Raw genomic sequence first — 57335 nt, 5'->3', positions numbered from 1 at the left:
TCTCGCCAAAAACATACTCATTCACTTCACCTTTAGGAGAGTGATTGCATTATTCAGTCAAGGGGTGCGAAATCTTAACAAAGACTATAAAAAACGAATATATAGCATGGCCTCGTAAAAAATGGGGATCCCTCAGTGCCTGCGCAGGAATGACGTGTAGGGGTAGAGAATTCAGTTGTCTTCCCTACCCGCTCGTTTTGGTAAAAGTGACGATTAAAGAGTAAAGCCTTATTGTTTTAGGGGTTTAAATGTTTAGATGTGACACTGACTAAATTGTAAAGTCAGTGACACATAACATTTTTAGTTGATAATTTAGGATTGCTTGTCGCTTTATTAATAGCTAAACCGAATGAAGCGACAAATCCAATAGACTAGCAAGTCCAGCAATACTCAGTGTTTTCAATGGAACCATTATTGTCTGCATCCCATGCTTTACGGCCATCACTAAAAATAAACAAAGCACCATCACTCGCCAACGTGCTTCCGCTGACAGGTGTCGCTTTCAATCGAAAGGTGAGTCCATTTCCCGAAACATCATCAATGGTGAGGTCATATTTCTTGTTAGCAATCGGCTCAGAGCTAGGGGAGTGAGTCGCAAATATATTTGGCTTGCCAGTATTTGCGCCACTCAAACCTGCACCTTTATAACTATAGCTAGAGGCATTATGCCGCTCCATAGCAGCTGCAAAAGCCATGAGATCGGCCTGAGCAGTGCTCCTAGCGGCCCCATTTATCATATTCTGATAACTAGGAAAGGCAATTGCCGTTATTATCCCTATGATAGCTACTACTATCATAAGCTCAATTAGCGTAAAGCCTTTGTGCTTCTTATTCAATTTCATTTACTGGCGCTCCACTTCTGTTTTCCAGGTGTTTTTCTGAACTCGTTCAAACCTACCGTATATATTTCTAGCTAAACACTCGAAATCTGTACCGCAAGCAACAACTTCACCGTTCTCATCAGTTTCAATCACAGCAGAAACACACTCAGCTCCTAAACAAACAACTGGTTTCACGATATTTTCTATGAGTATCTTTGTATCGGGTGCTATACCAGTTTGCTTGAGCTGTGCGTATCGGTCCGATGCATCTTGCTCATCATTGTCGTCAAGATCTTCGACGGCATTCCCGTTAAGTAGGTTAACCAAATATGCTCTACTATTACCCGTTGGTGGAGCGCAAGAGCTCTCACTCGAACTAGCCGGCAGATAAGTTGTAAAGAAAATCTGATGATCTAAGATAAGCGGCGAAGCAAGTACCTTTTCACCTTTTTGAGTTAAATTAATTAACCAGCCATCTTTCGATGCAAACAAGCTTCTTTCGAGCGCTTGTTCATCTGTATCAGTGCTAGTTAATAGGTGATCTGTAGCGTCATACAAATCATCATACGTGAAAGGGCTTGATGGTAAAGTGTAATAACCAAACTCATCACGTTCAAAAATCCCTTTGTCTTTTATCATGAAGAAACTATCTTCAATAGTCGTGTTTAATGGCCCAGCTCTAAAGCCAGACCCAATTGCTACAGCAAAGTAATGTTCGTCTGAAGTTGAAATCTCAGCCACATCAGGTGCATAGTAGAATCGACGATTGTCTTCAGGGTCACCTGCACCAATGGCTTCAAGTAAATTGCCTGAATCCCCACCAAACTGAGCCAACAAACCGCCTCTAACAAGATTAGATTTACTTTTTCCATTATAAATATCTAAACGGAAAATTTGCCCGCCCATATCAGCTGCGTACATGTGGTCAGCCAAACCATCATTATCACGATCAATAACTGAAATTCTGGCTGGGATACTAAAGTCCATGCCTGTGACATTTAAATCGCTATCAGTATTGCTTGCGGACCATAACAAGTCACCTGTCTTCGCATCAATAAAGTATATTACATTACCAACTGTATCTTCGCTTCGAGTCGTTTTTGCATCTTGATCCTCGTCATATCCGCCACCCACAATCATGACATCCTTAACCGTTCCACCAATATTGACTTTAGTAAGAGTTGGTCGAGACCATGTTTGCCCCATTTTGGTATAGTCACCTTCCCCACCGTTTAGAGTAAACACAATCTTAGGATCTGTTTTACTAGTAACGTCAAGTACATAGTAATTATTACCACCACGGCGCATACCCACGTAAAGATATTTTTTGCCATCGTATTCACGATAAACCATGTCGCCATCAAGACCGTAAACGTGATTGAAAGAACTGCTATTTCTGTAGAATTCATTCAGGTTTTTCATCAACTCTTTTGGCATAATGGCAAAGTTTTCTTCGCCTGTTTGTGCGTCAATTGAATGCAAGAACCCGTGATTGGTAGCAACAAAAACAACACTCTCTGTGGCACTGTAGTTCACAATAGCAGGTTGAGAATGTATTGGGTCACCCATTTGTAGACGTACATCAGTAACCGAGCCGTCACCATCATCATCTCTTACGTCAACGCCTCTCGCCCACTTTAGAACTAACTCTCTCGTCCCGGCAGGATCTGTATCTGGATTAAGCGCTAGATCAGCATCGGTTATTTCTGAATTATTCTCAGATACTTCATTCTTAGGAATAATGACAGAACCTTCGCCATCAAAGAAATAGACTTTTCTGACAAGATCAAGACGACTAGCTGCACCACCTTCGCGAACATCATTTCCATCCTGAACTGCTGACCAGAATGAATGGGAGTTTTCAGAGAAGAATCCTGAGCCACTATCTACTGCACTTACACCGTTTTTATCCAGTACTTTGTCACCGCTAATTTTATACTTTTTCAAATTACCAGGCCATTGAGTGCCTTCAGACGGTTTAAACAATGCGAAATAAAGTTCATCTCGGTGAGTCAATCGATTCAGTTGGTTTACCGCAACACCAGGAGAAACGAAGGTTGCATTCACGTCTTTTACGTTGCGCAAAATAGATTGGAAAGCTAAGACCAAATCCTCACTGTTATCAACTTGATAGAAACCACCACCACTTTGCAGCGCAAGTTGGTTCAAAAAGTTATTCGCAGCGGTATTCGCGGCAAAACCGATTGTATGGGTAACTACTCGAGCTTCAATAGCTGAGTCGCCGGCATCACTGATATTTTTCACTAAATCGACACCACACTTTTCTCCGCCACTACCCGAGCAGCTTTTTCCAAGTAAGGTTTGGATTTCACCAACGCTGTGGTTGTTATTTGCTTCACCATCAGATAGTAAAACAATGTGATTGTTTACTTGGCACTGTAAATCAGTTACTGGTGAAATATACTTAGCGCCTGAAGGGATATATTCGCCTCTACAATCATAGTCGCTCAGGTTATCTTCTGTACAACCCGATGGTCTTACTGGGTCATCACCGATGTAAGAAGCTCGATGACTGACTCTTGTACTGCGGCGAACACTGCTACTAACACTGCTCTCTCCACGTTTGCGGCCGTAGTAAACATCTCCACCCGCAAAGTATTGAGACGCTTCGTATAATGTATCGACAATCGGAGTCAAGCCATTGGCTGTCAATTCATCTACTTTACTCATCAAATGCTGACGTACAGTTGCTGATGTTCCAGGGGTCGCATTTCCTTCAAACTCAACAATCAATCTTGGTGCGCCAGAAGGTTTACCATTCACCGTATAACCACCGCGCTTAGACCATGTAAAATCGGACATGATGAACATCATTTTATTGCCGGTTTTCCAACCGCTGCGATTAACTGTTGTTTGTACAATATTTTTAATTGACGGGCTTCTATAATCACGATCTTTGTACCAAGGCTCAATATTTGTCCAATTCACGCCCGCTGTTTTACTTTTGTTGCGCTGCATATAACGATAGTAAGGACTAAAGTCATTTGGGTGATCTTCATTTACACCACGAATAACCATTGACGCACCGCTGCTAGTACCGTTTTGATACGCGGTAAACTCTAGGTAAGCATCTAAGATGTTTGCATTTTTAGGCACATTCACACCAGAGAAACGCAATCCAATATAATTATTAGAGCCTTTGTAAAAAGTCAGCTCTGTCCCTGTGTTTTGATAACCGTTCGATTTTTCTTCAGCATTTTCAGCTTGCGAACCAATTTGATAGATGAGGCGCTCGCGCATACAGCCAGTTGCCGTGCTCTCATCGTAAGTGATTAATAACTGTGGCGTTCTGCCGTTACCATCCTCGAATGATGCCGCTTTGCGCGCACTGGATGAGACGGCACTTGTGCCCTCAATCAGTAGGCTTAAATTGTTGCCACCACACCAATCGCCACGATTTACGACTTCTTGTATTACAGAACTGATATCAGGAGAAAGTACACTATCATCGGACAAAGGAAAATTATTATCTGTATCCCAAACAACTTCCATCCCTGTTGACGAGCGACTTGATATATTTTTGTCATCATCGGTAAACGTTGGTGAAGTACCCACTGCCTCAGCTCGTATCGTTAAGGTAGCATCTGAGGTATTTAACGCTTTTGATGTAAATCTAACTCGTGCACTAGTAATTACTGCACCGCGTGGAATGCGAATATCCTGGTAGCGAAGACCTGTATGAACAACCTCTGTACCTTTTGTCAGTTCGTGTTCATTTGAGTCGATTTCAACTGCTTCATCGATCTCGTAAGCATCGTCTGAACCAGAGGTAATCGGAATGATAAGTTCGGGAGAAACAGGCGAATCAATGCCCCTCACTGGAAAAAGAATCGGGCCACCATAATCGGAGAAGCGCATTAAGCCTGCATTGATATTTGTTGCAGATCCTAATGCCGTCTTTAGTGCGTTTTGTACGCGCAGCATTCGAGTTTCACTGGTGCCATCTTTTGCTCCCATTGAACCAGAGGAATCCATGATAAATAACACATTAGGATTGTAAACGTTCTCACTCCCCCCTGTGCCTAAGTATATCTCTAGGTCATCACCTAGGGCGCTCATACTGATTAAAATCGTTAGCAAAAATGCGCTAACTGAACTTGAAATTCGTTTGATAGACATACTCAGTACCTCACTTCGATGCTGGTGCAAAAACAGCTGCACTCATTGTGTTTGCGACGGCGTAATTGCTGCCCGCAGTTTTACCACATCCTCGAACCATGAAAACATGACAACTGATATTGCTACCACCAATCACATTACTCGATCCTCTGCATGCCTCTTCTCTTACAAAAACACTTTTTGACCAACTTGTTGTCGTTGGGTTTGTTCTAAAGCTTCCTTGAGTTGTGTGCATTTTCTCTCGGGTTAAGCCGTCACTTGTTACAAAACGATCAATGTGTTCATTGTCGAAACAACTGAGCTGCTCGGTGGCTAAATCGAGCGCGTCCAATTGTCTAGCTTCAGATAAAGGGTCTGTCTTGAGCGGATTCGCTAGTAAAAGCTCATCTTCTGATTCATACACAACCCCTGCTAATGCAGCTTCTGCCGCATCAAATGCAAACGATTTTCTTTCTAGTGAGGCCGCCATCTTAGTTTGCAACATACCGCTTGAAACTGATGCGATGCCCAAAATAGTTAATGACATCAGCACCAACAGTGCGAACACCATGACTACTCCATGCTGATTTTTCATGCATTACTCCTTACGAAATTTTTCATATTTCTAAGTGTTATTGTTGTTTCGAAAAGTTTATATAGACCATTGTCACTAGGCTCATAAGTGTCTTCATTCAACAGTCTGAAGAATGGTTTTTTATCCACCGTAATATCGCTATCAGCTTTAACCACGAGTGCAATACGTAACGCGACAATTGTTTTACCATTGTCCAGTGCGTTTTGTATGTCGTCTGCAGCTATAAACCTCGTTGGAATGGCAGAGCCGAAAGTTGATGCTAAATCAGTAACGCCATAGGTAACTTGGAAATTAACAACATCGTCTAAAATAGTGATAGATTTGTGACTATTGTGACCTTCAGCGGCCTTTTCGCCACGCAAATACCTACCATCAAAGCCTCTGCATTTTAATTTGTTATCTGCCACGAAGTACTCATTTACCACATAAAACGTTTCTTCGTTTTCATAACCAAGGGCATAACCTCTGCAATCCATCTTACTTTGTAAGCTGACAACTAAGGTATCGTTTGAGCCAGATGCCCCCTGCTTTGAACCTAGATCTGTTCTCACAGCAAATTGGTTTGGCAGTATTACGGGGTGATTGCGTACAAAATTATTTTCTTTTACAACATCAACATCTAAGTTCAGCTTTGGATCCATTTGATCATATAGGCCGACCATCAACATCTCACTTCGTAAGCGATTGATGATGAAACGCCCACTCTCCTGAGTAGACGCTAACGCTCTGTTTAGTTTCTCAGTGACGGAGTTACTCACCATAATTTGAATAACGGCACCAGCTATAACCAAACCCAAAGCCATAGAAATCATAATTTCTATTAGCGTAAACCCATTCTGACGGGACTTATTTATATTTCTATTGATAAATGGACTCATAAGGCAACCTCTACCACAACACAATCATTGGAGTCTGCGCTCGTCTTGTTGCACGCCGCATTGAGTACCCTGTCATTACCCTGCCAATTTCGAACTGGCCAAGTAACTATGACTTCGTGAATTGACCCTGCTGTACACAAATCTGTATCACCTAAATCTTTGTCGGTGCACGTTAAGGAAATTTTCGCATTTGGATTATTACGAACCGCTGCACAAGACATTTGATAAGCGTCAAATTCAGCAAGTTCTGCTGAATCACAATCACCCGTTTGACAATTTGCAATAGCAGAAGGATGAGCCTTACAGTGACAATCATAGGGACTAGCGCCGGTTGTTGAACAGGTTAGGTTTGCAAAATTATACAAGTCTTCATCAAAGTAAGCGTTATCTACAACAAAACCATCTGTAACATCAGACGATAAAGCATTCGCGCTCAAGCGCTCGCTAAACTGTTGAGCGACAAATACGGCTTGGGTTCTATTGAGTGCATCGGCATTCGAAAATGAACCTACAAATTGCAGCGACGCGACGCCCAAGAGCCCAATAGACAAGATAAAAAGGGTTACTAATACTTCAATCATGCCAAGACCTCTCTGAGAGAGCATTGGTTTTCTTATCGTGTTATTAGTAAGTTTATTCGGCTTCATAGTTATTCAAAAACAGCTTTTCCATGACATCAGCTTACATGAGATGCATGGGTAGTTGGTTATCGTGAATAAGTCTAACGTATTAAAAACGTATCGAAACTGATCTGATGGAGGTAAGTAGAAGGTGGATCGCGCCAAGCTTTGATTTCATTGAGCTCAGCGCAAATCACATTTGCTATTCATTGTTATAGTTGCTTGATCCGTAGCTCCTTTGGCACGGCGAATTCTATGTTCTCTTCTCGGCCTGGGCGTTCTGTTGAATTTACCGCACCCCAAGACATCAATTTATCTACTACACCTTGCACTAACACTTCGGGTGCAGAGGCACCTGCCGTGACGCCTATTGAGTTTACATTTAGCAGCCATTCTTTTTGAATACAGTCAGCATCAGCTATCAAATAAGCTTTGGCACCTATTTTTTCAGCTAATTCTCGCAATCTGTTTGAATTGGAACTGTTTTGCGCCCCTACTACGAACAGAATGTCACAATCACTCGCTAGCTCTCGCACCGCATCTTGTCTATTCTGCGTTGCGTAGCAAATATCATCCTTGCGAGGACCATCAATCTTGGGAAACTTTTTACGTAGGGCATCGATAACGTCAGCAGTATCATCAACAGAAAGTGTCGTTTGGCTTGAATAATATAGCTCGTCAGGGTTGTTCACTTCGAGTTTATCGACATCTGTTATCGATTCAACTAAGTAAATACCGCCATTAGCGTTGTCGTACTGGCCCATGGTCCCTTCAACTTCAGGGTGCCCTTGGTGGCCAATTAAAACACACTCAATGCCTTTCTTGCTTGCTCGCATCACTTCCATATGAACTTTCGTTACCAATGGGCAAGTTGCGTCGAATACCTTCAGGCCACGCTCATCAGCTTCAGTTCTAACAGCTTGCGATACTCCATGGGCCGAAAAAATCACAATTGTGTCATCAGGGACTTCGCTTAATTCATCGACAAAAACCGCACCTCGATTCTTCAGTCCATCCACAACAAATTTATTGTGAACGACTTCATGCCTTACATAAATTGGCGGACCAAACATCTCTAAAGCGCGTTCAACAATAGTGATTGCTCTGTCCACACCAGCACAAAACCCTCTGGGGTTTGCCAAATGAATTTGCATCTTAACTTGCTCCCGTGTCTCTAACTTCAATAATTTCCACATCAAAGCTGACATTTTGCCCAGCAAGTGGATGATTAAAGTCGACCGTAACAGAATGGCCTTCTGCACTGCGGATAACACCGGGCAGTTCCGAACCATCAGGTTGTGCAAAAGCGATAATCATACCCACTTCAACTGGTGTGTCGGCCGCGAATTTAGTGCGATCGACATGATATATATTATCGGGGTTGGGCATGCCAAAAGCATCATCTGCATTTAACTTAAAGGACTTTTTATCACCCGCAGTTAAACCACGCAAACAGTCTTCAAAATTCTTGGTAAGGCTGCCGTCACCCATCACCATTTTTGCAGGTTTATTATTTACTCTGGTGCTATCAGCCGCAGAACCATCTTCCAATTTCAGATCAAAATGTAAGATAACTTCACTGTTATCACCAATTAGCATTGCATTATTTGTCAACTTCATTTGCCTCTTTGTTAATAAACATATCAATGATCAGTAAGACCGCGCCAATGAAAATGGCAGAGTCAGCAATATTAAATGCCGGCCAATGCGAAGTACCATAGTATACATCAAGAAAATCAATGACGTAGCCATGAGCAATGCGATCATAAACATTGCCTAATGCACCGCCTAGAATGAAAGAGAAAGCCACAGGGAGCAAAATCTGCTGCCGGGTCGTGCTTTTCAGCCACCAAACAATCATGCCACTGACACCAATAGCGATAGCCGCTAAAAAGTATCTCTGCCAGCCACCAGCATCATAAAGTATGCTGAATGCAGCCCCGTAATTATGCACATAGGTAAAATTAAAAAAGGGCATAATTTCAATGGATTCATATAAGCTCATGGAATTAACAACTGCTTGTTTACTCCACTGATCTAATATAACCGCAATGATTGAAATCCATGTAAATCGCAAGCCTGTGTTTTTAAAAAGATTAAGCATACTGGCGAACTTCTCCGTCACCTTCTACATTGTCAATACATCTGTTACAGAGTTCTGGATGTTTAGGATCTTGTCCAACCTCTGATTTATGGTGCCAACAACGTGCACATTTCTCACCATCTGCCACTAAGACATCTACAAAAACGTCAGATTCATTCAAAGATATAGCCGTTTCCGTCTTTTCGCTCAGGCTTTTCACTTCCGCTTCTGAAGTAATGAGAACAAAACGTAATTCATCTTGTAATTTAGCGAGAAGACTCGCCTTCTCTTCATTTACATAAACAATGACCTTTGCTTCCAAGGAACCGCCGATGGTCTTTTCATTACGTGCTTTTTCTAAGGCACTATTCACTTCAGTTTTAATTGTGAGTACCGATTGCCAGAACTCATTATCAAGCATATTTCCAGCACTTGTTTCCAAAGCAGGTAAACCTGAATACCAAGAACCTGTAAAAACAAACTCTTCTCGTTCGCCCGGCATAGCTTCCCAAACTTCTTGAGCTGTGAAGCTCATCACTGGCGCCATCCAACGAACGAGTGCCTCAGCAATATGATACAAAGCTGTTTGACATGAACGTCGTGCCAAGCCGTCTGTTTTCGCTGTGTATTGTCTGTCTTTAATAATATCGAGGTAAAAACTACCCATTTCAATTGAACAGAATTGCATTAGAGTTTGGCAAACCACTAAAGTGTCATACTGTTCGTAGCTTTCAAGAATTTGTTTTTGTACTGCTGATGCACGAGTTACCGCCCACTTATCAAGAGCAACCATTTCTTCGAAGGGCACGATATCTGTTTTTGGATCAAAACCACTTAAGTTAGCAAGTAAGAAGCGGCAAGTATTACGAATTCGACGATAAGCATCCGCTGAGCGTTTCAAGATCTCGTCAGATACTGTCATTTCGCCACGATAATCGGTAGAGCCGGCCCATAAACGCAAGATATCAGCACCTAGTTTATTGGTGACTTCTTGTGGGGCAACAACATTACCGAGGGACTTAGACATTTTCTTACCCTTGGCATCAACAGTGAAACCGTGAGTGAGTACTTCTTTGTATGGCGCATGACCATGCATTGCAGTCGATGACATCAATGAGGACATGAACCAACCACGATGTTGATCAGAGCCTTCAAGATATAGATCTGCACTTGCAGGAATATCATCACGCTTATCAACAACAAAGTAATGTGTCACGCCAGAATCAAACCAAACATCGAGCGTGTCAGTTACTTTTTGATACTTTTCAGCATCTTCACCAATGAGGGTTTCGGCGTCCATATCCCACCATGCCTGAATCCCTTTTTGCTCAACGCTAGTAGCTACAGTTTCAATAATTTGCGCAGTATTTGGATGAAGTTCACCACTTTCTTCGTGCACAAATAAAGCGATAGGAACGCCCCAAGTACGTTGACGAGAGATACACCAATCTGGGCGCCCTTCAACCATACTTTTTATGCGTTCTTCACCCCAAGCTGGGATCCACTTCGTTTTACTAATTTGCTCTATAGATTGTTGACGTAATCCATTTTTATCCATGCTAATAAACCACTGCGGCGTGGCTCTGAAGATAATTGGTGACTTATGACGCCAGCAATGCGGATAACTATGTTCGTATTTTACTTGCAGCGCTAAAGCCCCTCTTTCGGCCAGAGCATCAGCAATGGGTTGGTTAGCTTTAAATACATGCATACCCGCGAACAATGGCGTGTTCTCAAGGAAGACACCATTTCCACCAACTGGGTTGTATACTTCAATTCCGTAGTTCTTACCTACGTTAAAATCGTCAACACCATGAGCTGGCGCGGTATGAACACAGCCTGTACCAGATTCTGTTGTAACGTGTTCACCTAGGATTAGAGGCACTTGTATAGGATTCAATGGATGATTTACAAGTAACTTTTCCAGTGCTTCACCTTTACAGCTAGCCACTACTTTAAAGTCTTCGATACTGTAACGTTGCATACAGGCTTCAACTAAATCAGCTGCTAAGACGTAGTTTTCAACACCACTTTCTAAGCTTACTTGAACTAATTCATAGCTTAATTCAGGGTGCAAGCTAATGGCTCTATTCGCTGGAATCGTCCACGGTGTTGTCGTCCATATAACGACCGAAGACTTTGTTTGTTCGAGTAGTTCAGCTGCGATACCAAAAGCATTTGCAAACGCCGCGTGGTCGCTAATTTCAAATTTCACATCAATCGCTGGAGAAACCTTATCTTGGTATTCAACTTCAGCTTCCGCGAGAGCGGAGCCACAATCAGTGCACCAATGAACAGGCTTAAACCCTTTTTCTAAATGACCTGATTCAACAATTTTGCCTAAGGCTCTAATGATGTTCGCTTCGGAACTGAAATCCATGGTTTTGTAAGGATTTTGCCAGTCACCTAGCACACCTAAACGGATAAAGTCTTTGCGTTGACCATCAATTTGACGCTCGGCATAAGCTCGGCATTTCTCACGAAACTCGGCAACTGTCACTTTTTTACCTGGCTTACCCACCTTCTTCTCTACCATTAATTCGATAGGTAGACCGTGGCAATCCCAACCGGGTACGTAAGGTGAGTCAAAATCAGACAAGGTTTTTGACTTCACAATGATATCTTTCAATATTTTGTTAACTGCGTGACCAATGTGAATGTCACCGTTCGCGTATGGAGGACCATCATGTAATATAAAGGTTTTTTTACCAGCTTTGGCGCTTCGAATTTGCTCGTACAGTTTCTTCTCGGTCCACTGTTTTAGCATTTGCGGCTCGCGATTCGCCAAATTACCACGCATTGGAAAGGCCGTTTCAGGCAAATTTAGCGTCGGTTTATAATCAGTCATATCTGGTTTTCCACTTCTATAATTATATGTTTATTTATTTAAAACTGGCCTTACAAAAACGGCCTTTAAATATTGAATATGTCTCGTGCCGCCTTTGCGTCACGTTGAATTTGTTGGCGCAATGCCTCAAAGTTTTCAAACTTGATTTCATCCCTGAGCTTCTGCTTGATCGCCACTTCGATATAAGCTCCGTAGAGATCTTTTTTCACATCAAACAAATGCACTTCAAGTTGCGACCTTGTGCCGCTAACTGTTGGTCTATTGCCAATATTAGCAACACCCTTAAAATATTCTGAAGCTATTTTGACTTCAACTGCAAATACACCGCTTACTGGAGACTTGCATCTTTTTAGCAATACATTTGCTGTTGGAAAGCCTATTGTCCGACCTTTCTTGTCACCGTGGTTAACACGACCAGCGATAGTAAAGTCTCGCCCTAACATCTCATTAACCAAGGACAGATTGCTGTTTGACAAAGCTTCTCTAATTTCCGTTGAACTAATTCGACAATTGGCCAATTTAAAGCTTTGTGTGCTTACCACGTCGAAGCCGGCTTTTGCACCAGCAGCTACCAACAATTCAAAGTTGCCTTTCCGTTGATGACCAAATCGAAAATCATCACCAACCACTAAAAACTTCACCCCTAACTGTTGTACCAATAGTTTTTGTATAAAACTTTCGGGGCTCATTGCAGCAAAAGCTTGGTTGAAGCGAACGCATACCAGTCGTTCAATGCCTAAGGCTTTAAACTGAACATACTTATCACGAAAGCGCGACAATCTAGCCGGCGCACGTTCAGGAGCAAACACTTCTTCAGGCTGAGGCTCAAAAATCATGACCGTTGAGGGCAATCCGAGTTCCTTCGCTTTTTCAACTAAATTACGCAGAACGGCTTGATGTCCTAAATGCACTCCATCGAATTTGCCGATAGTGAGCACGCAACCGCGGTGATGTTCTCGTAAATTATGTAAGCCTCGGATTAACTGCAAAGCAACTTGCCTTTTGATATCTGAATTGTGCAATGTTCGTAGCTTTGCTCTTGAGCTTGAGCCACACACAAAAATTAAACGGATCTTTACGTTTTAAAACCAAAAGATTATAAACGACCGCAGAGTGAATACCAATGATTATAAGGCGACCAAACACTTTTTTTAGGCTGATTTGAAGATTTTAAGATGCCTTGGTCGAATTCCGACCAATAGTAAGCTAGTCGCAAAGACGCTAAGCCCCAAAGCAACCAAAGCAACTAACATATAAATGCGCTCTAGTAATAAGGCAGAATCCCAAACAAAAGTCTCGTTTAACAGAAAAATAGATAAGCCCATTAACGCTGAAGACACAAATACCCTCACATTGAAAACAAGTGTATCTCGGCTCATTTTATAAATGCCTGTTTTGTGCAAACGCTGATACAGCAAGATTGCATTTAAGGTACCCGACAAGGCGGTTGCCAGTGCTAAACCAACATAGCCAAATGGAATTGCCAAAATCAGGTTAAATAGCATATTACAGACCATCGTAATGATGCCGTACTTAACTGGTGTTTTTGTGTCCTGTCTGGAATAAAACGCTGGAGCTAAGATCTTGATTAACATGAAGCTAAGAAGACCACTTCCATAAGCCATTAAGCTATATGATGCCATTCGAGCATCATTTAAACTAAATTCACCGCGTTGGAAAATAACCATCAATAAGGGCTCTGCAATAAGCACCAAAGCTACTGCTGCAGGAATACCTAACAGGCAAATAATTTTAAAGGCCCAGTCAAGATTTGCAGTGAAGGCTCTCGGATCTTTGGCTACATGATTTCTTGAGAGCGCTGGTAAAATAACCGTAGCAATTGCGATACCGAACAAGCCAAGTGGGAACTCAAGAAGTCGGTCGCTATAATACAACCAGCTAATAGAACCCGTTAAATCTAGGAAGGTTGCAATAAGCGTGTCGAGGAGCAAATTGATTTGACTAACTGACACCCCAAACAAAGCTGGGATCATTAAAGTTCTCACCTTCGTTACGTTCGGATCCCGCCATCCCCATTTCGGTCGTTGCAGCAATCCCGCCCGATATAAGAATGGTAGTTGGAAGCCCAACTGAGCAATACCACCAAAAAACACCCCCCAAGCTAGCGCATATGCTGGCTCGTCTAAGAGAGGCCCAAGAAACAAAGCGCATATAATAATGCTAATGTTCAGCAATACTGGTGTGAAAGCAGCGACTGCGAACTTATTTAAGGTATTTAGAACTGCACCGACTAAACCTGCCAGCGAAATGAAAAATATATAAGGAAATGTAATTTTTAACATTGAGGAAGCGAGCACAAAATTTTCTGCTTTTTCACCGTCGTTTAGGTAATCAATAAACCAACCACCACCGAACAATGCGGCTAGCACTGGGGAAAATATGACACCAAATATTGCAGTGATAAAAACGATGGCACCCAGGGTTCCAGACACCTTCGCTACAAAATCTTGCATGGTTGCTTCGTCGTCTAGCGACTTAACTTCAGTGAGGACCGGTACAAAGGCTTGAGCGAATGCACCCTCCGCGAAAAGGCGACGCAAAAAATTCGGAATTTTATTTGCAAAGAAAAACACATCAGCGGCAGCCCCTGCTCCTAAAAAGTTAGCAACAACAACGTCGCGCACCAAACCGAGTACCCTCGATATTAATGTCATTGAGCTGACGACAATCCCTGATTTTAACATCGACTTTGTTTCACCCTGCGTTATTATTCTTTGTTATGCTTTTACACTATGTGCTTTGTACTCTGCGAGCTTTGTGAACTGCATGCTCCAAGTTATTTAATTTACAATTAATAAGTACTCTCATCAGATTCAATTTTGCTAATGAATCATAACTATGTTTATTCAATTGCCGCTATTTAATTGTTCCAACAGACAGCTTTGCGAATTCCGTTACCAGTTGCATGAGCTACGCTAGGTATAATCGCACTAATCACCCGATAGTCGCAATAATTCATTGCTCATTGCACAAATAACGTTCGCATTTAACACTTGAGGTAACTTTTAAGAAGCACCGAGTGCTTGAGATCCGACTATTTAGCTTATTTTTCGTATTTAAGCGCCAATTTAATTGACAGGGGCTTTTAAAAACTGGATAATCCGCACCCTCAATTTTGACATGAATTTATTTAGGAGTTACACCTTGGCTAACATTAAGTCTGCTAAGAAACGTGCAATTCAAGCTGAGAAGCGTCGCCAGCATAATGCAAGCCGTCGCTCCATGACTCGTACGTGCATCAAAAAAGTACTCGCCGCTATTGAAGCTGGTGATAAAGCAGCCGCTCAAGAAGCATTTACAGCAGCTGTACCTGTTTTAGACCGCATGGCAACGAAAGGCCTTATTCACAAGAATAAAGCAGCTCGTCATAAGAGTCGTCTAAACGCACAAGTTAACGCGCTTTAAGTTTATCCTTATAAGCCGGTTTGTAGTCGAAGCCTACTAGGTAGAAAACTACAAATTCAAATTCAAAAAACGCCTTTGGGCGTTTTTTTTTGCTTGCAAGAAAAGTATTCGCTAGCGTGATATATTAAATTGGGAGTGAGCTTATACTCAGCTATTCTTGTATAAGAAGACATTAGCTCACACCTTACAAAATGCTAATATACGTATCACCAGAATAAACGAAACAATGGAGTAATACTGATTGTTTAAGTTCCTATTTTTAATCCCTATCGTACTTTGCCTATTTTGGGTTGTGTATTTGCGCTCCTCCGGCTATTCACTAGCCCAAGGTAAGCAGGGCTTCATATACATTATTGTCATTTCAGGAACAATCTTAGTGGCAATGTCAGCCATCATGTTTATCTTATAAGCATAAAAAAGCCCCATAATCGCTTATACGTTTATGGGGCTTTGAGATATTTCCTTTCAATTCATACTTTACTGAATTGAGTAAGAATGACTACCTATTGATAATTTCAATATCTGCTTCGCTTTTCAAAGCTTCAATGAAGTTATCATAAGCAATACGACTTTCATTATTTGCTAGGCCAGTTTTACCCGCTAACAAGTCTTCTGGCTTCACTTCAGATACAGTTTGAACTGAGTCTAAAATAACCAAGCCAACGTTGCCAGAGTTAAGCTTCACAACACTTGCATTTTGCTGTGCTGCTGGACTTAACTCAAAAATCGCTTTGTTCATTTCAAATGGTACTTCGCCACCGAAACGAGGAAGATTTTCAATAGTCTTAAACTCTAGTGACTTTTCAGCTAGAAGCTCATCTACGGACTCACCTGCTAAGATCTTAGTTTTAACACCTTCAGCCCAATCAACGGCTGCTTGCTGTGTTTTCTCTGCCGTTAGTTGATTCACAATACTCGCTTTAACTTCTTCTAGCGCTTTTGTTCTTTGCGGCTTATGGTCTGCAACTCTAACAACCATAATTTTTTCATCACCAATTTTAAGAACATCGCTATTCTCGGCACGCTCTACTAGCTCAGGACTAAACGCAACGTTTTTCACTTGTGGGTAGTCTACTGACGCTGGATAGTTATTAGCCTCAAAGAATGCGGTATCGATTACTGGTCTATCGGTCACTTCTGATACTCGCTGTAAGCTATCAATTTGTTCGAACGCAGCGCTCGCTACTTCTTCCTGTAGACCGAAGAACGTATCCAAAGCCTTGTCTTTCAGCAGCGTTGCAGTCAACTCTTCTTTCACATCTTCAAACGGCGTTGTTACAACTGGTTTTAATTCTGTCAATTTTACGATGTGGTAACCAAATTCTGTTTCCACAATATCAGAAATGTCACCAGCAGCCTTCAAACCAAAAGCGGCTTCTTCAAATGACTCACTCCAGTCGCCTTTTACGATAAAGTCTAAATCACCACCCATTTCAGCACTAATTGGGTCGGCAGAGCGCTCAGCGGCAATAGCAGCAAAGTCAGCACCTGGTGCTTTAACCAATGCTAATACTTCCAAAGCAGTTTCTTTCGCTTTAGTCGCATCATCACCGAACTCTATCAAGATATGAGAAACACGACGCTCTTCTATTGTTTGGTAAGCGCCGATATTTTCATTGTAGTTTGCTAGTACTTCTTCTTCCGTCACACTTTCATTTGCTAACAAGTCATCAACTGAGAGAGTTACGTATGAAAGCTTTACCTGTTCTTGCGTGTCGAAAAAGTTCAGATTTGCTTGGTAGTATTCTTCAACTTCTTCATCGGATACCGTGACATCAGCTGTAAAGTTGGACGCACCAATTTCAAGCGTACGGGCTGTTCTAGTTTGCTGTTGTAAACGCAATACCGCAGCCACTTCATCCTCAAGACTGAAACTTGAGCCGGTAATAACGTTGCTTAATTGCTCACTAGTCATTTGCTGACGTAAATAGTCTCTGAAGCTTGCCGGTGTAAAATTCTGTCGACCAATAACGGCTTTGAAAGTATCGTTATCAAATTGGCCAGCCAATTTAAATGCATCTATTTCAAAAATGGTTTGTTTAATTTGCTCTGTACTTACTCTAAGTCCAATCTCTTCAGCTTTTTGCTCAATTAATTTTTCTGAAATTAATTGTTGCAGCACCTGTTCTTTGAATCCTTGCAAATAAGCTTCATCGGCAAACCTAGCTGCGGCAGATTCTCCAAGTTGAGACTCCATCGTACGTCGCTGGTTTTGATAAGCCGCTTCGACTTGAGTCAGCGTAATTTCTTCGCCGTTCACTGTCGCCGCTGCTTGCGAAGATGAAGAGCCTAAATAGCTCCCCACGCCTGTAACTGCGAAACTAATAATGATCAAGCCAACGATAGTCATGGCTAAAGGACCTTGGGAGCCCTCTCTAATTCTTTCTAACATGAGTTAAAACAACCTTGTAATACAAACTTTTATGTTGCAACCAAATGCATGATTGCGCCGCTTAATACGCTTTTTTAGGCCGAGTATTATACCCATAGAATGGAGCTTACGCGAATATTAAGGGGCTTTTTTGAATAATAAAAATAAAAAAGGCGATGGACTAGCCATCGCCTTTTTAAACTAAAACTAAAAATGCTTAGTTAACAGCGTCTTTCAATGCTTTACCAGCTTTGAATGAAGGTACTTTAGCAGCAGCAATCTGGATAGTCTCACCAGTTTGTGGGTTGCGACCGCTACGCGCAGCGCGCTCACGAACTGAGAATGTACCGAAACCGACAAGTGCTACTTGATCGCCATCTTTAAGTGCAGTAGTTACTGCGTCAGTGAAAGCATCTAATGCACGACCTGCAGCAGCTTTAGAAATATCTGCGCTAGCAGCAATTGTATCGATTAGTTGAGACTTGTTCACAATATGATCCCCTTTTGTTTTTTTATTATATTGCTCAATGCAAAATTATATTGTCTAAAAGTTATAACAATCTCGAAGTAGAACTTCAAGCAATGATTAACAATTTTTTAACTTCCTAGTAAATCGCTTGCTATCCCTTTCGTGACAAGGCATTAAGCGAGTACAGAGCTTAAGGTAGCACAACTAACGGACTTGTGAAGCCCTAATATTTAAAAAAAGTAAAAAAATTGTGTTTTTTTCAAAGAAATAGCCTGTTTTTTACACATTAGGCAAGACTTCAAAAAATTCTTTCCCAAATTAGTTCAAAATTTCAACCGCTTCAATGGGCGATTCTAGTGCAATATTCAGCACTTCATCAATCCATTGGACCGGATAAATATTAAGATCACCAATTACATTCTTAGGAATTTCTTCTAAATCACGCTCATTATCTTTAGGAATAATGACCGTTTTTATTCCACCGCGATGCGCCGCTAAGAGCTTTTCTTTTAAACCGCCAATGGCTAAAACTTCACCTCTCAAGGTAATTTCACCCGTCATGGCCACATCACATTTAACAGGGTTACCGGTTAATGACGAAACTAATGCAGTACACATTCCGATACCAGCGCTTGGCCCATCTTTAGGTGTTGCGCCCTCTGGCACATGCACATGAATATCACGTTTTTCATGGAAATCGTTGTTGATACGCAGCTTTTCAGCACGAGAACGAACAACCGTCATAGCAGTTTTGATTGACTCCTGCATTACGTCACCTAATGAGCCTGTAAAGGTTGTTTTGCCTTTACCCGGTACAGAAGTTGTCTCAATTGTTAGCAAATCGCCACCAACTTGAGTCCAAGCTAAACCTGTTACTTGCCCAATTTGATTGTTCTTATCGGCTTTTCCGTAGTCATATCGCTGAACACCAAGGTATTCTTTTAGATTCTCTTGGTTCACTACAACCGCTTTCGCACCTTTATTTAACAAAATGTGTTTAACGGCCTTTCTACAAATCTTAGAAATCTCGCGCTCTAAGCTTCGTACACCAGCTTCACGCGTGTAGTAGCGAATAATACCGATAATTGCTGAGTCTTCTATTACTAATTCTTTCTCTTTTAGACCGTTGCGAGAAATTTGCTTACCAATTAAATGGCGCGTGGCAATATTTAACTTTTCATCTTCTGTATAACCAGCGAGTCTGATCACTTCCATTCTGTCTAGCAGTGGACCTGGAATATTCATGCTATTCGATGTTGCCACAAACATGACATCCGAAAGGTCATAATCAACTTCTAAGTAGTGGTCGCTAAAGCTTGAGTTTTGCTCAGGATCTAGCACTTCTAATAATGCTGAAGATGGATCGCCTCGCATATCAGATGACATTTTGTCAATTTCATCCAAGAGGAATAGTGGGTTCTTAACGCCAACTTTCGACATTTTCTGGATTAGCTTACCTGGCAAAGAACCGATATAAGTGCGTCGATGACCTCTAATTTCAGCTTCATCTCTGACGCCACCCAAAGCCATTCTCACATACTTACGCCCAGTTGCAGCCGCAATTGATTGGCCAAGAGAGGTTTTACCAACGCCTGGAGGACCCACTAAACAAAGTATCGGCCCCTTCAGTTTTTTGACGCGTTGTTGAACCGCTAAATACTCTAGAATGCGTTCTTTTACTTTCTCTAAACCATAATGATCGTTATCAAGTACTTCTTCAGCTTTGCCTAAATCTTTCTTAACCGCACTACGCTTATGCCATGGCACAGACGTTAGCCACTCGATATAGCTTCTCACAACAGTTGCTTCAGCAGACATCGGAGACATCATCTTCAATTTATTGAGTTCGGCGTCGGCCTTGTCTTTAGCGTCTTTAGGCATTTTCGCCTCATTGATCTTTTTAGCTAAAGCTTCGAACTCATCTGGCGCTTCATCCATCTCACCAAGTTCTTTTTGGATCGCTTTCATCTGTTCGTTGAGATAATACTCGCGCTGACTTTTTTCCATCTGCTTTTTAACGCGTGTTCTAATCTTCTTCTCAACTTGAAGTAAATCGATTTCGCCTTCCATTAAAGCCATTAAGTATTCTAAACGCTCAACAATTGCGTTCATCTCTAATACTTTCTGCTTCTCAGCGAGTTTCAGCGGCATATGTGCTGCCATTGTATCTGCAAGCCTTGCCGCATCTTCAATACCGTTTAATGAAGTTAATACTTCAGGCGGTATTTTTTTATTCAGTTTTACATAGCCTTCAAACTGAGAAACAGCAGAACGTATCAACACTTCCTGCTCAGTTTCGTCTAAGGTTTCAGCTTCAACAGACAGGATTTCACCTGTGAAGAATGGGTTAACATCGAGATATTTCTCAATTTTACCGCGCACATTACCTTCCACGAGTACTTTGACAGTACCGTCTGGTAATTTAAGGAGCTGCAGTATTGTTGCGACGGTACCCACTTGATAAATATCATCTTCTGATGGTTCATCAATGCCCGCGTCTTTTTGGGCAACTAAGAATATCTGCTTGTCGTTATCCATCGCAGCTTCTAAACATTGGATAGATTTTTCTCTCCCGACAAACAGCGGGATAACCATATGGGGATAAACGACCACATCACGCAATGCCAAGATTGGCATCGTTCTGAGATTATTGAGCTCAGTTGTCATATTTCTCTCTTGTTTTTACTCTTGCTTGTTTATATGGGGCTTTGCCAGCAAAGTTCAAATCATTATTCGAAAAAAAACGATATTTAATGAAAAAAAAAGCTGAGAGTCAGTTCCGATGGTTCTGTCTTCTCAGCTTTTACTATCTTAAACGCAGCGTTTTATTCTGATGCTGCTTTTTTGTCTTGTGCATTATCGTATATTAGTAATGGCTTAGACTCACCTTTGATAACGGCTTCATCAATCACAACTTTACTCACGTTTGGCATAGAGGGCAAATCGTACATCGTGTCTAGCAATACTGCTTCAACGATTGAACGCAATCCACGTGCGCCGGTCTTCCGATTCATAGCTTTGGTTGCGATAGCATGCAAAGCATCGTCACGGAATTCCAACTCAGTTTCCTCAAGAGCAAATAGCGCACCATACTGTTTCGTAATGGCATTCTTTGGCTCTTTCAAAATTTGAATAAGTGCATCTTCGTTAAGCTCTTCAAGACTCGTAACAACAGGCAGTCGACCGATGAACTCAGGAATGAGGCCGTACTTAACAAGATCTTCAGGCTCTACTTCTTTGAATAATTGGCTGATTGCCTTTTTGTCTGCAGATGACTTAACTTCTGCGCCAAAACCAATACCAGCACCTTTTGCAATTCTTTGTTCAATGACTTTATCCAAGCCAGCAAACGCACCACCACATATAAACAAGATTTTAGACGTATCGACTTGCAAAAACTCTTGTTGAGGGTGTTTTCTTCCGCCCTGCGGTGGAACAGAAGCAATTGTACCTTCAATTAACTTCAACAAAGCTTGCTGAACACCTTCACCCGAAACATCTCTGGTAATCGAAGGGTTGTCTGATTTACGTGAAATTTTATCAATTTCATCGATATAGACTATGCCGCGCTGCGCCTTTTCTGGATCATAATCACATTTCTGTAATAGCTTCTGAATGATGTTTTCAACATCTTCACCAACATAACCAGCTTCGGTTAAGGTTGTTGCATCAGCCATAGTGAAAGGCACGTCGAGCAAGCGTGCTAAGGTCTCGGCTAGTAATGTTTTACCACTACCTGTTGGACCGATTAACAGAATATTACTTTTACCTAATTCAACACCATCATGAACATCATTATTACGTAAACGTTTGTAATGGTTGTATACCGCGACTGCTAATACTTTTTTAGCATGCTCTTGACCGATAACGTAATCATCGAGGTGTGTGTGAATTTCGCTTGGTGTAGGTAACGCATCAGTCTTCTGCTTGGGTGAAATCTCTTTGATTTCTTCGCGGATGATATCGTTACACAGCTCAACGCATTCATCACAAATGAATACGCTTGGGCCCGCAATTAATTTTCGAACTTCATGTTGGCTTTTACCACAAAACGAGCAATACAGTAATTTGCTGTCGCCGTCTTTATCATGGTCATCACTCATAAACTATGCCTTTTCGTTCTTACCCGTGCTTGGGTTTTAATATGACTCGCAAAATGAAGGAGAGTGCGAGTCATTAACTTCTTAATACTTACTATGGCGATTAATCTGCGTTTTTCAATACTTCTGCACGATTAGCCATTACTGCATCAACCAATCCATAATCGACTGATTCTTGTGCGCTTAGGAAATTATCACGATCAGTGTCTTTTGCCACTTTTTCGTAATCTTGCCCAGTGTGCTCAGCCATTAGCCTATTCATTTTCTCTTTAATAGACAGGATTTCTTTAGCATGAATTTCAAAATCAGATGCCTGACCTTGAAAACCGCCTAATGGTTGATGAATCATAACACGTGCATTAGGCAAACAATAACGCTTTCCTTTTGCGCCGGCTGAAAGCAAGAATGCTCCCATACTTGCCGCTTGTCCAATACAGACTGTGCTTACATCAGGTTTGATAAAGTTCATAGTATCATATATTGCCATTCCCGCAGTGACTGAGCCACCTGGAGAGTTGATATATAAGAAAATATCTTTATCTGGGTTTTCGGCTTCCAAGAATAGCATTTGAGCAACAATTAAGTTTGCCATGTGGTCTTCAACTTGACCCACCATAAAAATGACATTCTCTTTTAATAGGCGCGAGTAGATATCATAAGAGCGCTCACCACGAGCTGTTTGCTCGATAACCATAGGAACTAATGCGCTTTGTGGTTCTGTTATTATATTTGTCATAATTCTCTTAATAGAAAGTCTTCATAAAAAAAATGCCCGGTTAGTCCGAGCATTTAATCAGTTGATGACCTGTTAAGTCAATTGTTGAAGAACAATTTACGCTTTTTTGTTCATGATTTCGTCAAAAGCTTTTTTAACTTCTTTCACTTTTGCTTTTTCAAGAATCACTTCAATAGCTTGCTCTTCTAGTGCTAAGTTTTGCATTTGTTGCTTCAACTCGGCATTTGACTGGTAATACTCAATCACTTCTTGAGGATCTTCGTAAGCAGATGCTGCAGTTTCAATTAACTGAGATACCTTAGCTTCGTCTGCCTCTAATTTGTTTTCTTTGATCACTTCACCAAGCAACAAACCAATGCTTACACGACGCTTAGCATTGTCTGTGAACAAATCGGCAGGCAATTCAGGAACTTCACCGCCTTGGCCTTGTTGTTCAAAACGTTGTTTTGCTTGTTGACGCAATGCATCAATCTCTTGGTCAACTAGTGATTGTGGTAAATCTAGTTCGTTATTCTCTAACAAACCAGCAATCACGTTTTCTTTTACTGTCGCTTTCAAAGTTTGGTCTAGTTCACGCTGCATGTTTTTCTTAACTTCAGCTTTAAGCGCTTCAACACCGCCCTCTTCCACACCGAACAGTTTAGAGAACTCATCGTCAACTTTTGGTAAGTCTAAGCCTTCAACTTTAGTCACAGTAATTGCGAAAGATGCCGCTTTACCTTTCAACGCTTCAGCATGATAGTCTTCTGGGAATGTTACTTCAGAAACAACTTCATCACCTTTTTTAGCGCCAACTAATGGCTTTTCGAAACCTGGGATCATACGACCTTTACCAAGTTCTAATGGGAAATCTTCAGCTTTTCCGCCGTCGAACTCTTCACCATCAATAGTACCAACAAAGTTAATTGTTACTTTGTCGTCTTTCTTCGCTTTACGCTTAACTTCTTTCCATGATGCGTGCTGTGTTTGCAACGTTGTCATCATAGTGTCTAAGTCTTTATCAGTAATTTCTACTACCGGCTTCTCGACTTTAATTTTATCAAGACCAGCAACTTTAACTTCCGGGTAAACTTCGAAAGTAGCAACAAACTCAAGATCTTCACCATCAACATCTTTAGTTAAATCGAAAGTAGGCATGCCCGCTGGCGTGATTTGCTCTTTCATTATCGCTTCGTAGAAATGGCGCTGCATAACATCGCCAGCCACTTCTTGACGAACTGCCTGACCGAAACGCTTCTTGATAACGCTTACTGGAACTTTACCTGGGCGAAAACCGTTAATACGTTGTGTTTTTGCTAATTGTTGTAAACGTGCTTTAACAGCGGTATCTACAGAATCTGCAGAAACGGTAATAGTAAGACGGCGTTCTAAACCTTGAGTCGTCTCGACTGACACTTGCATTGTTCTACCTCAACTTGCGCTTCATTGCGCTTTACATGATTCAACACTCTATAAGGCTGACGCCATCGTGTTGCCGAATATGGACTGCATAACAGACCACATGAGTTTAAAAAAGGACGCGGAATTATACAGAGAGGAACAGGCAGAGTCGAGTCATTACGGGCAATAAATGTAAATTAATTGCTGTATTTGCAACATATGTACAAAAATCAGCTCCTTGAGTGTTGAAATTATCCCTTTGTTCGTTTTTCACAATCCAATAGTAACTTCTCACATATCAGAAGCTAGCTTCTAACGTTCCTATAGTAGGCTTCTCCAAAGCCGGTTGTTGGGGGCCGACATCATCCAGACAAGCCCCTGTGATAAAAAGTCGCTTCGAGCCCATCCCTGGGTCGCTCGGCAATCGGCGTCCTGCCGATTGACGCTTTTTATCACAGGGGCTTGTCTGGATGCTGTCTACTTTTGTGGGCTTTTTGAGTGGGGCTAATTGATACACAACAAATCGAGAAGCAGTGAGGCGAGCTGTCCACAGAAAAATGTAGGTAATATTCATAAAGAACCCCCATTAAAAAGTGTCAATCGGCAGGGACGCCGATTGCCAAGCGTCCCAGGGATGGGCTCACAGCGACTTTTTAATGGGGGTTCTTTATGAATGTTGCCGTTAAACATTTTACGTGGGCAGCTCGCCTCACTGCTTCGGCCCCAAACAACCATGCCTGTTCGAAGACAAATAGTTTACCTAACAACAAATTTTGAATTTTGAATTTTGAATTTTGAGCAGTATGATCTGATTGAAGCGCAATGATGAAACGATTGATTCAAAAGATGGTCGGTGAGATAGGATTCGAACCTACGACCCCCTGGACCCAAACCAGGTGCGCTACCAAGCTGCGCCACTCACCGACATTTTACTTTTTTATGTGTGGATACACATTAGATGGTGCGGAAGGAGAGACTTGAACTCTCACGCCGTGAAGCACTGGAACCTAAATCCAGCGTGTCTACCAATTCCACCACTCCCGCGAACTATTCCTTGCTAAAGGTGCCATGAGCTCGATGTTGCGCGTTGACCAGTCAACATCAAACTTGGCGAAAAAGTGGGGTGGACGATGGGGTTTGAACCCACGACCGCTGGAATCACAATCCAGAGCTCTACCAACTGAGCTACGCCCACCACTGTTTCACTTAAAACTTGCATCATCTGCTTGACTCGCATGGCGCGTCCGGCAGGATTCGAACCTGCGACCACCCGCTTAGAAGGCGGGTGCTCTATCCAACTGAGCTACGGACGCTCTTCGAATCATGAAGCAAATGGTCGGTGAGATAGGATTCGAACCTACGACCCCCTGGACCCAAACCAGGTGCGCTACCAAGCTGCGCCACTCACCGAAATCGTAGTAGTAGTTCCTACCGCTACGGGGGGCGCATATTACCGACTTGCCCCTGTATCGTCAAACACTTTTTACAATGATTTCGAGTTTTTTTTTAGTTGCTTAAAAAGCAGACAACTTGAATCTTTAAGAGTGTCTTTTAATGTTCTATTTTATTACACTACACACATCGCAATATTGCTACAAAAGAATAATCAATGACTGCCCATTTAATAGACGGTAAAAAAATTGCCAAACATGTAAGAGATAACGTTCATGCTTACGTTGACACACTAAAAGAAGCTAACCGCAGGATGCCAGGTTTAGCCGTGGTTTTAGTGGGAAGTAACGAAGCATCGAAAGTTTATGTCAGCAATAAGACGAAAGCCTGTGAAGAGGTTGGGTTTGTCTCTAAGTCATTCAATCTGTCTAACGATACCTCAGAAGACCAGCTACTCGCTTTAGTCGACGAGTTAAATGCAGATGGCACAATAGATGGTATTTTGGTGCAGCTGCCCTTACCTGCCGGTTTAAATGCAGAGAAAGTATTAGAGCGAATTCATCCGCACAAGGATGTCGATGGCTTTCACCCATACAATATAGGCCGACTAGCTCAGAGAATGCCGGCACTTCGCCCTTGCACGCCGAAGGGTATCATGACCATGATTGAAGCCACCAAACGTCCGGTAAAAGGATTAGACGCGGTTATCGTTGGGGCATCGAACATTGTGGGTAGACCAATGGGTTTGGAACTATTACTCGCAGGTTGCACTGTCACAACGTGTCACAAGTTCACCAAACAACTAAAAGAACATGTTATGCGCGCCGACTTACTTGTTGTTGCAGTAGGCAAACCACACTTCATTCCAGGTGAATGGGTAAAGGAAGGCGCGATTGTGATTGATGTAGGTATAAATCGCTTAGACAACGGAAAACTTACCGGTGATGTGGATTTTGAAGTTGCAAAAGAACGCGCTGATTGGATCACACCCGTTCCCGGTGGCGTCGGCCCAATGACTGTAGCAAGTTTGATCGAGAATACACTTGAAGCCTACGTTAAATTTCATAGCCACAATTCAAAAATCAAAAATGTAGAAGCGAAATAAGATGACCAGCCAAAGTGCAATTGAGCAAACATTAAACTGGGTTGATAAAGTTATCATTGGTGAGAATTTTTGCCCCTTTGCGCGAAAAGAAAGGGAAAGTGATCGCATCCGAACTGTTGTCACGGAAGAAACTGACAACGCACAGATTCTTCAAGCCTTACTCGACGAAATGGAATTGCTTGAAAACAAAAGTGAGATTGAAACGACGCTGTTGATTATTAATAAGGGTGTAAAAGATTTCTTCGATTATTTGGACCTTGTTGATTTAGCCAACCGCTTAATTAAACAAGAGGATTTTGAAGGTATTTTCCAGTTAGCCACCTTCCATCCTGATTATTTATTCGCAGACGCGCCAGCAGATGCAACAAGTCATTTTACCAATCGTTCACCATTTCCAATGTTGCATATTATTCGAGAAGAAAGTTTAGAGAAGGCGCTAGAGACTTTTCCGAATCCTGAGAATATTCCCGTCCGCAACATAAAGCACGCCGAAAAATTAGGAAAAGCCTTCTTTCAAAAGCTACTTAGTCCAAATGACCAATCAAAGTAACGAAGGTCAGAAATCCAGTGACTTTGATCGAGTTGAGGTGTTTGAATTTCGCTCTATAGGTCTTATTTCAACCCCCTTCAACCAAAAGTTTGGGATCCCAAGACAGTCTCAGTCGTTAAGCAAAGCAAAGGGTCTAATTAAGTTTTCAGCTGATATAAACCCACAGAACGCATGTCGAGGTTTGGATGCTTTTTCGCACTTGTGGATTAGCTTTATATTCCATAAAAATAAAACGGGTGCTTGGAAAGACACGGTCCGACCGCCAAGGTTGGGCGGCAATGAGAAGGTAGGCGTTTTTGCAAGTAGAAGTACTTTCAGACCTAATCCACTAGGGCTTTCGGTAGTCAAAAATCTAGGCTTGAATGCAAATAATGAATTGGTAGTTGAAGGTGTCGATATGCTCGACAAAACCCCTATTATCGATATTAAACCTTATATCGAATATGCAGATAGCATCCCAAATGCCCACTCCGGCTTTGCGCAATGCGCGCCTGAAATAAGCATGGAACTTGAGTATTCAACAGCAGCAAAAGCTAAGATTCACTCATTGGCACAAGTCTACTCAGATTTTGAAGCACTACTGATCAACATTTTGGAACAAGACCCGCGTCCCGCTTACAAAAGTGACAAACTAGATGACAAAGTATATTCAGTTTTAATTTATAACTGCGATGTAAGGTGGCAAGTACGGGACAATATAAACTTCATCATTGATATTGAGGTGGCTTAGCTAATTTTTGCCGTAAGGAGTGATGAATCGAAAACGAAGTCACAAGCTTGGCTGAAATAGTGAAATAAATAAAACTTTCTGCATTTTCTGCTTTGTTGCCACTCTGTCCACTGCTAAACTCACCGATTACATTTAATTTAGTCTCTGACATCGTTAGAAAAAACTTCAAGGTCACAGAAACACCATGCGTACCTCTCAATATTTACTTGCTACTCAGAAAGAAACACCAGCTGAAGCTGAAGTCATTAGTCATCAACTCATGCTGCGTGCCGGCATGGTTCGTAAGCTTGCCTCTGGCTTATACAACTGGCTTCCGACCGGATTGAGAGTCTTGAATAAAGTTGCCGCGATTGTCAGAGATGAGATGAATAAAGCGGGTGCGATCGAAATTTCGATGCCCGTTGTGCAGCCTGGAGATTTATGGGAAGAATCAGGTCGCTGGGAAGACTATGGTCCTGAATTACTGCGAATTAAAGACCGTCAGAATAGAGACTTTGTATTAGGTCCAACTCACGAAGAAGTTGTGACCAGCTTGGTGAAGAATGAAGTGAGCAGTTACAAACAATTGCCACTTAACCTATACCAAATTCAAACCAAATTTCGTGATGAAATGCGCCCTAGGTTCGGTATCATGCGTAGTCGAGAATTCATTATGAAAGATGCCTACTCTTTCCATATTGATGCGCAAAGTCTCGACGAAACCTACCAAGTGATGCATCAAGCATATTGTAATATTTTCGAACGTATTGGCTTGGGATATCGTCCCGTCATTGCAGACTCTGGCTCGATTGGCGGTGCGGTATCTCATGAGTTTCACGTACTTGCTGACTCTGGAGAAGATGATATCGCCTACAGTGATACCTCTGATTACGCAGCAAACGTAGAATTAGCAGAGGCAGTGGCTTTAGGTGAAGCTGCTGAAGGCTCTGCACCACTTACTTTAGTTGATACACCTGACGCTAAAACGATTCCTAAAGTGGCTGCTTTACTTGGTTGTGATGTGAAACAGACAGTGAAAACATTGATTGTAAAAGCTGATGAAGAATCTGAACATGAATTCGTCGCTCTTATATTGCGTGGTGATCACAACTTAAATGAAATAAAGGCTGAAAAACTAACGCTTGTTGCATCCCCACTGCAGATGGCGGACGAAGCTGCTGTAAAAGCAAAATTAAATTGTGGCTTTGGCTCCCTAGGTCCAGTAGATCTCGGAATTCCTGTTATAGTTGACCGCAGTGCGCATACAAGTTCTGACTTTGTCTGTGGCGCGAATCAGGAAGCTAAACACTTTACCGGAGCAAACTGGCAAAGAGACGTGAAGGAGTTCGATGTTGCAGATTTGCGCAACGTGATAGCAGGCGACCCATCACCTGATGGCCAAGGTACTTTAGCAATCACCAAAGGCATAGAAGTTGGCCACATATTCCAACTGGGTGATAAATACTCTAAAGCGATGAATTGCGGCGTGTTAACTGAAACTGGTAAGCATGATGTGCTGCAAATGGGTTGCTACGGCATTGGTGTGACACGAATTGTTGCTGCTGCTATAGAGCAGAATCATGATAAATACGGGATTATCTGGCCAGAAAGTATTGCGCCATTCAGTGTCGTCATAATTCCTATGAATATGCACAAATCTCCACGCATCAAAGAAGTTGCTGAAAAACTATACAAAGACATATCTGACGCGGGTATCGAGGTCTTATTTGACGATAGAAAAGAACGTCCAGGTGTTATGTTTAATGATATGGAATTGATTGGCATACCTAATAGCATTGTAATTGGCGAGCGTAATCTAGATAATCAGCAGGTAGAAGTAAAAAATAGAAAATCGGGTGAAAAAAGCTTGTTAGACGTCGATAGCGTGCTTGAGTACATCAAAAATTTAGGCTAAACGTTTTATGAATTGCAACTTATGAAGATCAGCTTATGAAGATCACTTTTTGTGGAGTTCGCGGCTCTACCCCAGCACCCGGCGCCGAATTCGTGCGTTATGGTGGCAACACTGCATGTGTGCATGTCGAACTCGACGATGCTACTGATATCGTGCTGGATGCAGGAACTGGTATACGCGAACTCGGCAAAAAATTAGCAGGCAAAAAAACACCTGTGTATATTCTTCTGAGTCACAATCATTGGGATCATATCCAAGGATTCCCCTTCTTCATTCCTATATACCAACCAAATCGCGACATTATTATCACGCCTGGACTCACTGACTTGAAGCAACCAGAGGCCGTTTTAGATCAAATGACAGGTTCTTACTTCCCTGTGCATAAAAATGATCTTGCAGCGTCAATAAGAGTCGAACCTCGTGCTGTTCCAGCAGATAAAGATGAGGATGATGAATGGTACGTTAGTAATGCACTTGTTGGACGATTGAAGATGAATCATCCTGGCGGTGGCAGTTGTTATACCATCAAAGAGAATGGGCATAAGTTAGCGTATATCACGGACAATGAGTTATATCCTCCATACCGAAAACAAACTGATTTTATGGAGTTTGTGCAATTTGCGAAAGGTGCTGATATTTTAATTCACGACGCTCAATATTTAGTGTCTGACATGCCAGCAAAATCAGGTTGGGGCCATAGTGTTGCTGAAGAAGCAGTCAAATTGGCCATGGCCTGTAATGTGAAACAACTCGCACTCTACAGTCACGATCCTGAACGAACTGACGATGATATCGACGAAATTATCGCTCATTGCAACTCGGTTATTGAACAAGGTGGCATGGATTTGATTTGTTTTGGCGCTAGAGAAGGCCAAACCATCGTACTGTAAGCAATTTCAGTGTATCATTTCGGAAAAATAAATCCGAAAAGGCCTTCCGTTTGAATCTAGTTCGTACATCACTTCTTTGTTCACTTGTTTATAGTCTCACTTTTACAAACCTCTTACTCGCTCAAGAAGCTAATAAAGAGACGATTCAGGAAGCTACGCAAAAACCTAAGCAAGATAACACTCCCCCACCAATAAACGACCCTGGCTTACTAATGTCTGTAAAACAAGTAGTCAGAGAGGCCAATGATAGTAAGCAAACCACAGTCTCTATTCTCGACAAACGTGTAAAAAGCGTTAAAGAATCGAACGTAAATCCATTTTCGATCTCGCAATACAGACAAAACTACCTGTTGCCGGCTACTTATATAAAAGCACCGAATCCAATCAGTGTTGATGGTTTAACGGAAGAAACCATAGATAAATTCGAGGCGAAATACCAAATTAGTGTGAATATGCCTCTATATCTGCAAGATGATGATGCTAGTGGCGTGTTCTTCGGAATGACATTAGTCTCGTTTTGGCAAGTATATAATGATGAAACCTCAAAACCGTTTCGAGAAAATAATTATGAGCCAGAAGTATATTACCAATGGCAAACGGACTGGGATATTCTCGGGTATCGGTTTAATCAGTTTAATATTGGTTTGAACCATCAATCAAATGGACAAAGTGGCCTCAAATCAAGAAGCTGGAACCGAATATATGCGACGGCTATTTTTAGTGACATCAACTCATTTTACTACGTCAAAACTTGGGTCAGATTACCGGAGGAAGATAAAGCGTTCGAGCTAGATCCAACAGGTGACGACAATCCAGATATCACAGACTATATCGGTCGCGCTGAGTTTGGCTATGGCTTCGATTTTGGCAAGGTAAATATTTTAGCCAAAATAACGAACAACCTCTCCTTTGACAAGAACCGTGGAAGCATTGAACTGAATTTGACTTACCCTATTAATAAAAGATATGACTGGTTGTTACAGTACTTCAATGGTTACGGTGACTCGCTCATTGATTACAACAGACATCAACAGCGCATTGGCCTTGGCATTCAATTAAAATTATTTTAAGTAATTTTGATCTTTGCTGATTGCTGAATAATAGAAACACAATTTATGAAATATTCGAATACAATCGACTTAGTCAATCCAGAAGAAAGTCATTCTGATTTTAAACGCTGGACTGGGCATGGTTTGGTAAGTTTAGGTCTTGTAAACCCAAAGTCTGCCACTAATGTTGCATCCATACTCCGTGCTTGCGGTTGCTATGGTGCGAGTGCCGTCTTTTATACAGGTCAACGGTTTGGCTATGCTAAAGATTTTAATGCTGACACCAAACGTATGCGCCACATCATTCCAACTATCGGTGTTGACGATCTCTTAAGCATTGCTCCTAAAGGGGCAAGCAAAGTCGTTATCGAACTAGTTGAAGGGGCAATACCACTGCCTGAGTTTGAGCATCCTGAGAACGCTTTCTATATTTTCGGTCCTGAAGATGCTTCTGTGCCTGAAGATATAGTCAAAGCTTGTGACCACGTTGTATATATTCCCACCCGCAACAGCATGAACTTAGCAGCAACTGCAAATGTAGTGTTGTATGACCGCATGGCAAAAAGTGATTACTCAGCTGGAAATGAATTGATTAAAAAGAGTCGTGATAACAATAATAATATTAAAATCGACAACTAGTAAAAACTCTTATATTTTTCAATTGTGAACTAGATCATGCTGAGGTAACAAATGAGCGACCATCGTCACTATCAAGATTACATGCTGCATAAATTAGAAACGTCACTGGATTATCCCTTTGGTGCTGACGTGAGTGTGTTCAAAGTGAAAGGTAAAATGTTCGCAACACTAGCCTTAGGCAGCGGCAACGAAAAGGGCACAGATAGCAAAATGGCAGGTCATTACTGCATGAATTTGAAATGTGATCCTGACGAAGCCATGATATTGCGAGATATTTTCCCATCTGTGATCCCTGGATATCATATGAACAAGGCACAATGGAATACCATCATTCTCGACGGCTCAATACCTCAAGGCGAAGTTGAGCGCATGATTGATAATTCTTATATGTTAGTGGTCAGTAAAATGACGAAGAAAGAGCAAGCCTCTATTTTGTTGCATTTGTAGTCTAATCTAATATAAAACTTCTTTTTTTAAATTGGTTGTGTTTTTATACCGCCAGTTTCATTAAATTCAAAAATAGGCGCTGAGCGCGGTCATTCATTTTACCTATGGCAACCGCGGCGCAACTCAGGAGACCTTATGCGTTATAACAAGCAAACTGCTGCCGTAAAAAACTTTGATCGATGGATCAGAAACGATTTCAAACAACTCAACACGCAATTAGAAGAAATTTACTTTGCCCAGAGTGATCGCAGCGATGTTAACTTCCAAACTTATATTACCAAACCTTTAACCGAAGAATTGACTGAAACAGGTCGAGCTTATATTGCTGAGCTATTGAAAGAGGGCAATACAGACTCAGGCTTTGATTCGGGTTTTGATTTATTGGGTAATGTCGGTTTATATATGGCAGCATGCCGCCGACATGAAATCACAGAGCCAAGCAGGGAAACTAAATCGCCCCTCATCGAAGCATCTGCTTTGGCGATGCAAATAGGTGCCTCATTGGGAGTAACCCCGCGCTTTTCGACAAGCCACTTAACAACGCATAATTCTGCTATCAATGGTTTGTACAAGAGTTTTACCTCATTGAAAGACGAGATACTATTTCTTGATTACAATACCCGTGGCATTTTAGCTTATATGCGCACTGCCGATGCTCTATTAAAAATACTACCAATGGGGATTTCTCACTCACTCGCTGGTGATATGTTGCAGGTAGCGAAGCAAGGTTTACAAGATGTCATTAAGTACAATGATGCCTTATTCAATGAATTAAGTGTAGAGCGTTTCTTCCACTGTGTTCGTCCCTACTACAAACCTTATAGAGTTGGCCAAAATGAATATAGAGGCGCTAACGCAGGTGATTTTGCTGGCATCAACGTTATTGATTTACTACTTGGCGTCTGCCAAGGTGATGACCCTTACTATTCACAAATTTTAGTCGATAAATTCTTATTTATGTTGCCTGAAGAACAAGCAACATTGCGGGATTGTATGAGACGTGAAAGCTTATTAGACTCATTGTTGAGCGTACCTGCTGAACAAACGAGTAGCCCTTGGTTTAAAACCAATGCAGCCTTATTTTTAGAAGTACTTGAACTGCATGGCTACGCAGCAAGTCAACACCACAATCAATTGGTAGAGCGCTTCATTGCTCAAATGGCTAAGAGTGAAACTCAGCAAGCACTTAATAAAATAACGGCAAGTGGACCACCACTTCCTGTATTATTGCGTTCACTTGAAAAGTTAAAGGATTTGCGTTGTGCGACTGAGCGTGACGATATTCCTAGCCGCTTCTCAGATGTTCAGCAATTGAAAGAGCGATTGTCATAAGCTGCTAATAACTATTTAAAAAGCAGCTAGTCGAATTGAAATCCTCTCTCCAAGGTCGGCTTTATGGCCGGCTGCTTTTAGACTCAACACCTTAGCGGTACTGGCGATTTCAGTAATTGAATAATGCGACCATCCATCGCAAATAATATATCTACAGAGTCTCCGGCATGTAGCTCACTATCAATGCGCTGCATGTCATTCAGCACAGCGAGCAATTCATCGCTTATTTGCACTAGCTCATTGCGACACGTAGCCAATGACCAACCATTATCTGTCACCCTCAATGTAGCGGATGTTTTATGATGAGCGCTCAAAGTTCCTTGTTGTTGCAGGAAATCTTTATAAGCTGCGTCATATTGCAAACGAATTTTATCACTCGCCAACTCCTCAGGTATTGAGAAACTATGAATTTGCACACTTGTATAAGCTTCCTGATTGAAGCCACCTTGATCGAGCTTATACTGACCTACCCACACCACCGCAACAAGCGCGACTAATGCTGTGGCAGCAAGCAATGACGTTGACCTATTTGCCCAACGTTTAAGTTGATTCGAAAATGAATTTGCCGCTAACTCTTCTTTTTTTGCCGCTAGCATCACGTTGCGTCGAATAGATTTGGGAGAAGACTGACTTTGCTTTTCGTTGTTATAAAGCGCCGATAAGGCTTCTTCAGTGCCTGAGTTCGCATCTGCTGCTTTCTTTGGATCAGTCACGATATTTCTCCAAGTGTTTTTTCAAGGCTTGTTTGGCATAGCGAATACGGCTTTTCACTGTTTCTGTCTCCGAAGCAGTTAGTTGACTAATTTCAGCAAGTGAAAACCCTTCTTGCTGCAAACAAAAAGCCTCTTTTTGAGAAAAGGGTAAGGAAATTAGTGCGATATTGAATTGCTTGACGATGGAAGATTTAGAGTCACGTTGTGACAATAGTTCGACATCCGTGAGAATTGCACTGTTTTCTTGCGCTGAAGACGAAATACCTGAATTGTTTGATGACGTGCTTTCCGAAGTGGTGCCTTCTGTTTGCTCTTCAAACAACTCTTGAAAGCGCCCAGCTTTGCGAAATTCATCAATCAAACAACGTCTAGCAATAGTGAAAAGCCAAGATTTGAATGAGCCTTGGTCACGATACAAATGTGTTTTTTCTATCACTTTCAACCAAGTCAACTGCGCCACTTCTTGAGCTAACTCTTTGTCGGTGAGTGAAAGTAAAAAATGGTAAAGGTCACGTTCACAATTATCATAAAGCTGAGCCAGAACGTGACTTTCCTTTTTTGCAGCGTATCGCAGAATGAGCGTTTCATTGCTCATTCTAGCGACTGATGAACCTACAAATAGGTTCTTTAAACTCAAAGAAATGCTCACAAAATTCCTAGGCTAGCTCGATAACTTAAATTCTAGCATAACACTCAAGCCTTCTTGCACCACAGATTTTCCATCTTCTCTCTTTGCTTGATATTTCCAACGTTGTAAGGCACGCTTTGCCGCTCGGTCAAAGGTTCTCTTTGGCTCTGAGTCAGTGACAACAACATCCCTAACAGATCCACTTTCATCAATGCTAAAGCTAAGTTCAACCCAACCTTCAATACCATCTCTAGCTGCACTCTCTGGGTATTGTGGGTCGATACGAACGATCGGTCTAGCATCTGAGGCCATATTAAATATACCCGTATTCTCATCTGTCGTTACCGGCTCAATACCAGTTAGGCCTGGTTCCTCGAAACCTATGCCTGTAATGGGATCAATAGGTAAAGTATCACGTGATACATCTGGTGGTGTGAGCACAGGCGGAGGTGGCTCAATTTCGCGACGAGTACTTCTAATTGTTTCGTCTTTTTCTTCGTAAATAGATGAAATCAAAGGAATGGGCTCTACTTTTACTACTTCTACATCGTTATTGGAGATGAGCTCATGCATAAGCACAAAAATACCAAAAGTAGCGATCCCGCCTAAGGCAATGGATGCAGCTATTCTTGGTAAACCTATTGAGGGCGTATTGATTCCCGCTGTCGAACTAGCACTAGACGATTGTTGCTGCTGACTTTTAACTGCTGATTGATGACTTGTTTGCATAGAAATTCTCCCGTTTGCTATGACCTTTTCGTTACTGTCATTGAACTAACGCGGGAGAATTTCAGATAGGGTTAAAATAAATTAATTATTTATTAACTATTTATTTATGAACTACTTATTAATCTAGAGTTTTAATTTATTCCCATTCAATTGTCGCTGGCGGTTTACCTGAAATATCGTAAACAACACGCGAGATACCGTCGACTTCATTGATAATTCGATTGGATACTTTCCCTAAGAAATCATAAGGTAAATGTGCCCAATGAGCCGTCATAAAATCAATGGTTTCAACTGCTCGCAAAGAAACAACCCAATCATACTTGCGCATATCACCCATTACACCGACTGATTTCACTGGTAGGAAAACGGTAAATGCTTGGCTTACCTTTTGATATAAATCGGCAGCATGCAGCTCTTCAATGAAAATAGCATCGGCACGACGAAGTAAGTCGCAATATTCTTTTTTGATTTCGCCAAGAACACGCACGCCCAAGCCTGGCCCAGGGAATGGATGTCTGAACAACATGTCGTATGGCAAGCCTAGCTCTAAGCCGATTTTACGCACTTCATCTTTGAATAATTCACGTAATGGCTCGACCAAGCCCATGTTCATATCATCAGGCAAGCCGCCTACGTTGTGATGTGACTTGATGACATGTGCTTTACCCGTTGCTGAGCCCGCTGATTCAATAACATCAGGATAAATAGTGCCTTGTCCCAGCCATTTAGCGTTGGCTAATTTGTGCGACTCTTCATCGAAAACTTTAACAAATTCGCCACCAATAACTTTACGTTTCGCCTCAGGCTCATCGACGCCAGATAGTGCGTCTAAGAAGCGCTCTTCCGCATCTACTTTGATGATATTCAAACCGAATTTATCACCAAACATTTCCATTACTTGCTCACCTTCGTGTAAACGAAGTAAGCCGTTATCAACAAAAACGCAGGTTAAGTTTTTACCAATTGCACGGTGCAATAGCATCGCAGTAACAGATGAGTCGACGCCACCTGATAAACCTAAGATAACCTCATCGTCACCTACTTTTTCTTTGATACGCTCAATTGCATCTTCAATAATTGAGGCCGGTGTCCATAAAGCTTCCAGTTTACAAATATCAAAAGCGAAGCGTTTAAGTAACTCTAAGCCTTGTTTTGTGTGTGTTACTTCCGGATGAAATTGCACACCGTAAAAATTCTTTTCTACATTGGCCATAGCGGCATGTGGGCAACTCGGTGTCTGAGCGATAGTCGAAAAACTAGCAGGCACCTTACTCACTTTATCACCGTGACTCATCCAAACATCAAGAAGTGCGTTTCCGTTATGATTTGTCTCATCCAAAATGCCGTCGAACAAATTGGAAGCAGAAAGCACTTCTACTTGAGCATAACCAAACTCACGAATATTGGAGCCTTGAACCGAACCACCTAGTTGATGTGCCATGGTTTGCATGCCATAACAAATACCCAAGATAGGTACGCCAGCATTAAATACATATTGAGGTGCACGTGGTGAACCCATTTCCGTCACAGATTCTGGACCACCCGATAGTATAATACCGTCTGGCGCAAAGTTACGGATCTGATCTTCGGTCACATCCCATGCCCATAATTCACAATAAACGCCGATTTCGCGGATACGTCTTGCGATCAATTGAGTGTATTGAGATCCAAAATCAAGGATAAGGATTTTCTGACTATGTATGTTTGCAGACATTGGTTTACCTAAAAATAGTTTTACCTAAATATAAAAATGAAAAAGGGCTGAGAAATGTCGAATAATAATCGACATCAGCCCTTTGGAAACGTCTTTGGTTTACCCTAAACGGTAATTTGGAGCTTCTTTAGTAATGCTTACATCATGTACGTGAGATTCACCCATTCCCGCTGCCGTTACTTTAACAAACATTGGTTTTGTGCGTAGCTCTTCTATATTTGCACAACCCGTTAATCCCATCGCTGAGCGCAATCCGCCTAACTGTTGGTGAATAATAGTTGAAATAGGCCCCTTATATGCAACACGCCCTTCAATGCCCTCTGGCACCAATTTCTCGGCATTGTTGCTATCTTGGAAGTAGCGATCTGATGAACCGTTGCTCTGATTCATAGCACCTAATGAGCCCATGCCTCGATATGATTTGTAATAGCGACCTTGGTATAGTTCAACTTCACCTGGTGCTTCTTCTGTTCCGGCCAACATACTGCCAACCATCACGCAACTCGCTCCGGCAGCAATGGCTTTTGCGATATCACCAGAGAAGCGAATCCCGCCATCTGCGATCACAGGAATGCCGGTGCCTTCGAGCGCTGCGACAGCATCTGAAACCGCAGTAATTTGAGGTACACCGCAACCAGTAACAATTCGCGTTGTACAAATTGAACCAGGGCCGATGCCTACTTTAACTGCGTCAACACCTGCATCGGCAAGTGCTTTCGCGCCCTCACCTGTTGCAACGTTGCCAGCAATTATTTGAATATTTGGATAGTCACCACGTACTTTCGCTACACGGTCAATCACGCCTTGCGAGTGGCCATGTGAGGTGTCAATTAATAACACATCAACACCTGCATTCACTAATAACTGAATGCGTTCATCGGTGCCGGGTCCAACACTCACAGCGGCGCCAACACGCAAACGACCTTTTGCATCTTTACATGCATTGGGTTTGCTCTTGGCTTTTTGGAAATCTTTAACGGTAATCAAACCTGTTAATTTGAAAGCATCATCAACAACTAGAATTTTTTCAATTCGGTGTTCATGCATTAAGTCCATCACAACGTCAGGATTCGTATCTTCTTTGACAGTAACGAGCTTGTCTTTGGGCGTCATCACTTTGCTGATAGGCTGATCGAGACGGTTTTCGAAACGTAAATCACGGCCTGTCACCAAACCAATGAGATTATTTTCTTCGTCAACTACAGGGAAACCAGAGTAGCCTAATTGTTTGCTCAGGGCTTTAGTATCACCAATGGTTGCATCTTTACTCACCGTAACGGGATCAGATACAACACCACTTTCATACTTCTTCACTTGTAATACATGCGCAGCTTGATTTTCAGCTGTCATATTCTTGTGAATGAAACCAATCCCACCTTCTTGCGCTAAGGCAATGGCAAGACGCGCTTCAGTAACGGTATCCATAGCAGCTGAAATTAACGGCATATTCAACGTAACATCACGTGTGAGACGTGTTTTTAAGTCGGCAGTATGGGGTAAAACGGTGGAGTGACCGGGGACAAGCAGAACGTCATCAAAAGTTAACGCTTCTTTAGCAATTCGTAACATGCAAATAACACCTTAAGGCAGTGGTTAATTGCGGTGCAATTGTAGTGTTTTTTTGTATTTAGGTAAACTATAATTCGCGCACAAATGAATAAAAAAGCGAATTATGTTTTCTAGCTCACCAAAACAACCCAGTATTCTCTCAGTAACTCGATTAAACCGCCTTGCAAGACAGGTGTTGGAGTCGGAAATTGGACAAGTATGGGTGTCGGGTGAGTTATCCAATTTTGTAGCTGCAGCTTCAGGTCATTGGTATTTCACTTTGAAAGACAATAAAGCGCAGATTAAATCCGCGATGTTCAAAGGTGCTAACCGAAGTGTCAAATTTACACCAAAAGCGGGCGATAAGGTTGTTGTTCGCGGCAGCTTAAGCTTGTATGAAGCGAGGGGTGATTATCAGTTAATAGCAGAACACATGGAACCCGAGGGACTCGGGCAGTTAAAACAAGCTTACGAAGCCCTAAAAGCAAAATTATCGGCAGAAGGCTTGTTTGCTATGGAAGCGAAACAGGCTATTCCAACAAATGTAAAGCGCCTTGGCGTAGTGACATCCCCCACCGGCGCAGCTATTCACGACATACTTAATGTGTTGAAACGCCGTAACCCAAGCATTGAAGTCATTATTTACCCAAGTCTAGTACAAGGTGATACTGCAGCGAAAAGTGTTGCTGAACAGATCTATATTGCTAACAAGCGCAATGAAGTTGATTTACTGATTGTTGGACGCGGCGGAGGCTCCTTAGAGGATCTGTGGGCTTTTAACGAGGAAGTCGTCGCTTATGCGATATCTGAATCTGCACTTCCTATCGTTTCAGCAGTAGGTCATGAGGTTGACGTTACTATTGCTGACTATGTCGCCGATATGCGGGCGCCAACCCCTTCTGCAGCAGCTGAACTGGTGAGCTCCGATAAAAGCCAGCTTGAAAAACATATACAACAACAGCAACACCGTTTAGCACAGGTATTTCAACAACACTTAAAGCGTATTGAATACAAATTGCACTTGGTAGAATCCCGTCTCTCGAATGTGCATCCAGCCGTGCAAATTCGACAAGCGAACCAGCATGCCGATAATTTAAGTATGCGCTTGTCGCAATCAATGGCCGAGAAACTCAATAGAGCGAAGAACAAAGCTGAAAATATAAGCCTGCGTCTGCAACATGCCTCTCCGAGTAATGCGATTAAAGCAAAGCAGCAGCAGGTGCAACAATATAGTCGACAGTTGCAGTCTCTGCAGCAACGTCAGCTTTCTGATAAACGATATCAATTGCAACGCATAGCAGACATATTGAACTCAGTAAGCCCCTTATCAACATTATCTCGAGGTTACAGCATTGCCTTTAAAGATGACCAAGTTGTTCGCTCCGTCACTCAAGTCGAAAAAGGAGATGTCATAGAAACTCGTGTGAGCGATGGTAAGGTATTCGCCAAAGTAGAAAAAACTGAGTAAAAAGCGCCCTACTAAAACCATTTATACCACGACACACTTCGCGACATTTGCGACACCAAAAGTCTATTCAGGCGTCTGATTTCTTTACACTTTATTTACTTTTTATCTCTATTGATATCTGTTAATCTCTTGTTTGTATTAACATTAATCGCAAAGAAATTTTTAGTGAATTCTAGAAAAATCTTTCGAAATTTTAGCTCATTGAAATCACAGCTAAAGTATTAAAAGTAATAAGGAAAGCGCATGCCAAGGATGACAACAGGTTTGAGTATCCACTCTGAGCAAACCATGTTTCAGACATTGTTTTCTCGACCGGTGCAAGGAAACTCACAGAAGCGCGCTCAAGAAAAGACCCTCCAGCTCAAAAAACGCTTCGCTATGCTTTCCTTTTTCGACGCATGTTTTTACTCCATCGCATTTTGCCTGCTTCTAATCTCCCCTGTGAATGCAGAAAGCACAGTTAATAGTGACCTCAATCCGAAAATTAATATATACGCAGCGCATGTCACTGAAAACCTGGAAGCTTCTTGTCAATCAGAGTCTGTAAGCTTTTGCAGCATGAATGTGGTTACTCAATCAGAGTTGTTAAAGTCATTACTAAATAATGATATTACTGGGCAAATTTCTCAATCGATTGAAAATAGTGATTACGAAGTGTTAATTGGTAGCGCAGTAGTAACTAAAAAAGCAAACAGTGAATTGCTTCAAACCCTTGTCTTTGAGATATCTTCAATTTGGCGAGGCATCACCTTAGACGATGCTCAATTTTCAATAGCGATGGAAAAAGCCGATAAAAGTGAAAAGGAATTGATTGCTCAAGCGAGCCAGCACTTAATGCACCAATGGATTGAACAAGCAAACGCAAAAGAAATTTTTGGGGCTGATTACCTTTATCGTTTTCTTGGGGCTAGTGATTACAAGAACGAACTCAAAGTACCTGCTCAAATTGGTGATTTCGCTTTGAATCGTCAACACTTGTACAACGACCCAATGAAAGGCATGTTGTCACGCTATATCCACAAGGATTTTGAACTAGCCGTGTTTGATGTTTACGTATATCCACTCAAGAGCAACGACTCACTTGAAGTGCAAACGAAGAATGAGTTGCTAAGCGAGCAAGAGGATATTCGCTTACTTAGTAAAGCATTAGGTAAAGATTCGCTAAAGATGACAGAAGTTTATGAACTTAACGATTTAGAAGGCGCTAAGGACACCCGTGTGTTTGCATTTGAAGCGAGCCTGCAGACTTCTTCTGAACCGCTTTTTGCCACTCAATACGCTTTTGTGAAAAACGATAAAATAGTAAAGTTTAGTATCAATGCACCTGCACGGATAACGAATGGTTTAATTACTCAGGCCATTAAAGCGATTCAAGTCCCTGCTGAATCAGCTCTAATGAAACAAGTGCGCCATATCGAGCAATCGCCAACCGGCAATCGCTCAACTTCAGTCGCACCTTAATCACTTAAGTTTTACAAACACTTTATTGCCCTGCTGAGCTCTTGAGTTTGTACTTTTGCAACTAATGGCGCTAAAGTACTGAGTTACGACGTATGACAATTCGCAAGAGAGCGAACTTTTCGTAAAAGACATATTCGCACCAAAGATACTCGCAATCGACATACTCACAAAAGACATGCTTGTATAAGAAAAATAAAATTCACAAAAGAAGAATAAAATGATGAATAAAACAAAAATTTCTCTGTTAGCTTCCGTGGTCATTGCGCTTTGCGCAGGCTGCTCGCCAGCTAACACCGATACAAATAAAATGAGCGAAGCGAAGCTGAGTGCTGAAGATGCTAAAGCATTTTTGCAAAAAGTTGACCACGACATTACCCGCCTAGCAAAGCCTGCATCACATGCATCCTGGGCCTACTCAACAAATATCAATTATGACAACGCTCAAGTTGATGCATATTTAGGTGAGCAATTGTCAGTCATGTGGGCAAAATACGCAGTTGAAGCGGCTAAATTTAACGACGTAAAAGTTGATGCTGATACACGTAGACAGCTCAATTTATTGAAATCAGGTCTTGAAATTGCGCCGCCAGCAGATCCGGCAAAAGCAGAGCGTCTGGCAAGCATTGGCTCAGACTTAGCAGGCATGTATGGCGCTGGAAAATATTGCCGCAGCGAAAACGAGTGTTATTCATTGGTTGAAATGAGTGCAGAAATGGCTGTTAGCCGTGACCCTGCCATTATGCTTGAGTTTTGGAAGGGGTGGCGTGAAGTTTCCAAACCAATGAAAGAAATATTTACAGAGCAAGTTGGTATTGCAAATGAGGGCGCAAAAGAGCTTGGCTATGCCAACACATCTGAATTGTGGCGTGCTAAATACGACATGCCTGCAGAAGAGTTTCCAAAAGAACTAGACCGTTTATGGGGCCAAGTGCAGCCTTTCTATGAGTCTTTGCATTGCCATGTTAGAGCTGAGTTATCTGAGCACTATGGTGAAGATATTGTACCTTTAGATAAGCCAATTCCTGCGCACTTACTTGGCAATATGTGGGCGCAAAGTTGGGGCAACGTATACGACATCGTCAAACCAGAGCAGAAATTAAATGTTCCCGATGTGACGAAAGCTCTAGCTGAGCAAGGTTACGATGAAATTAAAATGGTTAAACAGGCTGAGAGTTTCTTCTCATCACTTGGTTTTGAACCTTTACCTGATACTTTCTACGAACGCTCAATGTTCACTAAACCTGAAGGCCGAGAAGTTCAGTGCCATGCTTCAGCTTGGGACTTAGATGAGAAAGACGATTTACGCATTAAAATGTGTATTCAAAAGACCGGAGAAGAGTTTAATGTGATCCACCACGAACTAGGTCACAACTATTATCAACGTGCCTACAAAGACCAACCATTGCTTTATAGAGGTTCTGCCAATAGCGGTTTCCATGAAGCCATTGGTGATACAATTGCCCTTTCGATCACACCAACTTACTTAAAACAAATTGGTTTAATTGATGAGATCCCAGATGAATCAAATGACATTGGCATGCTGTTAAAAGTAGCGTTAGATAAAATTGCCTTTATTCCATTTGGATTGATGGTCGATCAGTGGCGCTGGAAAGTATTGGCAGGTGAAATCACGCCTGAAGAATACAACACGCTATGGTGGGAACTTCGTGAAAAATATCAAGGCGTAGCCGCTCCAGTTGAGCGTTCAGCGGATGCTTTCGATCCGGGCGCGAAATACCACGTTCCTGCGAATGTTTCATATACTCGTTACTTCTTAGCTCACATTCTGCAATTCCAATTCCATCAAGCACTATGTGATATCGCAGGTAGTGAAGAAGCGCTTCACCGCTGCTCAATATATGGAAGCGAAAAAGCAGGTAAAGCACTGAATGAAATGCTGGAAATGGGACAAAGTAAACCATGGCAAGAAGCGATGACTGCGTTAACCGGTTCTCCGGATATGGATGCCTCAACGATTGAAGCATACTTTGCACCACTGAAAGTTTGGCTAGATAAACAAAACGAAGGTCGCAATTGTGGCTGGTAGGGCTCGTTTAGCATAAAATTAAAATGGCAGTTAAATAGAAGCGAAGGTCGTCTCAATACAGACGACCTTTTTGTTAATTAAACGATTGGAAAGAGAATGCTAGCCAAAAATCAATTTGCACTTAACAGTTTGTTTTTCATTGCGATCCTCTACACACTTCATTTCGCAAAGTCATTGTTAGTACCTTTGGTATTTACAGCCCTCATAGCCTTAATGCTAAGCCCAATCGTAAACCTTTTAAAGCGCTTGAAAGTCCCTAGAGTAGTATCCGCGGTTATTCTGTTGAGCCTTTTCCTAATGCCTTTCGCAGTGCTAACTGTGAACTTAGCTGAGCCGGTTCAAAAGTGGGCTAAGCTTATTCCAGAATTAACCACGAAATTAACGCTTCAGATTGAATCAGTGACTGAAGAGTTTGAGCGCAGTCAACAAGAATTAAAACCCAAAACTGAAGAAGAAAGTGGATTTTTTAGTTGGTTTACAAGCGATGACGAAGAGCCTGAGCCTAGCCCAAAGAACCCTAACGCTGTGACAGAAAAGCTAAAAGAGAGCGGAATCAATGCGATTACAAGCGTTTTTGTAGCTACGCCAGCGCTCTTGGCACAGGTTGTTACTGTAATAATTCTGATATTGTTTTTACTCATATTTTCCCCTGCCCTTTACTCAAGCTTTTTGTCAGGACTGAATACAGATGGAAATAAAGAAAAAGCCGTTCGTATTATTACGTCAATTCAAAAGCAACTATCTAGATACGTGCTAACAATGTCATTTATAAACCTGGGCCTTGGCATATGCACAGCGATAGGCTTGCACTTAGTTGGTTTGGAGGATGCTATTTTATGGGGCGCTATTGCAGGTTTGATGAACTTCATCCCCTATGTCGGCATGGTATTGAGCACTACAATTATTGCATTAGCGTCCAGTGTTCAATTTGGCTTTAATATCAGTATCCTTGCCCCTATCTCTATTTATCTTGGTATAAACGTCCTTGAATCACAATTTATAACGCCTTTAGTGATGGGCAGAAACATGAGAATTAACCCTCTTATTGTGATTGTTTGGCTCTTAATCTGGGGCTGGTTATGGGGCGTGGTAGGTTTATTATTAGCGGTGCCGATGTTAGTGAGCTTCAAGATCGCATTGCGCGAATTGGGGATATGGCAACAATGTTTAAGCGTCATTGAGAGTGGCTCGGTTCGGTAGATTGAATGTATGATCACCACTCGATACTAAAAACAGACTGAGTTGAGATGCGTAGCGTAGAGTTGAGTAGCGTAAAGTTGAGTTGAGTAGCGTAAAGTTGAGTAGCGTAGAGTTGATTTGAGCTGGGTTAGCTTGAGTGAATTGAGTCCATCCAAGTATTAGATAAATAGAGTAATAGCGCGTAGTTGCGGATAACTTTTTTAGTTACTATTCTTTATATTGAAAAATTAAAACAATAAAAGGCATTGATATGAACATTCACAAGTCGATAAAAACACTACCGCTTTTTATCTGTGCTATTGCACTTATAATTTCTTCAGGATGTTCTCAACAAGATGAATCAAACTACACAGCCAAAAACCGACTGCCTAATCAAGAGAAATTTAGACTCATATTTGGTGGAACAGATGTCGGAGGCATCATTGTTGATCGCGATGCTGACAAAATTAATATTGATTATTCTTTCAGTAATAATGGTCGTGGTGCAAGTAGCACGGAAACGTTGCAGCTTTCAGATACAGGGCTCCCTATTGACTGGCGTATTACTGGGAAAACTGTTTTTGGAAATGAAGTGAATGAACAGTTTAGCCTAATAGATGGTATGGCGAACTGGGAGAGCTCATCCGAAAGTGGCAGCGCCAAAGTCGAAAGTGGAGAAATATACATTGCACAAAACGCGAGTCCTTATGCCCTTTTCATTTATGCAAAGGCCTTATTAGAAAATACTAATCAGTCTCTATCTGCCCTCCCCTCTGGGGAACTAACAATCAAAAAAGTTCAAAGCCTAACTCTGCATGATGATAAGAATACAAAGGTCGAAGCGATTATCTATTCAATCAACGGAATTGAACTCGCCCCAAGCTACATTGCACTTGATCAAAATCAGCATCTGCTTGCTTATTTATCACCACGCGCTGTGATCGTTAAAGAAGGTTTAGAGCAACAAAGCAAAGTTTTAAGCGAATTAGCGGCTACATTAAACGCCAATCGTTTTGATAAAATTGCAAAGAAAGCAACGCACCAATTCGAGAAACCCGTGCGAATTAACAACGTTAGAATCTTTGACTCCATAAATAAACAACTTACTGCGCCGCAATCAGTGCTCATTGAGAAAAACAAGATTACCGCTATCGAATCAGTGCTTGATGAGCCTAAAGACGGAGAAGTTCTAATTGATGGTAATGGTGGCACATTGATCCCAGGCTTTTATGAAATGCATGGCCACATGAGTGATAACGATGCTCTTCTAAACGTGATGGCTGGCGTTACCTCAGTGAGAGACATGGGCAACGAAATCACGGTATTAGATTCCTTAATCGAAAAAATTGAGAATAAGCAAATTATAGGGCCTCGTATTACTAAAAGTGGTTTCATCGAAGGGAAAAGCGAGTTTTCTAATGCAACAGGTGAAATTGCATCTACGGAACAAGAAGCTGTTGATTTAGTGAACATGTACGGTGAAAAAGGTGGTTACTTCCAAATCAAAATTTACAGCTCAGTAAACGGTGAATGGGTTCCTGCTATGGCAAAAGCAGCCAAAGAACATGGAATGCGTGTAACTGGCCATATTCCTGCATTCTCAACTGTTGATGAAATGATTGCTGCTGGCTACGACGAAATTACTCACATAAATCAAGCGATGCTCAGTTGGGTGCTCGACCGTGAGGAAGATACACGCACTTTGTACCGCATTACGGGAATGAAACGCTTTGTCGATTTAGATCTGAACAGCGAAAAAGTACAAAATACCTTAAACACAATGGTAGAGAAGAATATCGCTGTCGACCCAACTATGGTGATACATGAATTTGGTTTAACAGCCAGAAATGGCGCGACCCGCATTGGTACTCAAGACTACATCAATAATATGCCTGTAGGTGTTCAACGAAATGCAAAAGTCGCCTTGTTAAATGTTGCCGATAATGATGAAGACGAAGCTTACCGTTTGGCCTTTGACAAAATCATAGAGACACTTACATTGATGCATAACAAAGGGATTCTTCTCGTTCCAGGCACCGATTTAGGTGGTGCGTTTGAATTACATAGAGAATTAGAATTATTCAAAAAGCTAGGTATGACGAATGCCGAAGTGCTTAGCAGAGCGTCTTACGATATGGCCCATTACTTAGGATATGGCGAGCAACTGGGTAGTATAGAAGTTGGAAAACTAGCTGACTTTTTCTTAGTGCCCGGCGACCCAATTTCAGACCTTCGTGCAATCAAAACAATATCAATGGTTGCGAAAGACGGTGCGATTTACTTCCCTAGTGAAGTTTATCCAGAGTTTGGAATTAAGCCTTTTGCGGTGGTTCCTAAGGTTGTTGATCGCGATTAAGGTTATAAGTTATTGCTGAACTGTTTATGTTTAAAATACTTCTTTAATCACGAAGAGTTCTTATTTCCAATATATTCTGCTATTTATTGATTATCATAATATTAATAGATAGTAATCTTGGGTATATCTAGCTGTCAGCAATTTTTACACTTTTCAACTAAGAAAAATTAAAACCCCATCTCAGTTTCCTAACCCACTTATAACCATAGATTTTTTAAACTGGAACGATAATTGCAAGCTTCATATTGAAATATAAATTTCGTGTTAACCCCACCAACTGTAGTCTGCATAAGTTAGATGGAATTAATTGCTGTCGAGAATATATGTTTTAATTTAACACTTTTTTATTAAGGTTAAGAAACAAACCATTCAAATAGGACGGAACGCTAATGTTATCAATTAAATCGTTTATAAAACTCTGCATAGTCATACCTCTAATATCACTTATGATATGCGGCACTGCATCGGCCGCTTATATAGTCGGCGGTGCGAGCACCACAATAACCTCAGGAAGTGGCTGCTGGGCTTGGGATCGAGAGTGTGTCGAAGATTTTCGGGCAGCTCTAGAAAATCCAGCTTATTTTGGGCCTGCTGGTATCGTAAATGAGACTATCACAACAACAACTCTATCAAGTGTAGTAAGCTCAACCTTGTCAGGTATCGATATGTTTATCGCACCATGGGTTTCTGATGCAGACGCTTCATTATTTTCAGCCGAAGTAGTGAGTTTCTTTCTCTCCGGAGGCGACCTATTTCTCTTACAAGACGACTCTTCTCATGATGGCTTAGGGGAAGCATTAGGTATAACTACCAGCATCAGTGATGGCTCTGTCTCCAACGGGGGCCCACCTTTATTTGACGGTCCCTTTGGTACAGCGTTTAACGTAGAACAGTTTTATTCTGTAGGCCAACTAAATGCAGGTGCAATATCCGCCTTAAACGGAACTATCGGCGGTATCAATACATCAGGTCAAGTAACTTCAGCTTTTTGGAATGCGGGTGATTACGCACCTGGAGCGGGACGATTATTCGTTATCGCAGATGTAGATATGATTGCAACAACAGACGGTTGTGGCGACCCAATTTGTGGCGGTGATTATACCAATTTGAACGACAATGCTATTTATGGTTTAAATACTTTTTCGTTTATTTCGGGTACTGCCCCCCCTGTACTCTCTGCGCCTAGTATGTTGTCGTTGTTTGGACTGGGGCTATTAATTTTTGCAGGCCGTCGTTCGTTTAAACGATAGGTTTTTGAGATTAAATGTTTGTTAGGAAAGGTAGCCATCGCTACCTTTTTTTTGCGACCGTAGACCCGTTTTATTATCTTGGTACATATAATATATTGATTTCTATTGGGGAGTCATCAACTTATAATAAACTGCGGGTTATTGTCGCTATATCAATTAGTAACGAGTGCTTCTCATTAATATTGACCCAATTCATGTTCAAGAAGAATAATATTTGCGGGTATGAAATGGTTACATTTCTGCCCGATGTTCGGGCCGAAAGGAAACCAAAAAGTAAAGACTCAACTACTTTTTCTTATGAAAAGTCATCAAACGCTTACGCTGTCTTTCTTGGGAAACGGTTAATTTATTCACCTTGCCTTCAAATGGGTTAGCCCCCTCTTTGAATTCAACTCTAATCGGCGTTCCCATGGTTTTTAAGGCTTTGCGATAATAATTCATAAGGTAGCGTTTGTATGAATCAGGCAAGTCCTTAACTTGGTTACCGTGGATCACAATCACAGGTGGGTTGTAGCCCCCAGCATGCGCATATTTCATCTTAACTCGACGCCCACGTATTAGCGGTGGTTGGTGATCGGCTTGCGCCATTTCCATTATTTGCGTCAACATAGATGTATTAATACGCACTGTCGCCGAATTGTAAGCTTCTTGAACTGATTCGAACAAATGACCTACGCCAGTACCGTGCAATGCTGAAATAAAATGTAAGCGTGCAAAGTCAACAAAACCAAGACGTCTGTCTAGTTCGCGTTTAATTTCTTCCTTAACATGCTTTTCTAATCCATCCCACTTATTGACAGCTAACACCAACGAACGGCCTGAATTAAGTATAAACCCTAGAAGAGACAAATCTTGATCGCTGATACCCTCTGTTGCATCAATGACTAGCAATACAACATTCGACTCTTCAATCGCTTGTAGCGTTTTTATGATCGAGAATTTTTCGACTGTTTCAGATACTTTTCTGCGTCTTCTAACACCGGCAGTATCGATCAGGATATATTCACGATCGTCGCGCTGCATCGGGATAAAAATGCTATCGCGCGTAGTGCCAGGCTCATCATAAACAACTACCCGCTCTTCACCTAAAATTCGATTGGTTAAAGTAGACTTACCTACGTTAGGCTTACCCACTATTGCGAGTTTGATTGGTGAATTTTGTAAACGCTCTAACTTAGCTTCAGCATCCTCTTCGTCGTCATCTCTTTCATCTTCAACTATTTCCATATCCGGAAAGGACTTTTCAAGAGGACCTAGAACGTGCGTCATTAACTGCGACACGCCACGTCCGTGGGCAGCTGCGATTTGTAATACCTCTGCAAAACCTAATTTGTAGAAGTCAGCCGTTTCACTGTCACCGTCGATACCGTCGACTTTATTGGCGACTAGATATACGGATTTACTTTGTTTGCGTAAGTGCTCAGCAAGGCCGATATCATCGGGAGTGAGGCCAACTCTAGCATCTACCAAAAATAACACGACATCAGCTTCATCAATGGCTAATAATGACTGTTCTGCCATTGCTGCATCGATGCCTTCTTCATCGCCGGTTATACCGCCAGTGTCTACTACAATGAAATTTCGAGTTTCGAATTTCGCAGCGCCATATTTACGATCGCGCGTTAAACCCGGGAAGTCTGCAACTAGTGCATCACGGGTATTCGTTAATCGATTAAATAATGTTGATTTACCAACATTGGGTCGGCCAACTAAGGCCACTACAGGTAACATTTTTCGCCCTTAATAAAAAACGCCAATGGCATACCATTGGCGTGTATCGTAATCCTTTCTAACACGTTTTTCTTGCCTACTTCAGCCAAGTTGACAGCACATATGTACTGTCACTTTCTTCGCCCTCAAGCTATTTTTCTTGAGATATTGCTGCAAGCTTACCTTCTCTCGTTTTCACGTATAAGGTATTTCCGTCGCTGATAGGCCCAGTAAAGATAGCTTCATCTTCATCGTCATCGCCAACTTCTAGTTGAGCAACTAACTTGCCTTCTTCTTGTGTAAACCAATGAACAAAACCGTATTTGTCGCCGAGGACAACATGCTCTCCATGAGGAGTTGCCGAGGTGATGTTACGATCTTTTAAAGTCACATTAGACCATAATTCAACACCGCTACGTCGGTCAATTGCATACAAGTTACTGTTCGTATCAACAACAAATAAACGGTTGCCATCAATACTGATATTTCGATAAGAACCATATTCGCGAGTCCAAATAACTTGGCCGGTGCGAAGCTCTACAGCTGAAAGTGTGCCGTTGTATGAAATAACGAATACGTTACCACCAAATACAAGCGGTTTTACGTCAATATCAACTATACGTTCAAGCTCTGTTGCGCCTGATGGTGATGCAATTTGCGTTTCCCAAGCAACTAAACCTGTTTCGAGTATGCTTACCTGAAGCTTACCAGTTGGCGTTCCAACCAAAGCGCCACCGCTGTCAGCAGCTGGGGCAGATACACCTCGCAAGGTTAGTGGAGGAACGTCAGATTCTGTCATCCATTTTTGATTACCGTTCTCAGGGTTCAACGCGATTAAATGGCCGGATGTCGTATTGACTAAAACAACGCCGCCATCGACTGCTGGGGCAGAGATAACTTCTCCCTTAACACCCACTTTCCACTTTAATTCGCCCGTAGCTTCTTCAAGAGCATAAACACAACCGTCTTCAGTACCAAAGAACACAGACTGGTATGCAACTGACAAACCGCCTGAAATCTTTGCTGATACGGCGCGGTTAGAATACCAAAGTAAAGCTTTCTTAAGACTGTAATTCTCGTAATTTGCGAAGTCTTGCTCCCAAATTACTTTGCCTGTTTCAGGATTAACTGCAACGACAATGCCATCTCGGCTTGCTGCGAACACTTTGCCATATCCAACAGCTGGTGCTAGACGTGAATAATAGTCTTGAACACCATCCCCAACATCTAAGTCCCACTTAATACTCGGCTGAAAAGCAGCTTCAATTGGTTTTAAACGACGAACCTCTAATTCTTCATCATCGGTAAACCAATCCGAAACAGTGGCACAGCCACTTAGCGAAATAGCTAAAAATGCTATTAATAATGTATTTTTCACTGAGCAGCACCTGTCACTTCAGTAGCAGCGAAGTTTAAGTTACTTAGCTTCATTTCGACTATACGATTTAGCGGCTCTTCTGCTAATACCGCTGTATAAGCTTCTTTTGCTTTATCAAACTCTTTGGTTGCAACGTAGATATCGCCTTTGATCTCTTGAACTTGGTCGCTAAAAGAGGCACTAACAACAGAATCTAAAGTTTTAAGTGCGCCAGCGGTGTCACCTAATTTATTCTCAACACGAGCAAGACGAATCTTCGCCAAGTCAGCAATTGCATCACTTGGAGAGTTTTTAACCGCCATGTTAAGATGTGTTTTTGCCGCTTCAAAATCACTTTGTTCAACAGATTTTTGAGCTGCAACTAAGTTTGTAAGCACAGCGTATCCTGAATCTGAATTCTCTTTTGCGAAAGCAGTTGCTTTGCTTAATCCATCTTCTGAATCAATACCTTCAAGTGCACTTTGAAAGGCCATTGATTGTGTTTCTTTCGCTTCAATAACGCTATCGTTATATTTTTGCCAACCAAACAAACCAGCTAGACCAATGACTGCACCTACGATAATCGCAGTGCCATTTTCTTTCCAAAAGCCTTTAATTGCTTCTACTTGTTGTTCTTCGGTTTCGTAACGTTCCATTGAATTCCTCTGCGCTTACTGCATCTAACTGATTAATAAATAAATTTATTTGGCTAACTAAGTTTAAAAGTGTTTATAGCCATTCTGCTAAAGCAGATAACTCACTTAACAACAAACTCGCCTGCGGTTTATCTTGTTTTAAAAATTTCACCGAGACACTCGCGTTGGCAAGTTCGTCGTCTCCGATAATTAACGCAATAGCAGCTTGTGATGCTACCGCTTTTTTCATTTGTTTCTTAAAGTTACCACCACCGCAGTGCTGTTGCACCTTTACATTTGGTAGTTCATTTCTTATCTGTTCAGCAATTTTTGTTGCTTCTGACTCGGCGCTGTCACCCATTGGCATTAAATAAATATCAACTGGGTTGTTAGCGTAAAGCGACTCATCCAAACTTTCAACGAGCAAGACTAAACGCTCTAAGCCCATTGCAAAACCAACTGCGGGACTTGCTTTGCCACCCAATTGCTCAACGAGTCCATCGTACCTACCACCAGCACAAATCGTTCCTTGCGCTCCTAGAAGGCTGGTCACCCATTCAAACACAGTGCGATTATAATAATCTAAACCACGCACTAAACTTGGATTAACTGTGTATTGGATGCCTAAATTGTCTAAACGTTCACACAAAAGTGAAAAATGCGTTTTTGATTCATCGTCTAAGTGATCAATGAGCTTAGGCGCGTCTTTCACAATGGCTTGGACGTCTGGATTTTTGCTGTCCAGAACACGCAGTGGATTACTTAACATTCTGCGTTGGCTATCTTCGTCTAAGCTATCGTGGTGCTCTTGCAAATATGTCACTAGCAATTCTTTGTAGGCTGCTCTGGCTTCAGCGGAACCTAAAGAATTGATTTGTAGCTCAACTTTGTCTGCAATACCAAAAGCTTGCCACAAACGAGCTCCAATCAAAATCATTTCAACATCGATATCTGGACCAACTAGGCCATAAGCTTCAGCACCGAACTGGTGAAATTGACGATACCGACCTTTCTGCGGGCGCTCATGTCTGAACATCGGGCCCATGTACCAAAGTCGTTGTTGCTGATTATACAGCAATCCATGTTCATTTCCGGCTCTTACACAACAAGCTGTGCCCTCAGGACGCAGGGTTAAACTATCACCATTGCGATCTTCGAAAGTGTACATCTCTTTTTCAACGATATCGGTCACTTCACCAATCGAACGTTTGAATAGATCAGTACTTTCTACAATTGGCGTGCGAATCTCTTGGTAGCCATAGTTGGCAACAACTCGACGGATATTCGACTCGACAAACTGCCATATACCAGTTTGCGATGGTAAGCAGTCGTTCATACCTCTGATTGCTTGAATTGTCTTTGCCACGGTTGTCTCTGATTAATTAAATAAAGCGCGACATTATAAGGATTTTGTCGCGCTGGGTAAAATTTAGGAGGCCTATTTTTGCGTGTTTTACGAATTTATTTTCGCTTTAAGCGGGATTATTGAATTTAATTACTAATATCCGTAACTTTTATCCGGTTTTTCTCGTCTAACTGCGCTGCTTTTGCTCTGATGCGTTTTTCCAACTGCTCAACTAAATCATCGTTTGATAAACGTTCGCGTTGTCTTTGCCCATCTAAATAGAAACCACTCATGTTACGAGCACCTGTTAGGCCTAAATCAGAAACCTCAGCTTCACCTGGGCCATTAACGACGCAACCAATGATGGAAACATCCATTGGTGTAAGAATATCTTCTACCCGCTCTTCTAAAGCATTGACTGTTGAAATCACGTCGAACTCCTGACGTGAACAGCTTGGACAAGCAATAAAATTGATACCACGAGAGCGAATTCTCAAGGACTTTAATATGTCGAAACCTACTTTAATCTCTTCAACAGGATCCGCAGCAAGTGAAATTCTGATCGTATCGCCAATACCTTCAGCTAATAACATACCAAGACCTACGGCGCTTTTCACAGCACCGGAGCGGAATCCGCCTGCTTCTGTGATGCCTAAATGCAGAGGTTGTTGTATTTGTTTTGCCAGCAAGCGATAAGCACCGACCGCTAAAAATACGTCAGATGCTTTTACGCTGACTTTAAATTGATCGAAGTTAAGCTTATCCAGAATATCGACATGTCGCATTGCCGACTCTACGAGTGCTTCAGCATTTGGCTCTTTGTATTTCTCTTGAATTTCTTTCTCTAAAGAACCGCCATTTACGCCAATTCGAATAGGAATGTTTTTATCTTTAGCGCAATCAACGACAGCACGAACTCTGTCCATATTGCCAATGTTACCGGGGTTTATGCGCAAACAATCAACACCGTACTCAGCAACCTTTAAGGCAATTCTGTAATCAAAGTGAATATCGGCAATTAAAGGAATATTCACTTGTTCTTTAATTTTTTTGAACGCTTCTGCAGCATCCATTGTTGGAACTGAAACACGGACAATTTCTCCGCCCACGCCTTGTATACGCTTAATTTGTGCCACTGTCGCGTCAACGTCCAACGTATTAGTGTTGGTCATTGATTGCACAGCGATAGGCGCGCCATCACCAATGGGGACGTTGCCTACATTTATTCGAGTCGATTTACGACGAACAATTGGAGAATCGGAAAACATTAGTCACCTGTAACAGATAATTCGAATTTAATCGGAAAACCGCGTGGATATGATGATAAATCAACTGGCGTGCCAGCAAAGTCAATGTTGACATGTTCTGGCGGACACATATTCACGGAAATTGGCGGGGTGCCATCGACCGACATAACATAACCTTTCTTTTTAACCCCTACAGCCATGATTTCTTCATTTGCATCCGTCACACTCAGCCAGCAATCCTCTTTAAAGGTAAATACAAGATCAACATTACCATCAGCTTTAACCGTATACCCGTTTATGATTTGGCTACTTAAGTTAGCACTCGCATTATCTGCACTATCACTTTCTACAAAAGGATTATCGATGTCGGACAGTTCATCATCGCCCTGCTCTTCGGTAACATTGTCATTGACTGATATATCACCTTGAGCTTGATTTAAGCTAGTTGATGCCTTGTCCTGCCCAGAGTTCACTTTGCTTTGTGTATTTGTACTTTGCTGATTTTGGTTTTTAATGTCTTCTTCAGGAATAGCCAATTCAACAGGCAACTTCTCATTAGGAGTCATAACACTAACGGCTTCACCTTCGCTAATATCATTACCTTGGCTTTGTTCTGTTGCGTTCTCACTAAACAAATTTAATCTGTTTAATATCGACTTGTCTGATTGCTGATACCACCAAATGACCAATGAAGCGATCACAAGAAACACAATAAGGTAAGTCACCATCATCCAGCGATCATCATTTGCTTGTTTTGCAACGCGTTGAGAAAAGCTCTGTAACTTTGCCGATTGATTTTCATCTTGATGTAAAACATCAAAACTCTCTAACAAGGGTTCTGCCGGCATACCAAGTAACTTGGCGTAAATTCTCACATAACCTTTGGTGAAGGTCATCGAAACACCAGGTTTGTGAGTATCTGTTTCAATATCTTGAATGTTTCCCAAACGAAGGTGTAAACGATCAGCTACTTGCTGCTGCGTTAAACCCATCGCCTCTCGACCCTTCATCAATTGTTGACCAGGTGTAGCTTGCGTCGACTCTACTGTCGATTCTTCTTTTTTGCTATGTTCTTTAGTCATTACTCTTTGGGCCTTTTACTCGCAACTTCATCCCAATTTTTATATCGGATGGATCGTCAAGATTGTTCCATTTCATGAGGTGCTTCATTTTAACGTTATATCGAATGGATATGCGATACAAATTTTCTTTGGGTAAAACAGTATGATACCCATCTTCAGCGGCATCGGCCTCTTCTGGCTTTTGTGCTGTTGCATTGGCTTTATCTAAGGCCTCAGCAACAGCTACTTCGGGCTCTGCGTCTGTTACTTTATCTTCTATTGCTTTGTCAGCTGTGGCTAAGGAATCATTTACCTTTTTCACAGCGCCATCTATTGTTGCAGATGTTGCTGCCACTTCATCGTTTACGGCGGCTTCTTTATTTACGGCTGCTTCTTTATTTAGGGCAACTTTT

Annotated in this window: 45 protein-coding genes and 5 tRNA genes (1 of these 50 cut by a window edge); 16 read left to right on the top strand and 34 right to left on the bottom strand. The window is 41.8% G+C overall.

The genetic code is table 11. From position 1 onward, the window contains the following. Positions 1 to 371: 371 nt before the first annotated feature. From ACKLNX_RS11950 to murJ, 11 genes are all read right to left on the bottom strand, one after another. Positions 372 to 842, bottom strand: a complete 471-nt coding sequence (locus ACKLNX_RS11950) for a type IV pilin protein (RefSeq protein ID WP_411694897.1) — start codon at positions 840 to 842, stop codon at positions 372 to 374. After that, positions 843 to 4961 (bottom strand): PilC/PilY family type IV pilus protein, encoded by a 4119-nt coding sequence (locus tag ACKLNX_RS11945; protein WP_412972517.1) that lies wholly within the window; start codon positions 4959 to 4961, stop codon positions 843 to 845. Positions 4962 to 4971: 10 nt separating this feature from the next. Then, the gene (locus ACKLNX_RS11940; RefSeq protein WP_412972516.1) at positions 4972 to 5535 is read right to left on the bottom strand and encodes a PilX N-terminal domain-containing pilus assembly protein; all 564 of its coding nucleotides are present in this window, start codon (positions 5533 to 5535) and stop codon (positions 4972 to 4974) included. Then, complete coding sequence (locus ACKLNX_RS11935; RefSeq protein ID WP_412972515.1) at positions 5532 to 6413, bottom strand: PilW family protein; 882 nt, start codon at positions 6411 to 6413, stop codon at positions 5532 to 5534. Before ACKLNX_RS11935 ends, ACKLNX_RS11940 begins: the two co-directional genes overlap by 4 nt. Next, the gene (locus tag ACKLNX_RS11930) at positions 6410 to 7060 is read right to left on the bottom strand and encodes a type IV pilus modification PilV family protein (protein ID WP_412972514.1); all 651 of its coding nucleotides are present in this window, start codon (positions 7058 to 7060) and stop codon (positions 6410 to 6412) included. Before ACKLNX_RS11930 ends, ACKLNX_RS11935 begins: the two co-directional genes overlap by 4 nt. A 185-nt stretch (positions 7061 to 7245) precedes the next feature. After that, a complete protein-coding gene (ispH, locus tag ACKLNX_RS11925) occupies positions 7246 to 8187 on the bottom strand; it encodes a 4-hydroxy-3-methylbut-2-enyl diphosphate reductase (protein WP_411694902.1) in 942 nt (313 codons plus the stop codon). A gap of 1 nt (position 8188) precedes the next feature. Then, positions 8189 to 8653, bottom strand: a complete 465-nt coding sequence (gene fkpB, locus ACKLNX_RS11920; protein WP_412972513.1) for an FKBP-type peptidyl-prolyl cis-trans isomerase — start codon at positions 8651 to 8653, stop codon at positions 8189 to 8191. Continuing rightward, on the bottom strand, positions 8637 to 9137 hold the full coding sequence (gene lspA / locus ACKLNX_RS11915; RefSeq protein ID WP_411694904.1) for a signal peptidase II: 501 nt from the start codon (positions 9135 to 9137) through the stop codon (positions 8637 to 8639). Before lspA ends, fkpB begins: the two co-directional genes overlap by 17 nt. Further along, entirely contained in the window at positions 9130 to 11964 is a 2835-nt protein-coding gene (gene ileS / locus ACKLNX_RS11910; protein ID WP_412972512.1) for an isoleucine--tRNA ligase, read from the bottom strand. The genes lspA and ileS overlap by 8 nt, the downstream gene beginning before the upstream one ends. A 65-nt stretch (positions 11965 to 12029) precedes the next feature. Continuing rightward, positions 12030 to 12953, bottom strand: a complete 924-nt coding sequence (ribF, locus tag ACKLNX_RS11905) for a bifunctional riboflavin kinase/FAD synthetase (protein WP_412972511.1) — start codon at positions 12951 to 12953, stop codon at positions 12030 to 12032. Between the two features lie 162 nt (positions 12954 to 13115). Beyond that, complete coding sequence (gene murJ / locus ACKLNX_RS11900) at positions 13116 to 14639, bottom strand: murein biosynthesis integral membrane protein MurJ (protein ID WP_412972510.1); 1524 nt, start codon at positions 14637 to 14639, stop codon at positions 13116 to 13118. A 490-nt stretch (positions 14640 to 15129) separates the two neighbouring features. Between murJ and rpsT the strand changes: the two genes are divergently transcribed. Then, entirely contained in the window at positions 15130 to 15390 is a 261-nt protein-coding gene (gene rpsT, locus ACKLNX_RS11895; protein WP_411694908.1) for a 30S ribosomal protein S20, read from the top strand. A gap of 499 nt (positions 15391 to 15889) precedes the next feature. On the opposite strand, the gene ACKLNX_RS11890 is transcribed toward rpsT, so the two are convergent. The 11 genes from ACKLNX_RS11890 to ACKLNX_RS11840 form a co-directional block, all read right to left on the bottom strand. Beyond that, positions 15890 to 17782, bottom strand: coding sequence for a SurA N-terminal domain-containing protein (locus tag ACKLNX_RS11890; RefSeq protein WP_412972509.1), 1893 nt, complete (start codon positions 17780 to 17782; stop codon positions 15890 to 15892). Between the two features lie 196 nt (positions 17783 to 17978). Continuing rightward, positions 17979 to 18251: a nucleoid-associated protein HU-beta gene (gene hupB, locus ACKLNX_RS11885; protein WP_411694910.1), complete on the bottom strand. Its 273-nt coding sequence runs from the start codon at positions 18249 to 18251 to the stop codon at positions 17979 to 17981. A 297-nt stretch (positions 18252 to 18548) separates the two neighbouring features. Further along, positions 18549 to 20897, bottom strand: a complete 2349-nt coding sequence (gene lon, locus ACKLNX_RS11880; protein WP_412972508.1) for an endopeptidase La — start codon at positions 20895 to 20897, stop codon at positions 18549 to 18551. Between the two features lie 158 nt (positions 20898 to 21055). Then, positions 21056 to 22333, bottom strand: a complete 1278-nt coding sequence (gene clpX / locus ACKLNX_RS11875) for an ATP-dependent protease ATP-binding subunit ClpX (RefSeq protein WP_412972507.1) — start codon at positions 22331 to 22333, stop codon at positions 21056 to 21058. Between the two features lie 100 nt (positions 22334 to 22433). Next, positions 22434 to 23066, bottom strand: coding sequence for an ATP-dependent Clp endopeptidase proteolytic subunit ClpP (gene clpP, locus ACKLNX_RS11870; RefSeq protein WP_412972506.1), 633 nt, complete (start codon positions 23064 to 23066; stop codon positions 22434 to 22436). A gap of 96 nt (positions 23067 to 23162) precedes the next feature. Beyond that, positions 23163 to 24467, bottom strand: a complete 1305-nt coding sequence (gene tig, locus ACKLNX_RS11865) for a trigger factor (protein ID WP_412972505.1) — start codon at positions 24465 to 24467, stop codon at positions 23163 to 23165. 826 nt (positions 24468 to 25293) lie between these two features. After that, positions 25294 to 25370, bottom strand: a tRNA-Pro gene (locus ACKLNX_RS11860). Positions 25371 to 25405: 35 nt separating this feature from the next. Next, positions 25406 to 25490: transfer RNA gene (locus ACKLNX_RS11855), tRNA-Leu, on the bottom strand. 75 nt (positions 25491 to 25565) lie between these two features. Next, positions 25566 to 25641, bottom strand: a tRNA-His gene (locus ACKLNX_RS11850). Positions 25642 to 25682: 41 nt separating this feature from the next. Next, positions 25683 to 25759 (bottom strand) — tRNA-Arg (locus tag ACKLNX_RS11845). 20 nt (positions 25760 to 25779) lie between these two features. Next, a tRNA-Pro gene (locus ACKLNX_RS11840) sits at positions 25780 to 25856 on the bottom strand. 199 nt (positions 25857 to 26055) lie between these two features. Between ACKLNX_RS11840 and folD the strand changes: the two genes are divergently transcribed. The 9 genes from folD (at position 26056) to ACKLNX_RS11795 (ending at position 34474) form a co-directional block, all read left to right on the top strand. Next, positions 26056 to 26943 (top strand): bifunctional methylenetetrahydrofolate dehydrogenase/methenyltetrahydrofolate cyclohydrolase FolD, encoded by an 888-nt coding sequence (gene folD, locus ACKLNX_RS11835; protein WP_411694915.1) that lies wholly within the window; start codon positions 26056 to 26058, stop codon positions 26941 to 26943. A 1-nt stretch (position 26944) separates the two neighbouring features. Next, positions 26945 to 27493: a DUF1415 domain-containing protein gene (locus tag ACKLNX_RS11830; RefSeq protein ID WP_412972504.1), complete on the top strand. Its 549-nt coding sequence runs from the start codon at positions 26945 to 26947 to the stop codon at positions 27491 to 27493. Continuing rightward, a complete protein-coding gene (tsaA, locus tag ACKLNX_RS11825; RefSeq protein ID WP_412972503.1) occupies positions 27477 to 28223 on the top strand; it encodes a tRNA (N6-threonylcarbamoyladenosine(37)-N6)-methyltransferase TrmO in 747 nt (248 codons plus the stop codon). Before ACKLNX_RS11830 ends, tsaA begins: the two co-directional genes overlap by 17 nt. A 184-nt stretch (positions 28224 to 28407) precedes the next feature. Further along, complete coding sequence (locus ACKLNX_RS11820; protein WP_412972502.1) at positions 28408 to 30117, top strand: proline--tRNA ligase; 1710 nt, start codon at positions 28408 to 28410, stop codon at positions 30115 to 30117. 35 nt (positions 30118 to 30152) lie between these two features. After that, on the top strand, positions 30153 to 31007 hold the full coding sequence (locus ACKLNX_RS11815) for an MBL fold metallo-hydrolase (protein WP_411694922.1): 855 nt from the start codon (positions 30153 to 30155) through the stop codon (positions 31005 to 31007). Positions 31008 to 31057: 50 nt separating this feature from the next. Beyond that, on the top strand, positions 31058 to 32077 hold the full coding sequence (locus tag ACKLNX_RS11810) for a phospholipase A (RefSeq protein ID WP_412972501.1): 1020 nt from the start codon (positions 31058 to 31060) through the stop codon (positions 32075 to 32077). A 45-nt stretch (positions 32078 to 32122) separates the two neighbouring features. Continuing rightward, positions 32123 to 32695 carry an RNA methyltransferase gene (locus ACKLNX_RS11805; RefSeq protein ID WP_411694924.1) on the top strand — a complete coding sequence of 191 codons (573 nt, stop codon included), beginning with the start codon at positions 32123 to 32125 and terminating at the stop codon, positions 32693 to 32695. 51 nt (positions 32696 to 32746) lie between these two features. After that, positions 32747 to 33142, top strand: a complete 396-nt coding sequence (locus ACKLNX_RS11800; protein WP_412972500.1) for an MmcQ/YjbR family DNA-binding protein — start codon at positions 32747 to 32749, stop codon at positions 33140 to 33142. A gap of 135 nt (positions 33143 to 33277) precedes the next feature. Continuing rightward, on the top strand, positions 33278 to 34474 hold the full coding sequence (locus ACKLNX_RS11795) for a PrnB family protein (protein ID WP_412972499.1): 1197 nt from the start codon (positions 33278 to 33280) through the stop codon (positions 34472 to 34474). Between the two features lie 83 nt (positions 34475 to 34557). On the opposite strand, the gene ACKLNX_RS11790 is transcribed toward ACKLNX_RS11795, so the two are convergent. The 5 genes from ACKLNX_RS11790 to guaB form a co-directional block, all read right to left on the bottom strand. Further along, a complete protein-coding gene (locus tag ACKLNX_RS11790; protein WP_412972498.1) occupies positions 34558 to 35187 on the bottom strand; it encodes a hypothetical protein in 630 nt (209 codons plus the stop codon). Further along, on the bottom strand, positions 35180 to 35836 hold the full coding sequence (locus tag ACKLNX_RS11785) for a sigma-70 family RNA polymerase sigma factor (protein ID WP_412972497.1): 657 nt from the start codon (positions 35834 to 35836) through the stop codon (positions 35180 to 35182). The genes ACKLNX_RS11790 and ACKLNX_RS11785 overlap by 8 nt, the downstream gene beginning before the upstream one ends. 12 nt (positions 35837 to 35848) lie before the next feature. Then, positions 35849 to 36544, bottom strand: a complete 696-nt coding sequence (locus ACKLNX_RS11780; RefSeq protein WP_412972496.1) for an energy transducer TonB — start codon at positions 36542 to 36544, stop codon at positions 35849 to 35851. Positions 36545 to 36680: 136 nt separating this feature from the next. After that, entirely contained in the window at positions 36681 to 38258 is a 1578-nt protein-coding gene (gene guaA, locus ACKLNX_RS11775) for a glutamine-hydrolyzing GMP synthase (protein WP_411694930.1), read from the bottom strand. Between the two features lie 99 nt (positions 38259 to 38357). Then, complete coding sequence (gene guaB, locus ACKLNX_RS11770) at positions 38358 to 39827, bottom strand: IMP dehydrogenase (protein WP_411694931.1); 1470 nt, start codon at positions 39825 to 39827, stop codon at positions 38358 to 38360. 103 nt (positions 39828 to 39930) lie between these two features. Here guaB and xseA point away from each other — a divergent pair, with 103 nt between their 5' ends. The 6 genes from xseA (at position 39931) to ACKLNX_RS11740 (ending at position 49567) form a co-directional block, all read left to right on the top strand. Then, positions 39931 to 41274 (top strand): exodeoxyribonuclease VII large subunit, encoded by a 1344-nt coding sequence (xseA, locus tag ACKLNX_RS11765; RefSeq protein WP_412972495.1) that lies wholly within the window; start codon positions 39931 to 39933, stop codon positions 41272 to 41274. Between the two features lie 243 nt (positions 41275 to 41517). Next, on the top strand, positions 41518 to 42735 hold the full coding sequence (locus ACKLNX_RS11760; RefSeq protein ID WP_412972494.1) for a hypothetical protein: 1218 nt from the start codon (positions 41518 to 41520) through the stop codon (positions 42733 to 42735). 220 nt (positions 42736 to 42955) lie between these two features. Next, entirely contained in the window at positions 42956 to 44782 is a 1827-nt protein-coding gene (locus tag ACKLNX_RS11755) for a M2 family metallopeptidase (protein ID WP_412972521.1), read from the top strand. A gap of 96 nt (positions 44783 to 44878) precedes the next feature. Next, complete coding sequence (locus ACKLNX_RS11750; protein WP_412972493.1) at positions 44879 to 45982, top strand: AI-2E family transporter; 1104 nt, start codon at positions 44879 to 44881, stop codon at positions 45980 to 45982. 250 nt (positions 45983 to 46232) lie between these two features. Further along, positions 46233 to 48317: an amidohydrolase family protein gene (locus ACKLNX_RS11745; protein WP_412972492.1), complete on the top strand. Its 2085-nt coding sequence runs from the start codon at positions 46233 to 46235 to the stop codon at positions 48315 to 48317. Between the two features lie 389 nt (positions 48318 to 48706). After that, positions 48707 to 49567 (top strand): hypothetical protein, encoded by an 861-nt coding sequence (locus ACKLNX_RS11740; protein WP_412972491.1) that lies wholly within the window; start codon positions 48707 to 48709, stop codon positions 49565 to 49567. Positions 49568 to 49852: 285 nt separating this feature from the next. On the opposite strand, the gene der is transcribed toward ACKLNX_RS11740, so the two are convergent. The 7 genes from der to pilW all read right to left on the bottom strand — a co-directional run. Next, on the bottom strand, positions 49853 to 51298 hold the full coding sequence (gene der, locus ACKLNX_RS11735; RefSeq protein ID WP_411694938.1) for a ribosome biogenesis GTPase Der: 1446 nt from the start codon (positions 51296 to 51298) through the stop codon (positions 49853 to 49855). Positions 51299 to 51428: 130 nt separating this feature from the next. After that, a complete protein-coding gene (gene bamB / locus ACKLNX_RS11730; protein WP_412972490.1) occupies positions 51429 to 52655 on the bottom strand; it encodes an outer membrane protein assembly factor BamB in 1227 nt (408 codons plus the stop codon). After that, positions 52652 to 53290: a YfgM family protein gene (locus ACKLNX_RS11725; protein WP_412972489.1), complete on the bottom strand. Its 639-nt coding sequence runs from the start codon at positions 53288 to 53290 to the stop codon at positions 52652 to 52654. Before ACKLNX_RS11725 ends, bamB begins: the two co-directional genes overlap by 4 nt. Before the next feature lie 73 nt (positions 53291 to 53363). Further along, positions 53364 to 54635, bottom strand: a complete 1272-nt coding sequence (gene hisS, locus ACKLNX_RS11720) for a histidine--tRNA ligase (RefSeq protein ID WP_412972488.1) — start codon at positions 54633 to 54635, stop codon at positions 53364 to 53366. Positions 54636 to 54760: 125 nt separating this feature from the next. After that, the gene (ispG, locus tag ACKLNX_RS11715) at positions 54761 to 55882 is read right to left on the bottom strand and encodes a flavodoxin-dependent (E)-4-hydroxy-3-methylbut-2-enyl-diphosphate synthase (RefSeq protein ID WP_411694942.1); all 1122 of its coding nucleotides are present in this window, start codon (positions 55880 to 55882) and stop codon (positions 54761 to 54763) included. Next, positions 55882 to 56943, bottom strand: a complete 1062-nt coding sequence (locus tag ACKLNX_RS11710) for a RodZ domain-containing protein (protein WP_411694943.1) — start codon at positions 56941 to 56943, stop codon at positions 55882 to 55884. The genes ispG and ACKLNX_RS11710 overlap by 1 nt, the downstream gene beginning before the upstream one ends. Then, positions 56936 to 57335: the 3' portion of a type IV pilus biogenesis/stability protein PilW gene (pilW, locus tag ACKLNX_RS11705; RefSeq protein WP_412972487.1), read on the bottom strand. It continues 1241 nt past the right edge of the window; 400 of the gene's 1641 nt are visible here — the last part of the coding sequence; the start codon falls outside the window, past its right edge; the stop codon is at positions 56936 to 56938. Before pilW ends, ACKLNX_RS11710 begins: the two co-directional genes overlap by 8 nt.

The sequence above is a fragment of the Glaciecola sp. MF2-115 genome (assembly GCF_047250385.1).
In the GTDB taxonomy this organism is placed as follows: Bacteria; Pseudomonadota; Gammaproteobacteria; order Enterobacterales; family Alteromonadaceae; genus Glaciecola.
Note: the sequence above shows the minus strand (reverse complement) of the source record. Positions and strands in the feature narration are given on the sequence as shown.

Bases quoted from the DNA above. Each gene is read 5' to 3' on its own strand.
- ACKLNX_RS11830 (WP_412972504.1), top strand. From the start codon at position 26,945: ATGACCAGCCAAAGTGCAATTGAGCAAACATTAAACTGGGTTGATAAA.
- ACKLNX_RS11950 (WP_411694897.1), bottom strand. From the start codon at position 842: ATGAAATTGAATAAGAAGCACAAAGGCTTTACGCTAATTGAGCTTATG.
- der (WP_411694938.1), bottom strand. From the start codon at position 51,298: ATGTTACCTGTAGTGGCCTTAGTTGGCCGACCCAATGTTGGTAAATCA.
- ACKLNX_RS11750 (WP_412972493.1), top strand. From the start codon at position 44,879: ATGCTAGCCAAAAATCAATTTGCACTTAACAGTTTGTTTTTCATTGCG.
- xseA (WP_412972495.1), top strand. From the start codon at position 39,931: ATGTTTTCTAGCTCACCAAAACAACCCAGTATTCTCTCAGTAACTCGA.
- ACKLNX_RS11805 (WP_411694924.1), top strand. From the start codon at position 32,123: ATGAAATATTCGAATACAATCGACTTAGTCAATCCAGAAGAAAGTCAT.
- ACKLNX_RS11780 (WP_412972496.1), bottom strand. From the start codon at position 36,544: ATGCAAACAAGTCATCAATCAGCAGTTAAAAGTCAGCAGCAACAATCG.
- ACKLNX_RS11740 (WP_412972491.1), top strand. From the start codon at position 48,707: ATGTTATCAATTAAATCGTTTATAAAACTCTGCATAGTCATACCTCTA.
- ACKLNX_RS11890 (WP_412972509.1), bottom strand. From the start codon at position 17,782: ATGTTAGAAAGAATTAGAGAGGGCTCCCAAGGTCCTTTAGCCATGACT.
- lspA (WP_411694904.1), bottom strand. From the start codon at position 9,137: ATGCTTAATCTTTTTAAAAACACAGGCTTGCGATTTACATGGATTTCA.
- ACKLNX_RS11930 (WP_412972514.1), bottom strand. From the start codon at position 7,060: ATGAAGCCGAATAAACTTACTAATAACACGATAAGAAAACCAATGCTC.
- ACKLNX_RS11815 (WP_411694922.1), top strand. From the start codon at position 30,153: ATGAAGATCACTTTTTGTGGAGTTCGCGGCTCTACCCCAGCACCCGGC.
- tsaA (WP_412972503.1), top strand. From the start codon at position 27,477: ATGACCAATCAAAGTAACGAAGGTCAGAAATCCAGTGACTTTGATCGA.
- clpP (WP_412972506.1), bottom strand. From the start codon at position 23,066: ATGACAAATATAATAACAGAACCACAAAGCGCATTAGTTCCTATGGTT.
- ispH (WP_411694902.1), bottom strand. From the start codon at position 8,187: ATGCAAATTCATTTGGCAAACCCCAGAGGGTTTTGTGCTGGTGTGGAC.
- ispG (WP_411694942.1), bottom strand. From the start codon at position 55,882: ATGTTTTCCGATTCTCCAATTGTTCGTCGTAAATCGACTCGAATAAAT.
- ACKLNX_RS11745 (WP_412972492.1), top strand. From the start codon at position 46,233: ATGAACATTCACAAGTCGATAAAAACACTACCGCTTTTTATCTGTGCT.
- ACKLNX_RS11725 (WP_412972489.1), bottom strand. From the start codon at position 53,290: ATGGAACGTTACGAAACCGAAGAACAACAAGTAGAAGCAATTAAAGGC.
- ACKLNX_RS11800 (WP_412972500.1), top strand. From the start codon at position 32,747: ATGAGCGACCATCGTCACTATCAAGATTACATGCTGCATAAATTAGAA.
- ACKLNX_RS11795 (WP_412972499.1), top strand. From the start codon at position 33,278: ATGCGTTATAACAAGCAAACTGCTGCCGTAAAAAACTTTGATCGATGG.
- ACKLNX_RS11945 (WP_412972517.1), bottom strand. From the start codon at position 4,961: ATGTCTATCAAACGAATTTCAAGTTCAGTTAGCGCATTTTTGCTAACG.
- fkpB (WP_412972513.1), bottom strand. From the start codon at position 8,653: ATGAAGTTGACAAATAATGCAATGCTAATTGGTGATAACAGTGAAGTT.
- folD (WP_411694915.1), top strand. From the start codon at position 26,056: ATGACTGCCCATTTAATAGACGGTAAAAAAATTGCCAAACATGTAAGA.
- tig (WP_412972505.1), bottom strand. From the start codon at position 24,467: ATGCAAGTGTCAGTCGAGACGACTCAAGGTTTAGAACGCCGTCTTACT.
- ACKLNX_RS11940 (WP_412972516.1), bottom strand. From the start codon at position 5,535: ATGAAAAATCAGCATGGAGTAGTCATGGTGTTCGCACTGTTGGTGCTG.
- guaB (WP_411694931.1), bottom strand. From the start codon at position 39,827: ATGTTACGAATTGCTAAAGAAGCGTTAACTTTTGATGACGTTCTGCTT.
- ACKLNX_RS11820 (WP_412972502.1), top strand. From the start codon at position 28,408: ATGCGTACCTCTCAATATTTACTTGCTACTCAGAAAGAAACACCAGCT.
- clpX (WP_412972507.1), bottom strand. From the start codon at position 22,333: ATGAGTGATGACCATGATAAAGACGGCGACAGCAAATTACTGTATTGC.
- murJ (WP_412972510.1), bottom strand. From the start codon at position 14,639: ATGACATTAATATCGAGGGTACTCGGTTTGGTGCGCGACGTTGTTGTT.
- ACKLNX_RS11760 (WP_412972494.1), top strand. From the start codon at position 41,518: ATGCCAAGGATGACAACAGGTTTGAGTATCCACTCTGAGCAAACCATG.
- lon (WP_412972508.1), bottom strand. From the start codon at position 20,897: ATGACAACTGAGCTCAATAATCTCAGAACGATGCCAATCTTGGCATTG.
- ileS (WP_412972512.1), bottom strand. From the start codon at position 11,964: ATGACTGATTATAAACCGACGCTAAATTTGCCTGAAACGGCCTTTCCA.
- guaA (WP_411694930.1), bottom strand. From the start codon at position 38,258: ATGTCTGCAAACATACATAGTCAGAAAATCCTTATCCTTGATTTTGGA.
- ACKLNX_RS11710 (WP_411694943.1), bottom strand. From the start codon at position 56,943: ATGACTAAAGAACATAGCAAAAAAGAAGAATCGACAGTAGAGTCGACG.
- ACKLNX_RS11755 (WP_412972521.1), top strand. From the start codon at position 42,956: ATGAATAAAACAAAAATTTCTCTGTTAGCTTCCGTGGTCATTGCGCTT.
- ACKLNX_RS11935 (WP_412972515.1), bottom strand. From the start codon at position 6,413: ATGAGTCCATTTATCAATAGAAATATAAATAAGTCCCGTCAGAATGGG.